At 68.1% G+C, this 57,671-nt stretch carries 44 protein-coding genes, 1 tRNA gene and 1 riboswitch (1 of these 46 cut by a window edge); of the genes, 21 read left to right on the forward strand and 24 right to left on the reverse strand.

What is annotated here, in order from left to right:
• Positions 1-28: 28 nt before the first annotated feature.
• On the reverse strand, positions 29-682 hold the full coding sequence (locus GH266_RS19005; protein ID WP_158195228.1) for an alpha/beta family hydrolase: 654 nt from the start codon (positions 680-682) through the stop codon (positions 29-31).
• A 107-nt stretch (positions 683-789) separates the two neighbouring features.
• Here GH266_RS19005 and GH266_RS19010 point away from each other — a divergent pair, with 107 nt between their 5' ends.
• A complete protein-coding gene (locus GH266_RS19010; RefSeq protein ID WP_158195229.1) occupies positions 790-1,647 on the forward strand; it encodes a sterol desaturase family protein in 858 nt (285 codons plus the stop codon).
• Between the two features lie 8 nt (positions 1,648-1,655).
• Here the strand turns inward: GH266_RS19010 and GH266_RS19015 are convergent, their stop codons facing one another.
• On the reverse strand, positions 1,656-2,486 hold the full coding sequence (locus GH266_RS19015) for a transporter substrate-binding domain-containing protein (RefSeq protein WP_158195230.1): 831 nt from the start codon (positions 2,484-2,486) through the stop codon (positions 1,656-1,658).
• A 424-nt stretch (positions 2,487-2,910) separates the two neighbouring features.
• On the opposite strand from GH266_RS19015, the gene GH266_RS19020 reads away from it, so the two are divergent.
• The 4 genes from GH266_RS19020 to GH266_RS19035 all read left to right on the forward strand — a co-directional run bounded on the left by GH266_RS19020 (position 2,911) and on the right by GH266_RS19035 (position 10,815).
• A complete protein-coding gene (locus tag GH266_RS19020) occupies positions 2,911-4,719 on the forward strand; it encodes a glycosyltransferase family 2 protein (protein WP_158195231.1) in 1,809 nt (602 codons plus the stop codon).
• A 13-nt stretch (positions 4,720-4,732) separates the two neighbouring features.
• Positions 4,733-6,007, forward strand: coding sequence for a metallophosphoesterase family protein (locus tag GH266_RS19025; protein WP_199270376.1), 1,275 nt, complete (start codon positions 4,733-4,735; stop codon positions 6,005-6,007).
• Positions 6,008-6,012: 5 nt separating this feature from the next.
• A complete protein-coding gene (locus GH266_RS19030) occupies positions 6,013-9,522 on the forward strand; it encodes an ATP-binding protein (protein ID WP_158195232.1) in 3,510 nt (1,169 codons plus the stop codon).
• Positions 9,523-9,606: 84 nt separating this feature from the next.
• On the forward strand, positions 9,607-10,815 hold the full coding sequence (locus tag GH266_RS19035) for a BaiN/RdsA family NAD(P)/FAD-dependent oxidoreductase (protein WP_158195233.1): 1,209 nt from the start codon (positions 9,607-9,609) through the stop codon (positions 10,813-10,815).
• On the opposite strand, the gene GH266_RS19040 is transcribed toward GH266_RS19035, so the two are convergent.
• From GH266_RS19040 to GH266_RS19065, 6 genes are all read right to left on the reverse strand, one after another.
• Positions 10,812-11,447, reverse strand: coding sequence for an FMN-binding negative transcriptional regulator (locus GH266_RS19040; protein WP_158195234.1), 636 nt, complete (start codon positions 11,445-11,447; stop codon positions 10,812-10,814). The genes GH266_RS19035 and GH266_RS19040 overlap by 4 nt on opposite strands.
• A gap of 109 nt (positions 11,448-11,556) precedes the next feature.
• Positions 11,557-11,844: a YciI family protein gene (locus GH266_RS19045; RefSeq protein ID WP_158195235.1), complete on the reverse strand. Its 288-nt coding sequence runs from the start codon at positions 11,842-11,844 to the stop codon at positions 11,557-11,559.
• A gap of 29 nt (positions 11,845-11,873) precedes the next feature.
• A complete protein-coding gene (locus GH266_RS19050; RefSeq protein WP_158195236.1) occupies positions 11,874-12,449 on the reverse strand; it encodes a TetR/AcrR family transcriptional regulator in 576 nt (191 codons plus the stop codon).
• 569 nt (positions 12,450-13,018) lie between these two features.
• Positions 13,019-13,092 (reverse strand) — tRNA-Gly (locus GH266_RS19055).
• Positions 13,093-13,165: 73 nt separating this feature from the next.
• Positions 13,166-14,512, reverse strand: a complete 1,347-nt coding sequence (locus GH266_RS19060) for a restriction endonuclease subunit S domain-containing protein (protein ID WP_158195237.1) — start codon at positions 14,510-14,512, stop codon at positions 13,166-13,168.
• Positions 14,513-14,604: 92 nt separating this feature from the next.
• The gene (locus GH266_RS19065) at positions 14,605-16,581 is read right to left on the reverse strand and encodes a type I restriction-modification system subunit M (protein ID WP_158195238.1); all 1,977 of its coding nucleotides are present in this window, start codon (positions 16,579-16,581) and stop codon (positions 14,605-14,607) included.
• A gap of 754 nt (positions 16,582-17,335) precedes the next feature.
• Between GH266_RS19065 and GH266_RS19070 the strand changes: the two genes are divergently transcribed.
• Positions 17,336-18,130, forward strand: coding sequence for an ion transporter (locus tag GH266_RS19070; RefSeq protein WP_158195239.1), 795 nt, complete (start codon positions 17,336-17,338; stop codon positions 18,128-18,130).
• Between the two features lie 10 nt (positions 18,131-18,140).
• Here the strand turns inward: GH266_RS19070 and GH266_RS19075 are convergent, their stop codons facing one another.
• On the reverse strand, positions 18,141-20,093 hold the full coding sequence (locus tag GH266_RS19075; RefSeq protein WP_199270377.1) for an adenylate/guanylate cyclase domain-containing protein: 1,953 nt from the start codon (positions 20,091-20,093) through the stop codon (positions 18,141-18,143).
• Between the two features lie 537 nt (positions 20,094-20,630).
• Positions 20,631-21,722 (reverse strand): 2'-deoxycytidine 5'-triphosphate deaminase, encoded by a 1,092-nt coding sequence (locus tag GH266_RS19080; RefSeq protein WP_158195240.1) that lies wholly within the window; start codon positions 21,720-21,722, stop codon positions 20,631-20,633.
• Between the two features lie 190 nt (positions 21,723-21,912).
• Between GH266_RS19080 and GH266_RS19085 the strand changes: the two genes are divergently transcribed.
• From GH266_RS19085 to GH266_RS19100, 4 genes are all read left to right on the forward strand, one after another.
• The gene (locus GH266_RS19085) at positions 21,913-22,113 is read left to right on the forward strand and encodes a YgaP family membrane protein (protein ID WP_158195241.1); all 201 of its coding nucleotides are present in this window, start codon (positions 21,913-21,915) and stop codon (positions 22,111-22,113) included.
• Positions 22,114-22,124: 11 nt separating this feature from the next.
• The gene (locus GH266_RS19090; RefSeq protein WP_158195242.1) at positions 22,125-23,099 is read left to right on the forward strand and encodes an efflux RND transporter periplasmic adaptor subunit; all 975 of its coding nucleotides are present in this window, start codon (positions 22,125-22,127) and stop codon (positions 23,097-23,099) included.
• The gene (locus GH266_RS19095; RefSeq protein WP_158195243.1) at positions 23,096-26,326 is read left to right on the forward strand and encodes an efflux RND transporter permease subunit; all 3,231 of its coding nucleotides are present in this window, start codon (positions 23,096-23,098) and stop codon (positions 26,324-26,326) included. Before GH266_RS19090 ends, GH266_RS19095 begins: the two co-directional genes overlap by 4 nt.
• Before the next feature lie 140 nt (positions 26,327-26,466).
• Positions 26,467-26,546, forward strand: a riboswitch (SAM riboswitch).
• 42 nt (positions 26,547-26,588) lie between these two features.
• Positions 26,589-27,797, forward strand: coding sequence for an O-succinylhomoserine sulfhydrylase (locus GH266_RS19100; protein ID WP_158195244.1), 1,209 nt, complete (start codon positions 26,589-26,591; stop codon positions 27,795-27,797).
• On the opposite strand, the gene GH266_RS19105 is transcribed toward GH266_RS19100, so the two are convergent.
• Positions 27,794-28,396, reverse strand: a complete 603-nt coding sequence (locus tag GH266_RS19105) for a CDP-alcohol phosphatidyltransferase family protein (RefSeq protein ID WP_158195245.1) — start codon at positions 28,394-28,396, stop codon at positions 27,794-27,796. The two genes, GH266_RS19100 and GH266_RS19105, sit on opposite strands and share 4 nt — an antisense overlap.
• A gap of 225 nt (positions 28,397-28,621) precedes the next feature.
• Between GH266_RS19105 and apaG the strand changes: the two genes are divergently transcribed.
• From apaG to GH266_RS19125, 4 genes are all read left to right on the forward strand, one after another.
• On the forward strand, positions 28,622-29,014 hold the full coding sequence (gene apaG, locus GH266_RS19110; RefSeq protein ID WP_158195246.1) for a Co2+/Mg2+ efflux protein ApaG: 393 nt from the start codon (positions 28,622-28,624) through the stop codon (positions 29,012-29,014).
• 178 nt (positions 29,015-29,192) lie between these two features.
• On the forward strand, positions 29,193-29,624 hold the full coding sequence (locus tag GH266_RS19115) for a PACE efflux transporter (protein WP_158195247.1): 432 nt from the start codon (positions 29,193-29,195) through the stop codon (positions 29,622-29,624).
• A 295-nt stretch (positions 29,625-29,919) separates the two neighbouring features.
• The gene (locus GH266_RS19120) at positions 29,920-31,977 is read left to right on the forward strand and encodes a putative bifunctional diguanylate cyclase/phosphodiesterase (protein ID WP_158195248.1); all 2,058 of its coding nucleotides are present in this window, start codon (positions 29,920-29,922) and stop codon (positions 31,975-31,977) included.
• A gap of 122 nt (positions 31,978-32,099) precedes the next feature.
• On the forward strand, positions 32,100-34,265 hold the full coding sequence (locus GH266_RS19125; RefSeq protein ID WP_158195249.1) for a putative bifunctional diguanylate cyclase/phosphodiesterase: 2,166 nt from the start codon (positions 32,100-32,102) through the stop codon (positions 34,263-34,265).
• Positions 34,266-34,312: 47 nt separating this feature from the next.
• Here the strand turns inward: GH266_RS19125 and GH266_RS19130 are convergent, their stop codons facing one another.
• Positions 34,313-34,726, reverse strand: a complete 414-nt coding sequence (locus tag GH266_RS19130; RefSeq protein ID WP_244953720.1) for a tellurite resistance TerB family protein — start codon at positions 34,724-34,726, stop codon at positions 34,313-34,315.
• 248 nt (positions 34,727-34,974) lie between these two features.
• On the opposite strand from GH266_RS19130, the gene GH266_RS19135 reads away from it, so the two are divergent.
• The gene (locus GH266_RS19135) at positions 34,975-36,639 is read left to right on the forward strand and encodes a lysine--tRNA ligase (RefSeq protein ID WP_158195251.1); all 1,665 of its coding nucleotides are present in this window, start codon (positions 34,975-34,977) and stop codon (positions 36,637-36,639) included.
• Positions 36,640-36,717: 78 nt separating this feature from the next.
• On the opposite strand, the gene GH266_RS19140 is transcribed toward GH266_RS19135, so the two are convergent.
• The 4 genes from GH266_RS19140 to GH266_RS19155 form a co-directional block, all read right to left on the reverse strand.
• On the reverse strand, positions 36,718-38,427 hold the full coding sequence (locus GH266_RS19140) for a methyl-accepting chemotaxis protein (protein WP_158195252.1): 1,710 nt from the start codon (positions 38,425-38,427) through the stop codon (positions 36,718-36,720).
• Positions 38,428-38,928: 501 nt separating this feature from the next.
• Positions 38,929-40,638, reverse strand: a complete 1,710-nt coding sequence (locus GH266_RS19145; protein WP_158195253.1) for a methyl-accepting chemotaxis protein — start codon at positions 40,636-40,638, stop codon at positions 38,929-38,931.
• Between the two features lie 560 nt (positions 40,639-41,198).
• Positions 41,199-42,179: a thermonuclease family protein gene (locus GH266_RS19150; protein WP_158195254.1), complete on the reverse strand. Its 981-nt coding sequence runs from the start codon at positions 42,177-42,179 to the stop codon at positions 41,199-41,201.
• Positions 42,180-42,228: 49 nt separating this feature from the next.
• Positions 42,229-42,924 carry a S24 family peptidase gene (locus GH266_RS19155; protein WP_158195255.1) on the reverse strand — a complete coding sequence of 232 codons (696 nt, stop codon included), beginning with the start codon at positions 42,922-42,924 and terminating at the stop codon, positions 42,229-42,231.
• A 295-nt stretch (positions 42,925-43,219) separates the two neighbouring features.
• Here GH266_RS19155 and GH266_RS19160 point away from each other — a divergent pair, with 295 nt between their 5' ends.
• A complete protein-coding gene (locus GH266_RS19160) occupies positions 43,220-43,561 on the forward strand; it encodes a DUF952 domain-containing protein (protein WP_158195256.1) in 342 nt (113 codons plus the stop codon).
• On the forward strand, positions 43,561-44,673 hold the full coding sequence (locus GH266_RS19165) for a quinone-dependent dihydroorotate dehydrogenase (RefSeq protein WP_158195257.1): 1,113 nt from the start codon (positions 43,561-43,563) through the stop codon (positions 44,671-44,673). The genes GH266_RS19160 and GH266_RS19165 overlap by 1 nt, the downstream gene beginning before the upstream one ends.
• A 7-nt stretch (positions 44,674-44,680) precedes the next feature.
• Here GH266_RS19165 and betB read toward each other — a convergent pair whose 3' ends face one another.
• The 3 genes from betB to betI all read right to left on the reverse strand — a co-directional run bounded on the left by betB (position 44,681) and on the right by betI (position 48,488).
• Positions 44,681-46,144, reverse strand: coding sequence for a betaine-aldehyde dehydrogenase (gene betB, locus GH266_RS19170; protein ID WP_158195258.1), 1,464 nt, complete (start codon positions 46,142-46,144; stop codon positions 44,681-44,683).
• A gap of 63 nt (positions 46,145-46,207) precedes the next feature.
• Entirely contained in the window at positions 46,208-47,863 is a 1,656-nt protein-coding gene (gene betA / locus GH266_RS19175) for a choline dehydrogenase (RefSeq protein ID WP_158195259.1), read from the reverse strand.
• A 4-nt stretch (positions 47,864-47,867) separates the two neighbouring features.
• Positions 47,868-48,488 (reverse strand): transcriptional regulator BetI, encoded by a 621-nt coding sequence (betI, locus tag GH266_RS19180; protein WP_158195260.1) that lies wholly within the window; start codon positions 48,486-48,488, stop codon positions 47,868-47,870.
• 681 nt (positions 48,489-49,169) lie between these two features.
• Here betI and GH266_RS19185 point away from each other — a divergent pair.
• From GH266_RS19185 to choV, 3 genes are all read left to right on the forward strand, one after another.
• Positions 49,170-50,117, forward strand: a complete 948-nt coding sequence (locus tag GH266_RS19185; protein WP_158195261.1) for a choline ABC transporter substrate-binding protein — start codon at positions 49,170-49,172, stop codon at positions 50,115-50,117.
• A gap of 121 nt (positions 50,118-50,238) precedes the next feature.
• Entirely contained in the window at positions 50,239-51,087 is an 849-nt protein-coding gene (gene choW / locus GH266_RS19190; RefSeq protein ID WP_158195262.1) for a choline ABC transporter permease subunit, read from the forward strand.
• On the forward strand, positions 51,084-52,115 hold the full coding sequence (choV, locus tag GH266_RS19195) for a choline ABC transporter ATP-binding protein (RefSeq protein WP_158195263.1): 1,032 nt from the start codon (positions 51,084-51,086) through the stop codon (positions 52,113-52,115). The genes choW and choV overlap by 4 nt, the downstream gene beginning before the upstream one ends.
• A gap of 73 nt (positions 52,116-52,188) precedes the next feature.
• Here choV and GH266_RS19200 read toward each other — a convergent pair whose 3' ends face one another.
• The 3 genes from GH266_RS19200 to bla form a co-directional block, all read right to left on the reverse strand.
• On the reverse strand, positions 52,189-53,535 hold the full coding sequence (locus GH266_RS19200) for an MATE family efflux transporter (RefSeq protein WP_158195264.1): 1,347 nt from the start codon (positions 53,533-53,535) through the stop codon (positions 52,189-52,191).
• Positions 53,536-54,033: 498 nt separating this feature from the next.
• Entirely contained in the window at positions 54,034-54,399 is a 366-nt protein-coding gene (locus tag GH266_RS19205; protein ID WP_158195265.1) for a VOC family protein, read from the reverse strand.
• A gap of 110 nt (positions 54,400-54,509) precedes the next feature.
• Positions 54,510-55,412, reverse strand: a complete 903-nt coding sequence (gene bla / locus GH266_RS19210; protein WP_158195266.1) for a class A beta-lactamase — start codon at positions 55,410-55,412, stop codon at positions 54,510-54,512.
• Between the two features lie 169 nt (positions 55,413-55,581).
• On the opposite strand from bla, the gene GH266_RS19215 reads away from it, so the two are divergent.
• Complete coding sequence (locus GH266_RS19215; RefSeq protein ID WP_158195267.1) at positions 55,582-56,448, forward strand: LysR family transcriptional regulator; 867 nt, start codon at positions 55,582-55,584, stop codon at positions 56,446-56,448.
• A gap of 29 nt (positions 56,449-56,477) precedes the next feature.
• On the opposite strand, the gene dmeF is transcribed toward GH266_RS19215, so the two are convergent.
• Positions 56,478-57,473 (reverse strand): CDF family Co(II)/Ni(II) efflux transporter DmeF, encoded by a 996-nt coding sequence (gene dmeF / locus GH266_RS19220; RefSeq protein WP_158195268.1) that lies wholly within the window; start codon positions 57,471-57,473, stop codon positions 56,478-56,480.
• A 58-nt stretch (positions 57,474-57,531) separates the two neighbouring features.
• Positions 57,532-57,671 carry the 3' portion of a metal/formaldehyde-sensitive transcriptional repressor gene (locus tag GH266_RS19225; RefSeq protein WP_158195269.1) on the reverse strand. It continues 133 nt past the right edge of the window, so 140 of the gene's 273 nt are visible here — the last part of the coding sequence; its start codon lies beyond the right edge, outside the window; its stop codon occupies positions 57,532-57,534.

A 57,671-nucleotide genomic window follows, 5' to 3' on the forward strand; every position in this document is an offset into this window, starting at 1 on the left:
TGCGGCAGAGAAAAAAGGCGCGCCGGCCTTAGGTTTCCGCGAGCCGCGTTGCGAAATCGGCGGCCGCCTTCGCGGCGAGCGCCAGGTTGCCGTCCCAGGTGGCCGGCGACGCCCCGCGCGGGGCAAGGTCGTGGTTGCCGTCCTCCAGCCAGACGAGCTCGACATGCGCGGGCAGGGTGACTTCGGCGATCTCCGCGGCGTTGCCGAAGCCGTCGCGGTCGCCTTGCGCGACCAGTATGGGCCGGCGCGCGCCTTCCAGCGGCGCCATGCGCCACTCGTCCGGCTTGCCCTGCGGGTGGAACGGATAGCCGAGGCAGACGACGCCCGAGACGCGCTTGGGCAGCGAGCTGCCGGCCGCCAGCATGGCGGCAACGCGTCCGCCCATCGACTTGCCGCCGACAAGCACCGGCCCCTCGACGCTTTTCGGAACGTCCTGCAAGGCGCTCTGGTATTCGCCGACCAGCAATTCTGCCTTGGGCGGCGGCCGCTTCGAGCCTCCGGTGCGCCGTGCCGCCATATAGGCGAATTCGAAGCGTGCGACCGCAAGGCCGGCCGCCGCCGCATGGCCGGCGAAGCGGTTCATGAAGCCGGAATCCATGGCCGCGCCGGCGCCGTGCGCCAGCAGCAGTGTCGCCACGGTCGGCGTGTCGCCTTCGGGGCGGGTCCAGAGTAGCTCGGTCATCCGTGGCCTTTGGTCGCGATCTGTTGAATTGGATTGCGAGCGCCTATCTCACGGGATGGGGTAAGGTGCAAGCGCCACTGTGGCAAGGCAGGGATCGCGAGGGGATGATGAGCGAGGCAACCGTCCGGCTGCTGCTGTTTCTGGGCATCTTCGCTGCCATGGCGCTGTTCGAGCTGGCCGTGCCGCGCCGCGCGCTGATCTTCTCCCGCGCCCGGCGGTGGACCACCAATCTCGCCATCGTCGCCACGGATACGGCGGTGCTGCGGATCGTCTTCCCCATGGCCGCCGTCGGCATCGCGCTGTGGGCCGGCGAACGGGGTATCGGCCTTTTCCCGGCGCTCGGCATGCCGCTGTGGCTTGCCGGCCTGCTCGGCTTCGTGCTGCTGGACTTTGCCGTGTGGGCCGAACACTGGGCCTCGCACAAGATCCCGCTTTTGTGGCGCATCCACCGGATGCACCACGCCGACCGCGACATCGACGTGACCACCGCCCTGCGGTTCCATCCGCTGGAGATCGTCGTCTCGATGCTGTGGAAGGCGGCAATCGTCGTCGCCTTCGGCATTCCGGCGGGCGCGGTGCTGGTCTTCGAGGTGGTGTTGAACGGGGCGGCGATGTTCAACCATGCCAATGTCCGCCTGCCGCTGGCGCTGGACCGCTGGCTGCGCGTTCTGGTGGTCACGCCGGACATGCACCGGGTCCATCATTCGGTGATCCGGACCGAGACGGATTCCAACTACGGCTTCAACCTGGCGATCTGGGACAGGCTGTTCGGCACCTATGTCGACCAGCCGGCACGGGGGCACGAGGGCATGGTGATCGGCCTCGACGAATACCAGCACGACGGGCCGGCCGGATACGTGTGGTCGCTCGGCGTCCCCTTCATGCGGATGCATCCGGACAGCGGCAGGCGCAGCGAAGACGCTCCGGCGCGCAGCAAAATGCCGGCCTCGGACGCTGCCGAGTAGAGATCGCTTCAGTAGAAGCTGACGGGGAAGTAGCGCAGGTACAGCTCGCTGTAGACGCCCTTCAGCTGCAGCCGCTGCAGGGCATGGTTGACCGCTTCCTGCCGCAGCGCGTCCTCCTTGCGGAAGGCGATGGTCATGCCGCGATCGAAATAGCCCGGCTCGATCCACGGCTCGCCGACGAAGACGCAGCAGTCGCCGGAGGTCTTGCCGTTCAGCCAGAAGGACAGCGACAACCCGTCGCCGAAATGCACCACGGCCTCTTCCGTGCCGAGGGCCGCGCGCGCTTCCGTCGCCCCGTCGAAGGGAACGATCTGCGCATCCGCGAAATAGCTGCGCAGGAAGCGCTCATGCACCGTGCCCTCGACGACGGAGATCTTCCGTCCCGCCAGTCCTTCCGGCGTGGTGTCGATCTCCGCGCCCTTCAGCGCAACGAAACGGGCCGGCAGGCCGATATAGGGGTCGGAGAAAAGCAGCGTCTTGACGTTGGCTTCGGTCATCGCCAGTCCGGCGATGACGGCGTCGCCTTCCTCGCGCACCAGGGCCGGCACCAGCGCGTCGAAGGACTTGATGCGCAGCGAGCAGGCCGCGTCCAGTTCCTCGCAGATCGCGCGCGCCAGATCGATGTTGAAGCCGGTCAGCCGGCCGGTTCCGTCGCGAAACGAGAAGGGCGGGAAATCGTCGCTGGCAAGAAAGCGGATCGTCTCCGGCGGCACGGTCGGCCGGTCGCTGCTGCTGCGCGGGTCCCAGAAGTTCGGCACGGTGACGCCGGGTGCTGCCTCCTGCGCTGCGGCCGGGCGGGCGAGAGGGTCAGTCAGAAGCGCGAGACATGCAACCGCCATGAAAGCAAGGGTTGCAATTCCTGAAATCCTGCTATCAAATCGCATCGCTGTCTTGGCCGTTTGTCGGGGGGCGAACCGCAATGAAGTCCGGGCCTTGCGCCTGCGCCGTGCCGTATTTTCGGCACTTCTGTCGCTGCGCTGTCCGGCGGGGCATGGCACTCCCCTTTGCCGTCGCTCCCGTTCTCCCTTGCCCGCCTGTCGAGGGGCCTGCACGTTGATGGCGGACGGGCAGTTTCCGGATCCTTCGTTTCCGCAAGCTGCCCGCGCCGACGCGATCCTATCACATCGATCCGCGCCCGCGTCCAGCCATGCGATGCGCGTCCACGCTCGGCGCAATGGCGTACCGCCGCCCGCCGTTGTGCTTCGGCAGATGGCGGCCGAGGCAAGGTCCGCACCGGCGGTGCCGTCCCGGCTGCCGCCTGAGTTGGCGCTGTTGCGCGGGCGGGGCCTTGCCGATGCGCATCTGGTGGCGCTCGCCCGCCGCGCCGGCCCGCGCGAGGGCGCGCTGGCCCGGCTGCTGATGGAGGAGGGGCTCGTCGCACCCGACGCCTATTACGCCGCGCTCGCCCAGTCGCTTGGCCTGCCCTTCCTGCCGCAGGGCAGTTTCCGGGCGGATGCGCAGCTGGAGCTTCTGCCGCCTCCCGGCTTTCCCGGTCCGCTCTTTTGCGGCCGCACACCGTCGGGCGAGCGGCTCGCCGTGTTCGCGCCGGTGCCCGAGAGCGTCGCCGCGATCCGTGCGCTGCTGGCGCGCGCGCCGTCCTTGCGCGCGCGTCTTGCCATCGCCACCCCAGTGGCGCTGGAGCTTGCCGGCCGGGCCGCCGCGCCGGGTCTGCGGCTGGCGAGCGAGCGGCCCGATGTCAGCGCCCGCGCGGTGCTGACGCGCGGACAGATCGCCGTCGCCGGGCTTGCCGTCGCCGCCTTTTGCCTTGGCCGGCTACTCACCGTGGAGGCGCTGGTCATCTTCGCCTCCGTGCTGGTGACGCTGCTCGGCATGATGCTCGGCGCGTTGCGGCTTCTGGCCGGTCTCAGCCACACGCCCAGCCCGCGGCCTGCGCAGTTAATCCCCGCCCGGCTGTTGCCGCGCTACTCCGTGCTGGTGCCGCTGTACCGCGAGGCGCGGGTGGCGCAGAGCCTGGTGCGCCATCTGGACGCCCTCGATTATCCCCGCGACCGGCTCGAGATCCTCTTCCTGCTGGAGGAGGACGACAGCGAGACCCGCGCCGCTCTCCTCCCGTATCTGGGGCCCTGCATGCGCGTGCTGACCGTGAGCGGGGCGGGGCCGCGCACCAAGCCGCGGGCGCTCGTCCACGGGCTCGACCATGCGCGCGGCGAGCTCATCGCCGTCTATGACGGGGAGGACCGGCCGGAGCCGGACCAGTTGCTGCTGGCCGCCTCGCGCTTTGCCGAGCTGCCGCCCTCCGTCGCGGTGCTGCAGGGGCACCTTGCCATCGATCACCGAAGCCACCGGTTCTTTCCGCGCCAGTTCCTGCTGGAATATGCGGGCCTCTTCGATTGCCAGCTGCCCTGGTTTTCCGCGCGCGGCCTGCCGTTTCCGCTCGGCGGCACGTCCAACCACTTCCGCCGCACCGCGCTGGACGCGGCCGGCTCGTGGGACCCCTACAACGTCACCGAGGATGCCGACCTTGCCATGCGGCTGGTGCGCGGCGGCTGGTCGATGCAGATGCTCGCCTCCACCACCTTCGAGGAGGCGCCGCTCAGCTGGCGCGCCTGGCACGGGCAGCGCGCCCGCTGGCTGAAGGGCTGGCTGCAGACCCTGCTGGTGACGCTGCGCGAGCCCTTCCGTCTGGCTGCGGAGCTGCGCCGCACGCGCCTTGCCGTGCTTCTCGTCTATCTGCTGGCCATGGTGGTGACGCTCGCCGCCCATCCCTTCTTCGTCGGCATCCTGCTGCTTTACGGCTCCGGTGTTGCCGGCCTGCTGCCGCGCTTCGACGTGCTCGGCGGCGTGGTGCTGACGCTGGCCGGCGTCAGCGTCACCCTGTGCTATGCCAGCATGACGCTTCTGGCGATCGCCGGGGCGGCAGCACGCTCGCGCCTGCCGTCGTTGCTCGACCTGGCGCTGATCCCGGCCTATTGGCTGGCCCAGAGCCTTGCCTTCTATGCCGCCGTCGTCGATCTGGTGCGCCGGCCGCACCGCTGGCAGAAGACCGAGCACGGCCTTGCCCGTCGTCCGTCGCGAATGCCCGGCGTTCAAAGGCGCGGCAAAACCCACTAGTGTCCTCTCTCCTGTGGTTGATGATTCCCGGCTGGTGCGCGACGTGTCGTCCTTTTCCTTCGTCCATGCGGCGGACCTGCATCTCGGTAGCCCCCTGACGGGGCTTTCCCTGCGCGATCCCGAAATCGCTCGCCGCTTCGGCGAGGCGACCCGCACCGCGCTGTCCACGCTCGTCACCCGCACCATCGAGGCGGGAGCCGCCTTCATGGTCATCGCCGGCGACGTCTATGACGGCGAGTGGCGCGACAATTCCGTCGGCCTGTTCTTCGCCCGCGAGATGGCGCGGTTGGAGCGTGCCGGCATTCCCGTCTTCATCCTGCGCGGCAACCACGATGCCGAAAGCGTCGTCACCCGCGCCGTCACCCTGCCGGACAATGTCACGAGCTTCGGCACCCGCCGTCCGGAGACGCACACGCTGGACGATCTGCGCGTTGCCCTGCACGGCCAGAGCTTCCCGGACCGGCAGGTCGGCGAGAACCTTGCCGCCGCCTATCCGGCGCCGGTGCCCGGCCATTTCAACATCGGCGTGCTGCACACCTCGCTGACCGGCCGCCCGCCCCATGCCGACTATGCGCCCTGTTCGCTCGCAGACCTGGCGGCGCGCGGCTACGGCTACTGGGCGCTCGGCCATGTCCACGCCTTCGAGGTGGTGAGCGAAGATCCGCCGGTGGTCTTTCCCGGCAACATCCAGGGCCGCTCGATCCGCGAAACGGGCGCAAAGGGCGCGGTGTTGGTCACCGTCACCGATGGCGAGGTGTCCGGCATCGAGCGGATGATCGTCGACGAGGCGCGCTGGGCCCGCGTCGAGATCGCCGCCGGCGGGGCGGAGGATCTCGCCTCCCTCGTCGTCGCGGCGCGCGAGGCGCTGCGTCCGCATGTGGCGGCGGCCGAGGGGCGCCCGCTCGCGCTGCGCCTGCGGCTGTCCGGCGAGAGCCAGCTTTACGGCTGGGCGCTCGCCAACCGCGCGCTGCTCATCGACGAGATGCAGAACGCCTGCCATCAGGCGGATGCCGAGGCCTGGCTGGAGAAGCTGGAGCTCGACCTTGCCCCGCCCGCCGAGGCCCGTCCGCTCGCACCGCTCGATGCCTCGCTCGACCTTGCCGCGCTGCTTGCAGAGGCGGCGAACGATCCGGACTTCCGCGAGGAGGCCGCCGGACAGATCGGGCTGCTGGTCAGCAAGCTTCCCGCAGGCCTCGTCGACCCGGCCGCGCCCTTCGGCGAGGAACTCGACACGCTGGTCGCCGAGGCGCGGGCGCTGCTCGCCGAACGCATCGCGGAAGGGAGCTGAGGCGGATGCGGATCGAGCGGCTGCATCTGCTGCGCTACGGCAGCCTGACCGACCGGGAGCTGCGCTTTCGCCCAGGCGCCGGCCTGCATCTCGTCTACGGCCCCAACGAGGCGGGCAAGAGCTCGACGCTCGCCGCGATTTCCGACCTGCTGTTCGGCTTCAGCGAAAAGCGGCGTGCGGCCGACGGTGCCGAGGAACGGCGCTACGACTTCCTGCATGAGGCACCGAGCCTGCGCGTGTGCGCAACGCTCACGGACGCGCGCGGCAACAGCCTGTCGCTGCGCCGCCGCAAGGGCCGCAAGAACACACTGCTTGCCGACGACGAGAGCGAGACGCCGCTCGCCGACGATGTCTTGGTGCCCTTTCTCGGCGGGCTGACGCGCGAAGTCTTCCAGCTCGCCTTCGGCCTCGATTCCGCGCGCCTGCGCGAGGGCGGGCGCATGCTCCTGTCCGGCGACGGGGAGGGCGGGGAGATCTTTGCGGCCGCCTCGGGCCTGCACGGGCTCAATGCCCTGCGCGCCGATCTCGACCGCGAGGCGGACGGCCTGTTCGCGCCGCGCGCCTCCGGTACGCGGAAGATCTACCAGGTGCTGGAGCGCCATGCGGAGGCGCGCCGCGAGGAGCGCGAGCGCCAGCTGCGCGAGGCCGAATGGAAGTCGCTCAACAAGGCGGTCGAGACGGCGAACGAGACGCTGACCGAGGCCGAAGCGCACCTCAGCGAGGCCCATGCCCGCCGCGAGCGCCTTGCCCGCCTCGTCAGTCTCAAGCCGCTGCTTGCCCGCGTTACCGCGAGCGAGGCCCGCCTTGCCGCCTTCGCCGATCTGGGTGAGGTGCCCCGCGGCCTTGCCCGCCGGCTGCAGGAGGCGCTTGCCGCCACCACGACAACGGCCGAGGCGCAGCGGGATGCGGTCCGCCGCCTGCAGGAGGCGGAGGAGCTGGCGCGCGGCATCGCGGTCGACCGCCCGCTCATCGAGGTGGCCGCGGACGTGACCGCGCTGCATGCCGAGATCGGGGCGGTGCGTCAGCGAAGAAGCCAGATCCCGCGTGTCGAGCAGGAGGCACGCGACCTGACGGATGCGATCGGGGCCCAGCTGCGCCGCCTCGGCCTGACGCTGGAGCCGCAGGACAGCGAGGCGATCCGCGCCCGCCAGCCCTCAGATGCGGGCCTTGCCGATCTTGCCGCGCGCCTTGCGGAGGGCGACGGGCTGTTGCGCCGGCGTGCCGAGTTGCAGGCGGTGCTTGCCAGAGAGAGCGCGGACTTCGAGCGCCTGTCCGGCGGGGCTGTGGATGGGCGTGCGGCCGATCCGGCGCCCTTGCGCGCCCGTCTTGCCGCGCTCGCCCCGCAGATCCGCCAACTGGAAGAGCGCGACCGGCTGCAGCCGGCGCGCGAGCGTCTGACAAGCCGCCTCATGGAGACCGCTGCGCGCCTGTCGCCGCCGGTTGCCGAGCCCGAGCGTCTGGCCGCCGCGCCGCTGCCCGGCATCGAGCAGATCGCGGAGTTTCGCGCCCGGTTCGATGAGATCGGCGAGGCGCTGCGCCGCCACCGCGAGCAGGACGCTGCGCGCGTCGAAGAGATCGCGGGTCTCGACGCCGCCATTGCCGAGAGCGAGCGCGGCGGCGCCATGCCCTCGCGCGCCCGCATCGAGGCCGCGCGGCGCGAGCGCGACGAGGCGCTTGCGAAGGTCCCGGATGGCGGCAAGCCTGCTCTGGAGGCGGCGCAGCCGCTGCTGCGCGAGGCCGACCAGCTGGCCGACCGTGCCGTTGCCGAGGCCGACCGCGTGTCGCGCCATGCTGCCGATGTCGCCCGCCGCGATGCGCTGCTTGCCCGCCGGGCCGAGGCCGCGCGCCAGGGGGAAGCGCTCTCCGCCGATCTTGCCGCCGCGAAGGCGGCCTGGGCCGCGCTCTTTGCGCCCCTCGGGCTGGAGCCGGCAGGTCCCACCGCGATGACCGAATGGCGAAAATCGGTTGACCGCTGGCTGGAGCAGCGCGACGAACTGGCCGATCTCGTCTCCACCATCGATGGCCTGGAGGCCAGTGCCAGCCGTGCCTTGCCGGGACTGGCAACCTTGGCCGGCGAGCTGGGGCTGGCCGTGCCGGCGGCCGGCGACCTTGCCCGCGATGGCCTTGCCCTGCTGCGCCTGGTCGAGGGCGAGCTGGAGCGCCGGGCCGAAGGCTTCCAGCAGGGCCGTGCGCTGGCCGCGCGTATCGGCGATGCTGCGGCGCGCCTCGACCGGCTGAAGCGCGAGGCCGCCGAGGTCGATGAGGCGCAGGCGCGCTGGCGTCAGGACTTCGACGCAGCACTTCGCGCGGCAGGCCTTGATCCCGGCGCCTCGCCGCAGGCGGCCGCGGCCGTGCTGGAGGTCTGGCGCGAACTGTCTGCCGCGCTGACCGAGCGCGACAAGCTCGCCCGCCGCGTGCGCGGCATGCAACGCGACAACGAGGCGTTCTCGGCTGCTGCCCTCGATCTCGTACGCCGTGTCGCCCCGAGCCTTGCCGAGGGCGAGGAAGGCACGGAGCCCGACCGGCTGGTCGAGGCGCTTCATGACCGTCTTGCCGAGGAGCGCGCGGCGCTCACCCGCGCGGAAGGGGCCGGCGAGGCGCTTGCAAGGTCCCGCGCCGAGCTGGCCCGGGCCGAGGAGCGGCAGGCGGGCGCAGCAACGCAGCTTTCCGGACTTTGCGCCGACCTTCCCGAGGCGCTGCGGGCGGGCGACATGACTTCGCTCGCCGCCCGTCTGACGGAGCGCGACGGCGCTGCCGCCGCCCTCGACGAGACGCTGGCGCTGTTTGCCGAAACGGCGGCAGGCGAGCCGCGCGAAGCGGTTGCCGAAGAGCTCTCGGGTCTCGACGAAGGGGCAGCCCAAGCCGCGCTGGAGCGGCTCGCCGGCGAGATCAATGCGCTGACCGCAGGCATGAAGGAGGCGCTCGCCGCCCGCCATGCCGCATTGGCCGAGCGCGACCGCGCCGAGGCCGGCGAAGGGGCCGACCGCGCCGCCTTCGAGAGGCTCGCCGCCGAGGCCGAACTGCAGGAACTCGGCCGCCAGTGGCTCGTCACCCGGCTTGCCTCGCTGCTTCTCTCCGGCGCGCTGGAGCAGCACCGCGCCCGTCAGGACGATCCGCTGCTGGAGCATGCCGGCCGGCTGTTCGCCGGGCTCACCTCCGGCTCCTTCGAGGGGCTGACGCGCCGCTTCGGCGAGGACGACCGGGCAGAGCTTCTGGCGCGGCGCCCGGATGGGGCGACCGTCGGCCTCGTCGGCTTGAGCGACGGCACCTGCGACCAGCTCTATCTGGCGCTGCGGCTTGCGTTTCTGGCCGACTACGCCACCCGCGCGGAGGCCGCCCCCTTCATCGGCGACGACCTGTTCCAGACCTTCGACGATGCGCGCACGGCCGCGGGCCTGCGCACGCTTGCAGGCCTGTCGGACACGCTGCAGCCGATCCTCTTCACCCACCACGCCAGCGTGGTCGACATCGCCCGGCGCGAGCTCGGCGAGCGGCTCGACCTGCTGGAGATGTGAAAGGCGCTTTCTGCGTGTTGCCAGCGGCGGCGCGATCCGGCATGGCTTGCTGCATAACCGCATTTTCCCACCTGGAAAGCCGCCATGCGCGCTGAGCGCTTCGACACTGTTATCCTCGGGGCCGGCGCCGCCGGTATGATGTGCGCCGCCCATGCAGGCGCGCGGGGCGGGCGCGTGCTCGTCATCGACCATGCCAAGGCGCCGGGCGAAAAGATCCGCATTTCCGGCGGCGGGCGCTGTAATTTCACCAATATCGGCGCGACGGCCCGCAATTTCCTGTCCGCCAACCCGCATTTCGCCAAGTCCGCGCTCGGCCGCTACACTGCCCGCGATTTTCTGGCGCTGGTCGAGCGGCACCGTATCCCCTGGCACGAGAAGACGCTGGGCCAGCTTTTCTGCGACAACTCGGCCGGGGATATCATCGCGATGCTGCGCGCGGAGATGGACGCGGTCGGCGCCGAGTTGCGGCTCTCGACCACCTTGGAGGAGCTGGAGCGCGGGGATAACGGCTTCCGCGTGACGCTGGGCGGCGAGGGGGCGGCGACGGTCTCCTGCCGCCATTTCGTCGTCGCCTGCGGGGGTAAGTCGATCCCCAAGATGGGCGCGACCGGCCTTGGCTACCGCATCGCCGAGCGCTTCGGCCTCGCCGTCACCGAAACGCGGCCCGCCCTGGTGCCGCTGACCTTCGCCGAAGACATGCTGGCGGGCTTCCGCGAGATCGCCGGCGTCGCCGCGCCGGTGCGCATTTCCTTCGGCAAGACCTCGTTCGACGAGGCGATGCTCTTCACCCATCGCGGCCTGTCCGGCCCGGCGATCCTGCAGATCTCGTCCTATTGGCGCGAGGGCCAGCCGGTCCGCATCGCCTTCCTGCCGGGCCGCGACCTTTTGGGCGAACTGCGTGCCTCGCGCCAGGAAAACGGCCGCCGCAGCCTGGCCAATGCGCTCGCCGAGATCCTGCCGAAGCGCCTCGCCGGCTACATGGCGGACCGCCACGGCTGGTCGGGCCAGATGGGCGAGACCGGCGACCGGAAGCTTGCCGCCATCGCCGCGACGCTGCAAGGCTGGGAGGTGATGCCGCTCGGCACGGAAGGGTACCGCACGGCCGAGGTGACGCTCGGCGGCGTCGATACGGCGGGGATCAACTCGAAAAGCCTGGAGGCCAAGGCCGTGCCGGGCCTTTATTTCATTGGCGAAGTGGTCGACGTCACCGGCTGGCTCGGCGGGTACAATTTCCAGTGGGCCTGGTCTTCGGGCTGGGCCGCCGGCACGGCGATTGCCGAGGCGGGCGCTTAAGGCCGCCGCAAAAGCGGGATCTCGCGCGCCACCCGCCGCGCCATCTCGCTCGCCTCGCCGGCAAGCCCCTGCGCAACGCCGGCCCGGTCGGCGGCGCTGCGGTTCTGGCTCATCTTCCGCTTGCCCTCCAGGCGGGTGATAACCATCCGCATGCCGACGATCCCGCGAAGCTGCGCGGCGACGAAATCGGCCGGCGCGTCGGAGACGGCCCAGGCATTCGCGCGCCCGGCCTCGTGCCGCTCCGTCAGGCGGCGGACCACCTGAAGCAGCCGATCCGCGTCCTCGAAAAACTCAATCTTTCCATAGGCATGGACGGCGGCGTAGTTCCATGTCGGCACGACCTTGCCGTGCTCCGCCTTGCTGGCGTACCAGCCGGGGGAGACATAGGCGTCAGGCCCGGAAAAGGTCGCCAGCGCCTCACCGAGGACCGGCGCGCGCCACTGGGGATTGGCGCGGGCAAGATGCCCGTGCAGCACCCCGAACGGGCCTTCAGCTGGGTCGAAGAGCAGCGGCAGCGGCGTCGCCAGCAGGCCGTCGGCGGTGGCGGTGACGAGCGTTGCGAGGGGGCAGGCCCCGATCATCGCGGCGAGCGCTGCGGGATCGTCCTCGCGAAAGGCAGGCGGCGTGTACATCGGCAAAGGATCCGGACAGTCGTGACTGCCTTGAAACTAGGGGCTTTTCGCCCGTCCGCGAAGGTCCGCCTGCCGGCGCAATCGGGGTACCGCTTCGCGCAAAGCCGGCTCAGGCGAGCAGGGCGGCGAGGCCCTCGTGGGTGCGGCCGGGAGCGATCTGGTGGATCTCGGCGCTGACGACGCCCTCCTTGACGAACGGGTCCGCGGCAACGCGCGCCTCCAGCGCTTCGCGGGCCTCGCCGCGGGCGAGAACGGCACCCCCGACACCCGGCACCAGGCTGCCGGCGAGCAGGAAGACGCCGTCCTCGAAGCCCTGGCGGATCCAGGCGTTATGCCCGTCCATGTGGCGGGGCGCCTCCGCCCTGTTGGTGGCGAATTTCAGGAACACGACGAACATGGCTTTCTCCTTTGAAAACGTGAGACCGATCAGGCGCTTGCCGGCACGGTTTGGTCGAGCCAGCGGGTGAGATCGGCGACTTCCCGCTCGACGAAATCGGCATCATTGAGGGCATTGGCGAGGGTCGCTATCCCCTGGCTGCGGGCGATCAGATGCAGCGCCAGACGGTCGGCATCCGGGCCAAGGCCGAGCGCTGCGAACTGGCGCGCCAGCCAGTCGCGGAACAGGGCAAAGAGGCCGCCGGCATCGCTCAGCGAGGGGTGGTCGATCTTGGCAAGCTCGGCGGTGAGCGTGCCGACCGGGCAGCCGTGGCGCAGGATCTTCGCCCGGTTGGCGATCAGGATGCGGATGAAGCAGCGGATGCGCGCCGCCGGGCTGTCGCCGGCCTCGCTCTCCCAGGCCACTAGGAGCGCGCGCGTCGCCTCCAGCCGCCGGTCGATCACAGCAATGAGGATCTCGTCTTTCGTCTTGAAATGATGGTAGAAATTGCCCCGCGAAATGCCGACCGCCGCCGCGATATCGGCAAACGAGGTGTGCTCGAACCCCTGCTCGTAAAACAGCCGGTCGGCCTCGCCGACGATCTGGTCGCGGGTCGCGCGCGCCATTCTCCCCCACCCTTCCTCTGGTTGCTGCCCGGACAGGGGATAGTGCCTGTCTGGGACGCTCGTCCTAATTCTGATTTAGGACGAGCGTCCCAATCCTGTCAAGCGGGGACAACAGGGATGGCGGGGAGGGCGGGACGGGCGAAGGAAGGACGCGCGGCGAAGCGGCGCGAACTGCCCGAAACGGCGGCGCAGCGGCAGGATCTTCCGGCTAACCGTCTGAAAACAGGCGTGTTTTGGTCGCTACGGAAAATTGAGAAATTTTGCGCGGAATTTTGCAAAATCGCGTCTCGAAATGCTCGAAAATTGAGAAAGCCGTCGCAAACGCACTGAAATCGGCCGTTCGCCCGAAATCGGCAGGGGAAGCCGCGGCACTGGTCAGGAGAGGGACCGGCTACCCGCCCGGCCGCCGACCGGGCCGCCTGTCGGGCCAAGAGGGAAGGACCGGGATGTTATCCCCGGTCCGACTTTTTGTAGGAAAATGCCGCGTTCAGACCAGTGCCGCATTACGGCGGTGAGCCCGAAGAGCGCAGTTGCCAGTCTAGGTCAAAAGTGCGGCGAGAGGGGAAGCGTGGAGCGGGTGAAGGGAATCGAACCCTCGTCACTTGCTTGGGAAGCAAATGCTCTACCATTGAGCTACACCCGCAACGCCCTCCTGACTACAGTTTCGGCGTGACGGCTTCAAGCTGAAAGTGGTCAGACTGCGCCGTTTCGCGGTGCTAGGATGAGTGACCCTTACCGCGAAGGAAGCGTTCGATCTCTGCCTCGGCCAATTCCGCCAACTCGTTCTCAACCTCGTCTGCCTTTGCCCACAAAGAGAATGCTTCTTCGGCGAGCGACGCGATATGCTTCTCTTTTTCTGCTTCGAGACGAGGGACGGCGAAGTCCTTGAGGTCTTCGACTTCGATGTGAGGAATACTGGAACCGTAGGCAAGAGACTTGGTTCTTGGCCTGCCGAGTTCGGGATGGCTCATTGCGACGTATAGATAACCGGGCGCTATCGTATCGCCTGCGGCAATACGGATAACATCATCCGAGACGACTTTGCCTTCGTGCTGCTCGGTCGCAATCGCGACGGAACCCAACAAACCATACACCTGCCCGGATCGAGACATCATCAGCCAACCCGGTTTCACATAGCCATTGTTTTTGTCGGCGATGCCTGCCGCGGAGATTCGGCGAGCATAGTCAGGATTGATCTCAAATATCTGAGAGCTGTCTATCAGGGACACCCCATCTTCGGCGGGAACACGCTTAAAGCGATTTGGTAGCCAAACATCGCACTTCGCATCGCGGAGCGATGTCCAACTAGAAGCACCTTTTCGCAGTCTGGTTTCGATTTCTGACTTTTGGGGGTTGTGACTCCAAGCATCAAATCGACGGCGATTGCCAAACAAACAATCGCTTGCGCGGCGCACAAATGCTGCTTCGTCGTCCGCCCCTGCTGTATTGCCGAAATTGCCGCCGAAAGCGGCCTCGGCTTCCTCCATTTTCTTGCGCGCGGAATTTCGGCAAGCAATGACTTGATCAAAGCCGTCGTTGCAATCGGCAAGCATCTTCGCATTGCTTGGCTCGATTAGCGGGAGCGCGTCGAGGTGATGAGTTTCGAGGTGTTTGATGATATGCCCATACTGTGCTGCCATCATCATGTCGCGCACCGAAGGAGCGCGAAGGTAGGCATAAACCCAACCCCGCCATGATGGGTCAATCGCATCAATTCTTAGAAGGTCGTGAGAGACCAAAATTCCGTCGATTGACGAATGGGCAAGTGTCGCCCTGCCTACGCTGCCCGAGCAAGTGACGAGTATAGTGCCGTGCTTTACAAACCTCTCAGCGTGATCAGCCGTTCGGTTTAGCGACAGCCACTTGCGGGGAATAGGTCGAACATCGAAAACCTGAGTGGCGGCAAGAAACGGCGTTCCGAAGTCCGCGCTAACTTGGATGCCTTTAAGGCGTGATGGCTGCCAAGTTCGGGCCTTTTCGGATAGCTGCCCCCATCCCGACGACTTGGATTCAATCGAGAGCCGCGTGCCGAAGCCACTGGCAAGGAAGTTCTCGGCCTCCATCCGACGCCCGCCGCCGAACAGCAGCGAGGCACGCAGGGACGACGACTTGACCTTGTGCCAAGGCCAATCCGTCTTTGTCTCGCGCGGCGGGGTTAGTCTTGCTCGTAGAGCCATGACCGGAACGCCTGTGCGATTTGGAGGGTGTTGTCGTCGATGACTTTGCGCTGCGTGCGCTGCTTCTTGTAGACGGGTTTGCCGTCCTCATACTCCTTGAGGGTTTCTTCGACTTCCTCGACAATCTCATTGCCTTTGCGGTCGCGCACATAGGTGACGTTGCCGCGCTTGTCGTGACCGATGTGGTTCGCCACGGCCATGAAGACCTCGTAATCGTTCAGGCGACCCGCTGCCGTCTCGACGGCAATCTGCTCGTCCGTCTTGCGTTCGAGGACGAGCACGCTCGTCTGCACGCTGACATGCGGCTGGAAGGTGTCGGGGTGCAGGTCGATGCTCGCGAGCACGCGCGTGTTCTGCAAAATCCACTCGCGCACATAGCCAAGCCCCGGCGATCCGAGGATGCCGTCAGGCAAGACGATGGCGCAGCGACCCGAGCCGGGTTTCAGCAGTTTGATGCACCGCTCGATGAACAGGATTTCGGGCGGCTGCGATTTCTGAACGGCGTCAGTTTTCGTCCACTTGTCGGTGTCGGCATCGTAGGCCCATGTGTGCCCGAGGTCGTATGCCTCCAAGATCGACGGTTCGTCGATGGGGATTTTCGAGCCGAAAGGCGGGTTGGTGAACAGCAGATCGACCTGACCCATGATCTGCCGATCCCGAAGGCTGTCCTCCCATGTGGCAGGGGCCTTGAGGGAGTTCGCCTGATACAGCCCGCCAGCACCGTCATTGTTCATGACCATGTTCATCTTGGACGCTTTGACGAGGTTCGGGTTCAGGTCCATGCCAATGATGTAGTTCTGCGCGAAACGGCTGACACGCTGACGGATCGCCGTTTCTGCGCGCTCAACGTCTCCCCATTTGCTGATCTCGGCAGACCTGATCTTTTCGATCACATAGTTCATGGCTGTGATCAGAAAGCCCCCGGTCCCACATGCCGGATCGAGGATCATTTGCCGCTCACCCGGATCAAGCATCGCGACGGCCATTTGGCAGATGTTGCGAGGGGTAAAGAATTCGCCGCGATCCCCGCGCAGGTTCGACCCGACGATTTCCTCGTAGGCGCGCCCCTTCACGTCGATGTCGCTTTCGAGCAGCGAATACATCTGCAACTGGCTGACGATGTAGGCGCGAACGCCGTCATTGAGTTCGACGACTTCGTTTTCGCGGAAGATCGTGGGATATTCCGCTTTCACCTCGTCAAACAGGCGGGCGATGCGCGCCTTGACCTTGAGTTGCCCGTTCATGCCGTGGCGCTCTTTCGAGGTCGCGTAGAATTCCACCTCGTCAGAGCTTCGCTCGTCGTGGATTTTGCAGAAGATGATCTTGAGCAGTTCCCAAAACGCTTCGGGCTTCTGTAGCCCTTGGTTTCCGGCGATGTAGTTATGGCAGCGGCGGAACGCGAAAAGCAGCGCATCGGACGACGCCGCCTTCAACTGATCGAAGCGCGGGCGTTCGACTTCATCCTCTGTCCGGCCTTTGCCGGGAATGTCGGGGATTTCCTCGAATTTGACGGAGCCATTGGTATCGACTCGCCGATAGCAGTAGCGTTCGATCCCATTCGTCCACATGCCATAGGCAACATTCGGGCACGCCGCCATGTAGCTTTGAAGCTGGCCGACGCCTTCCTTGCGGTCTGATGATTTGATCTTCTGCGACTTGCACTCGATGATGATGCGGGCGCGATCCTGATCGTGCTTGTCGCCTTCGTCGAAAATGACGAGGTCAGCCCTTGGCTTACGCGAGCCAAGGCGCAGAACAAATTCAACGGACACCTCGGCTTTCTCATACCCATATTCGCGCACAAGCGACTTTGCGATCTCTTGGCGGACGTATTCCTCGGGCGTCTCATTCCGCTGAGTGATGCCGTCGATGTAGTCGAGGATTTTTCCCTGCTGAACGATAACGGCAACGGGGCGCGCGGCCGTCTTTTGAAACTCGGCAGCTTGGACGGCCATGATCACTCTCCCTCTTTGGCGACCTTGGGCCACTGCTCCGTGACGGCCTTCTCGACCAGTTGCACCATCCAATCTTGGACAGATGTGTCCTCGGCTGCGACGACAATCCTGAGCCTTCGGTGAAGGTCAGGTTCCAGCCTCACATGGACCATGCGCGGCCCATCAGACCGCTTTGACTTGGTGGCGGCGCGAGCCATCGGACAACCCTCGTCACGTTTGTGATTCTTGTAACACCGCGACTCCGGTAGCACTAGAGGAAAGTGAAGTCTTATGAATGGCTTGGCGCTTGGGTCGCGGTTGGCGACAGCAAAAACAAAAGGAGGGACAGAGTGCTTCCATTTCGGGTGTCAGTAGATCGCTCAACGGCAGGTGAGCGTCCGCCAACCTCAGACGCATATCAACCTCTAAGTGCGTGTGAGCATCTCTTGTCACCACTTTGTAAAGGATTTGAGTTCGCTGATTGAGGCGCAATACAACAGGACTGCGTAGACGCTGATTTGAATGTTCCAAAATGTGTCGGATGATAAACGCGTGGACTTGGGAAGCTCTCGCTCTACCATTGAGCTACACCCGCATCTCGGCCTCTATATCGGCGCGGGGCGGGCGGGCTGTCAAGCGCCTCGCGGGCGGCTGGGGAGGGCTCTCCCGCGAAATTGCTTTCTCCTTGATTTTGCGGTGCCGATGACCACTTCTCGTGCCGACCGGCGGCCCCGCCGGTGCGCGCGCCGCACAAAGCGTTCTGGAGAGTAAAGACATGCGTGAACGGCTCAAGGCCCTGGTCCAGTCGCGCCGCTGGGAAGCGGTGATCATCGCGCTCATCGTCGTCAATGCGGTGACGCTCGGCCTGGAGACCAGCCCGAGCATTATGGCCGCCTTCGGCCCGGCGCTCGTCGCCTTCGACGCGCTGATCCTGGCGGTCTTCACCGTCGAGATCGCCTTGCGGATCGTGGCGCACGGGCCGTCCTTCTTCCGCGATCCGTGGAACCTCTTCGACTTCGCGGTGGTGGGCGTTGCCCTGATGCCCGCCAGCGGGGCGTTCTCGGTCTTGCGCGCGCTGCGCATCCTGCGCGTGCTGCGGCTGATCTCGGTGGTGCCCTCGCTGCGCCGGGTGGTCGGCGGCCTCGTCGCGGCGCTCCCCGGCATGGGCTCCATCGTGCTGCTGCTCGGCCTCGTCTTCTACGTCTTCGCGGTGATGACGACGAAGCTCTACGGCGCGTCCTTCCCCGAATGGTTCGGCACCATCGCCGCCTCGCTCTACACGCTGTTCCAGATCATGACGCTGGAAAGCTGGTCGATGGGCATCGTGCGGCCGGTGATGGAGGTCTATCCGCTGTCCTGGCTGCTGTTCGTGCCCTTCATCCTGTGCACCGCCTTCACCGTGCTGAACCTTTTCATCGGTGTCATCGTCTCGGCCATGCAGCAGGAGCACGAGCACACGGCCGAGGCCGACCGCCAGGCGATCCACGACGAGACCGGGCTGGTGCTGGCCGAGGTGCGGGCGCTGCGCGAGGAAGTGCGCGAGCTGCGCGGGCGCCTCGCCGAGCGCTGAGGGGCGGGACTTACGGCGCCGTCAGCTCGTAGACGGCGATTTCCGCCGCCCGGCCCTTGGCCCGCGCGCTGCCGAGCGGGCGGAAGGCGAAGGCTTCGTCGCCGGCAGCCACCCGCACCGCCTCGCTGGTCAGGACGGTGGTGCCGAACTCCTTGTTCATGCCCTCCAGCCGCGAGGCGACATTGATCGTGTCGCCGATGGCGGTGTACTGGCGCCGGGTCGAGGCGCCGACGCTGCCGACGACGGCAATGCCGGTATGCAGCCCGAAGCGGGTGGCAAGCTCGGGCCGGCCGGCGGCGCGGTTGTCCTTGTTGAACGCGGCGACCGCCTCTGCCAGTTCCAGGGTGCAGCGGCAGGCGTCCGCCACATGGTCCGGGTTGCTCTCCGGCGCGTTCCACATGGCGTAGACGGAGTCCCCCAGATACTGGACGATGACGCCGTCATGCGCCTCGACGATGCGGTTGAGCAGCTCGAAATAGTCGGAGAGCAGGGCGACCACTTCCTCCGGCGCGTGCTGCTCCGAAAGGGTGGTAAAGTCGCGGATGTCGGTGAACAGGACGGTGACGTCGCGCCGCTCGGCCGAGGCCGGGTCCTGCCGCCCGGCGGCGACGACCTTGCGCACCAGCTCGCGCGGGACATAGAGCGCGAAGCTGGCGATGGCGGTGCGGGCGGTGGCGAGCGCGCCGGCCAGCGTGTTGATCTCCGCGACCAGCGAGGAGACGAGGGGGCGGGTCTCAAGGTCGAGATCGCCGATGCGCGCGGCATCGTCCGCAAGCTGCGTCAGCGACCGGCTGACCAGGCGCGCGACGAGCAGGGCCGACAGCACGCCCATGACGATGAGGCCGAAGGAGACGATGAGGGCGCGGGCGAGCAGCAGCCGGCTTTCGGCGGTGAAGTCCGACAGCGGCGCGGCAACGGCAACGACGGTGCCGGCAAGTTCGCTCGCCCCGCGCACCGGCTCCAGCGCCAGCAGGTAGGTCTCGCCGCCGGCCTCGATCCGGTGGAGGCCGGAGACGGTGCCCGGCCCCAGCTGCGGCAGCAGCAGGGGGAGCAGCGGATCGTCGAGGCTGACGGACGTGTGGCGCGAGCGCGACGAGAGCTGCGGCAGGAGCGCTGCCATCATCTTCGGGTCGGAATGGACGATCAGCCGGCCGGCCTCGTCGAAGACGTAGCCGCTCGCCCGCGGCGACACCGCCTCGCGCGACAAGAGGTCGCTGAGGGTCTGCAGCAGCAGGTCGGCGCCGACCACCGCGCCCGGCTCGTCGGGAGCCTCGACGGCGATGGTGAGGCCGAGCTCGCCGGTGGTCGCCATCGTGTAGGGCCCGACGGTGACGGGCCGGCCGCGCGCCGAGATCGCCGCCCGGTACCAGGGCCGGCGGCGCGGATCGAAGCGGGTGACGCCCTCTTCGCGGCGGGAAATCTCGCGCCCGTCGGCGGTGAGAAAGCGCCAGGCGGAGCGGCGGGTGCCGTCCTCGCCGGGCAAGATGGTGCGCACCGCGTGGTCGGTGCCCTGAGGCGCCTCAAGCGCTGCATGCCAGGCCGCAGTGTCGCCGACGCCATGCAGGAAGCTGCCGTCGGCACGGGCGGCATAGAGCCCGTCGATATGCGGCGAGGTGTCGAGAACCCGGTCGAGGAACAGCGCCTTGCCGGCCATGTCGCCGGTGGGATCCTCCAGCAGCGTGTCGGCGGCGGCGGCCAGCATCACGGCGGTGAGCCCGTCGTTGAACACCGCCTCGTACTGGGCGGCGACGCGCCGGCCGAGCAGGCTCATGCGCTCGCTCGCCGCCGAGGTGGCGAGGCGGGTGCCCTGGTCGTGGGCGAGCCAGGTGAGCGGCAGCGAGATGCCGAGCAGCAGGGCGACGATCACGGTGCTGAGATGGACGCGCAGCGGCCGCGCCCAGTCGCGCCGCCGCACATCGCGTGCCGACAGCTCCGGCGCTGCCCTGTCCCTTTCCCCCGTCACGTTACGTCAGCCTCCCCGCCCGCTTGCCGGCCCGCCGGAATCACCGGCGCGCCTCGCGCGCGATGCTAGCACGGCGGTTGCCGGGAGGGGCGGCGTTTGACGGGGGAGGCTTGCGGCGAGCCGGGGGGGGCGGTTGCGCGGTAGCGCTCAGGCATGGGACCGGCGCCGTGCCTCCCCGGTCCCGGGTCGCGGCTTCGCCTTGCCCGGAATGACGCCAGGGAGAGGGTGGGGCCACAAACATCCGCTGAGGGTGCCAATGGGTTCCGGCTCTGCGCTGCGCTTGCCCGGGATGACGTCCGAGGAGGAGGGACCGCCTCACATTCCCACCGAGGTCACCCCGGACGAGCAACGCGAGATCCGGGGGCTATTGGCTGCCAGAGCGGTGGTGAGGACACGCCCGCGCGAACCCCACCCACCGAGGTCACCCCGGCCGCAGGCGAAGCCGGAGAGCCGGGGGCCATTCGTTGCCAGAGCGGCGGTGAGCGCGCGCGGGTCCTCCCGCGTCTTCCCGTGCACCCTCCCTTGCCTTCGTCCGCCTCAGCGGAAATGCTTCGACAGCTTCAGGCCCTGGCCCTGGTAGTTGGAGCCGATGCCCTCGCCGTAGAGCGTCGCCGGGCGGGCGAGCATGTGCTCGTAGACCAGCCGGCCGACCGTCTGGCCGTGCTCGACGATGAAGGGCACCTCGTGCGAGCGCACCTCCAGCACGGCGCGCGAGCCGCCGCCGCCGATCTCCGAATGGCCGAAGCCGGGGTCGAAGAAGCCGGCATAGTGGACGCGGAACTCGCCGACCAGCGGGTCGAAGGGCACCATCTCGGCGGCATAGAGCGGGGGCACATGCACCGCCTCGCGCGAGACGAGAATGTAGAACTCGTTGGGATCGAGGATCAGGTCGCGGCCGCCGCGATTGACGATCGGCTCCCAGAAGTCGAGCGGGTCCTGCCCGGCGCGCAGGTCCATGTCGATGACGCCGGTATGGCGCTTGCCGCGATAGCCGATCAGGCTGCCTTCGCCCGCGCCCTCAAGATCGATGGTCAGGTGCACGCCGCCGCCGATGGTCGCCTCGCCGCCCGAGACGAGGCCGTGCCGCGCGTGGACCAGGGAAAGGGCCGCATCGTCCAGCACCGGCTGGCCGCGGCGGAAGCGGATCTGCGACAGGCGCGAGCCCTCGCGCACCAGCACCGGGAAGGTGCGCGGGCTGATCTCCGCATAGAGCGGGCCGCGATAGCCGGCCGGCACCGTGTCGAAGGCGCGGCCCTCGTCGGTGATCACCCGCGTGAACACGTCGAGGCGGCCGGTCGAGCTCTTCGGATTGGTGGTGGCGGAGACGTCCTGCGGCAGCGCCAGCGTCTCCATCAGCGGCACGATGTAGACGCACCCCGTTTCCAGCACCGCGCCGCGCGTCAGGTCGAAAGCATGCAGCTTCAGCCGGTCGAGCTTTTCCATCACCCTGGCGCCGGCACCCGGCAGGAAGCTGGCGCGCACCCGGTAGGCGAGCGGCCCGAGCCGCAGGTCGAGGCTCGCCGGCTGGATCTGGTCATCGTCCGGACGGCGCGGCGCACCGATCTCGCCGCGCTCGAACATCTCGGCGACGGCCTGCGCCGGCAAAATGCCGTGGTCGGCTGCGGTCATTCTCGGGTTCCTCGTTTGCCTGTTTCGCCGTGATTAACAAAGCAGACCCCCATTGGCCAACGGGATTTGCATGGGGCGGCGCCGCCAGAGCGGATGCGGGCGCGGCCCCGGCGTCCGCAATGGCCCGTATTGACGTAATTTTAGAATATACTAATATTTGAACAGATACAGACCTCAGGAGGCTTATCCAATGACCCTCGACCGTGCCGTTCTCGCCTTTGCCGGCGCCATGACGCTTCTGTCCGTGGTGCTGACGCTCACCGTTTCGCCGCTCTTCGTCTGGTTCACCGTGTTCATCGGTGTCAACATGCTGCAGGCCGCCTTTACCGGCTTCTGCCCGGCGGCGATGATTTTCCGCCGTCTCGGCATCGCGCCGGGAACGGCGTTCTGACGGAGACCGCGATGACCCTGCGTGCCGCAGTTCTGGCAGTCTCGGCCCTCGCCCTTGCGGGGCCGGCGCTGTCGGCGGAGACCCTGACCGTGGAACCCCGCACCGTGACCGAATGGAAAGCCGTGTTCGGCCAGGTCCAGTCGCGGGACGAGGTGCCTGCGCGCGCCCGCATCGGCGGCACCATCGCCGAGCTGGAGGTGGAGGAGGGCGACAGCGTGCGCGCCGGCGAGCGCATCGCCACGGTGACCGACGAGAAGATCGCCTTCCAGGTGGCAGCCCTGGATGCACGGCTACGCGCACTGCAGAGCCAGCTGGAAAACGCCGAGGCCGAGCTTGCCCGCGCCCAAACCCTGGTCGAGCGCGGCGTCGTCACCCGCCAGCGGCTGGAGCAGCTGGCGACCTCCGCAGACGTCACCCGCAACCAGATCGCCGCCGCCCGCGCCGAACGCTCCGTCGTCGTGCGCCAGGGCGAGGAGGGCGAGGTGCTGGCCCCGGCCGACGGGCGCGTGCTCACCGTTCCGGTGACGCGCGGCGCGGTGATCATGGCTGGCGAGACCGTCGCGGTGCTGGGCAGCGGCGGCACCTTCCTGCGCCTTGCCATCCCCGAGCGCCATGCGGCCAGCCTCAAGGACGGGGCGGCCATCGAGATCGGCGCCGACGGGGCGACGACGACCGGCCGGCTCGCCAAGGTCTATCCGCAGATCCAGGCCGGGCGGGTGATCGCCGATGTCGAGGTCGAGCGGCTCGACACCGATTTCGTCAATGCCCGCGTGCTGGTGCGCGTGCCGGTCGGCGAGCGGCAGGCGATCCTGCTTCCCGCCGCGGCCGTGACCACCCGCGCCGGCCTCGATTTCGTTGACGTAAGCGGCAGCAGCGGCCCGTCGATGCGCACCGTGCTGACCGGCGGCACCGTCCGCATCGACGGCGAGGCCTTTACGGAAATCCTCTCGGGGCTTGCGCCCGGCGACGAGGTGCTTGTCCCATGACCACGCCAACCGGCGGGGGGCTCGGCATTGCCGGCGGGCTCACCCGCGCCTTCATTTCCTCGCCCCTGACGCCGCTGTTCCTGCTCGCCTCGCTGGCGCTCGGGCTGATCGCCCTTGTCAGCCTGCCGCGCGAGGAGGAGCCGCAGATCTCCGTGCCGATGGTCGACATCCATGTCGATGCGAGCGGCCTCAGGGCCATGGACGCGGTGAAGCTCGTCACCGAGCCGCTGGAGACCATCGTCAAGGGCATCGACGGGGTCGAGCACGTCTATTCGCAGACCCGCGACGACGGCGTGCTGGTCACCGCGCGCTTCCTGGTCGGCACCTCGTCGGATGCGGCGGTGCTGCGCGTGCACGACAAGATCCGCGCCAACATGGACCGCATTCCGGTCGGCATTCCCGAGCCGCTGGTCGTCGGGCGCGGCATCGACGATGTCGCCATCGTCTCGCTGACGCTCACGCCGGCACCAGGGACGGGAGACGCGATCACCCCGGCCGAGCTGACGCGCATTGCCCGCGAGCTGCAGGTGGAAGTGTCGAAGGTCGGCAATGTCGGCCTCACCTATCTCGTCGGCGCGGTCGGCGAGGAACTGCGCATCAGCCCCGATCCCGAGCGGCTGGCGCTGAACGGCGTCACGCTGCAGCAGCTTGCCGGCAAGGTCGGCGGCGCCAACCGGTCCTTCCCCAGCGGCCGGGTGCGCGCGCTGCAGGACGGTACCGCGCGCGACGTGACGCTGGTCGCCGGCGAGACGCTGGCCAGCCCGGACGAGATCGGCAATCTGGTGCTGACCACCCGCGACGGCCGCCCGGTCTATGTGCGCGACGTCGCCGACATCGCCTTCATTTCGCAAAGCGACGCGATCTCGTCGATGCACCAGGGCGGAGAAGCGAGCCGCGTGCCGGCGGTGACGCTGGCGGTCGCCAAGCGCGCCGGGGCCAATGCGGTCACCGTCGCCGAGGCGGTGCTGCACCGGGTCGAGGCGCTGGAAGGAACGCTGGTTCCCTCCTCCATGCAGGTGACGGTGACGCGCGACTACGGCGAGACGGCGAACGAGAAGGCCAACGAGCTGCTGTTCCACCTGGGGCTGGCGACGCTCTCCATCATCGCGCTGGTGATGGCGGCGATCGGCCGGCGCGAGGCGCTGGTCGTTGCCGTGGTGATCCCGGTGACGATCCTGCTGACGCTCTTTGCCGCCTGGGTGATGGGCTACACGCTGAACCGGGTGTCGCTGTTCGCGCTGATCTTCTCCATCGGCATTCTCGTCGATGACGCCATCGTGGTGATCGAGAACATCGCCCGCCACTGGGGGATGGGCGACGGGCGCGACCGCCGCCAGGCCGCCATCGAGGCGGTGGCCGAGGTCGGCAACCCGACCATCGTCGCGACGCTGACCGTCGTCACCGCCCTGCTGCCGATGCTCTTCGTCTCCGGCATGATGGGCCCCTACATGAGCCCGATCCCGGCCAATGCCTCGGCGGCGATGATCTTTTCCTTCTTCGTCGCGGTGACGGTGACGCCCTGGCTGATGCTGAAAGTCGCCGGCAAGGCGCCCGTGCATGCTGGTCACGGGGGAGGTCACGAGACAGGGCATGACGCCAATACCGGCGGCCGGCTCGGGCGTGCCTATCTGGCGGTCGCCCGGCCGCTTCTCGCCTCCAAGGCGCGCAGCTGGGCCTTCCTGCTGATCGTCGGCGCGGCGACCCTCGGCTCCATGGTGCTGTTCGCCACCCGGGACGTGACCGTCAAGCTGCTGCCCTTCGACAACAAGTCGGAGCTCTCCGTCGCCGTCGACCTGCCGGAGGGCAGCACGGTGGAACAGACGGATGCGGTGGCGCAGGCCGTTGCCCGCACCGCGATGGCGCTGCCGGAGGTGGTCTCGGCGACCACTCATGCCGGCACCGCCGCGCCCTTCGACTTCAACGGCCTGGTGCGCCACGCCTATCTGCGCCAGGAGCCGCAGCTCGGCGACGTCGCGCTGGTGCTGGCGCCCAAGGGCGAGCGCGAGCGGGCGAGCCACGCGGTGGCGCTCGACCTGCGCCAGCGGCTTGCCGCGCTCGACGTGCCGGCCGGCACGGTGCTGAAGGTGGTGGAGCCGCCCCCCGGCCCGCCGGTGCTGGCGACGCTGCTTGCCGAGATCTACGGCCCGGACGCGCAGACGCGCCGGGCGGTGGCGGAGAAGGTGCGCGAGGCCTTCGCCTCGGTTCCCTTCATCGTCGATGTCGACGACAGCTATGGCGTGCCGGCGCCGCGCAAGCGGGTGACCGTCTCAACCGACGAGCTCGACTTCTTCCGCGTGCAGGAAAGCGACGTCTTCGACACGCTGGGCATTCTCGGCGGCGGGCGCACGCTCGGCTATTCGCACCGGGGCGAGGGGCGGGCGCCGATCCCGATCCGGCTGGAGCGGGCGCGCGGCGACAAGGTGCTGGACGAGCGGTTCCTGGCGACCCCGATCCCGGCCGACGTGCTGCCCGGCAGCACCAGCGTCGTGGAACTGGGCGACGTGGTGAAGGTGCGCGAGGAGGTCTCCTCGCATCTCATCTTCCGCCACAACGGCCGCTTTGCCGACATGGTGACGGCGGAGCTTGCCGGCGACTTCGAGGCCCCGCTCTACGGCATGCTGGCGGTGCGCGACGCGCTCGACGCGATGGACTGGGGCGACCTGCCAAAGCCCGTCATCCGCCTCAACGGCCAGCCGGAGGACGAGAGCGCGGTGACGCTGCTGTGGGACGGCGAATGGGAGGTGACCTGGGTGACCTTCCGCGACATGGGCGCGGCCTTCATCGTCGCGCTGCTCGGCATCTACATCCTGGTGGTGGCGCAGTTCGGCTCGTTCCGCGTGCCGCTGGTGATCCTGACCCCGGTGCCGCTGACCTTCATCGGCATCATCGGCGGCCACTGGCTGTTCGGCGCGCCGTTCTCGGCGACCTCGATGATCGGCTTCATCGCGCTTGCCGGCATCATCGTGCGCAACTCGATCCTCTTGGTCGACTTCATCCGCCATGCGCACAGGCCCGACCAGCCCTTGATCGAGGTGCTGCTGGAGGCCGGGGCGATCCGCTTCAAGCCGATCTTGCTCACCGCGCTGGCGGCGATGATCGGCGCGGCGGTGATCCTGACCGATCCGATCTTCCAGGGCCTGGCGATCTCGCTGCTGTTCGGCCTCGCCTCCTCGACGCTGCTCACCGTGCTGGTGATCCCGGCGATCTACCGGGTGCTGCGCACGTAAAGCGGGGCGGGGAGAGGGCGGCGCGGTAGCGGCAACCGGCGCTCGGGTTCCTGCAAGGTTTCGCAAGATGTCGAGAACAATGAAACAAGATCCTTGCGCAAGGAACGTTGACGCGGCTTGCACCGTGGACTATCAGGATCGTCAGATTCCGTGGTGATTTGAGCCGGCCGGCTTGCAGCCACGTTAAACAAGTCGCTAAACAGGCCGGGTTGCAAAGACCCCGGCCCATTTACGGCCGGGGTTTTTGCATTTGGAGAACGGCATGACGACGAACAGGCAAGGCTGGCACCCCGAGACGACCCTGGTGCATAGCGGAACGACACGCTCCCCCTATGGCGAGACGTCCGAGGCGATGTACCTGACCCAGGGCTTCGTCTACGCAACGGCCGAGGCGGCCGAGGCGCGGTTCAACGGCGACGATCCCGGCTTCGTCTATTCGCGCTATGCCAACCCGACCGTCGCGATGTTCGAGAACCGCATCGCCGCCCTGGAAGGGGCGGAGGCCGCCCGCGCCACGGCGAGCGGCATGGCCGCCGTCAACCTGGCGCTGATGGCCTGCTGCAAGGCGGGCGACCACGTGGTCGCGGCCAAGGCGCTGTTCGGCTCGTGCCGCTACATCGTCGAGACCCTGCTGCCGCGCTTCGGCGTGTCCTCGACGCTGGTCGACGGCACCGACCTCGACGCCTGGCGCGCCGCCATCCGCCCGGAGACGGTCGCCTGCTTCCTGGAAAGCCCGACCAACCCGACGCTGGAGGTGATCGACATCGCCGCCGTCGCCGAGATGGCCCATGCGGTCGGGGCGAAGCTGATCGTCGACAACGTCTTCGCCACGCCGATCTGGCAGTCGCCGCTGGCGCTGGGCGCCGACATCGTCGTCTATTCCGCCACCAAGCATATCGACGGCCAGGGCCGGTGCCTGGGCGGCGTGGTGCTGGGCACCGAGGAGTGGATCGCCGATGAGGTGATGCCCTTCATGAAGCATACCGGCCCGTCGATGAGCCCGTTCAACGCCTGGGTGATGCTGAAGGGGCTGGAGACGCTGGCCCTGCGCGTGGAGCGCCAGACCCGCACCGCCTCGCGGCTGGCCGACGTGCTGGCCGAGCATCCGGCGGTGGCGCGGCTGATCTATCCCGGCCGGGCCGACCATCCGCAGGCCGAGGTGGTGCGCCGCCAGATGAAGGCCGGCTCGACCATGCTGGCGCTGGAGCTGAAAGGCGGCAAGGTTGCCGCCTTCCGCGCCTCCAACGCGCTCAAGATCGTCAAGATGTCCAACAATCTCGGCGATGCCAGGAGCCTCATCACCCATCCGGCGACGACGACGCACCAGTCGGTCGCCGAAGAGGCGAGGCTGGAGCTGGGCATCACCGACGGGCTGCTGCGCCTGTCGGTCGGCCTGGAGCACGAGGACGACCTCGCCGCCGACCTGCTGACCGCGCTGGACATGGCGCTTGATGTGGGCCAAGGCGCTTAAAGCAGCCGCGCCACCATGACGAGACGCGCGGTCGCCGAGACCGCGCAGACCGCCGCGAAGGCCCAGGCGATGGGCGCGAAGGCGGCCGGAAACAGGCAGAAGGCGAGGAAGACGGCGATCGTCTCCGCGCCCTCCGCCAGCCCGCCGAGATAGTAGAGCGACTTGGCCCCTTGCGCGCTGGTCGCAAGCCCGCGCTTTTCCGCCATGATGGCAAAGCCGAGGAAGCTCGCCCCGTTCATGTAGAAGCCGAGCAGCAGCGCGCTGGCCGCCAGCGCGTTGGCGGCCGGATCTGCCAGCGCGAAGGCGAAGGGGATCGCCCCGTAGAAGAAGAAATCCAGCACGATGTCGAGATAGCCGCCGCGATCCGTGCGGGCGCGCGCACGCGCCACCGCCCCGTCGAGCCCGTCGGCCAGCCGGTTGGCGAGGATCAGCAGCGCGGCCAGCAGCGGGGCATGCCAGCAGATGGCCAGCGCCGCGGCGAGGCCGCAGGCAAAGCCGGCGAGCGTCACCGTATCGGCCTTGACCCCGGCCGCGGCAAGACGCCGGCCGGCGGCATTGAGCACCGGGTCGATGAGCGGCCGCAGGCGTGCGTCGAACATGGGTGGTTCCTTCGGCGGGCAGGACAGCCCGCCTCCAAGGCAATGCCGCGGACGGCTCCTGCGCGCAAGCGGCACGGCGGTAAAATCCGCCTCACGGATCGGCGATCCGGCGCCCGCGCAAGGGGCTGGAAATACGGGCGAACCGGATTAGATTGCGGAAACACCGGCGAGAGCCCGGTGCGTCGGCGGCGGGGCCGCGACGGCAGACGAGGCGGAAGGACAGGCATGTACCGGGCGGTGACGCGCGATATCCAGGTGACGGTCGAACCGCACTATCTCGCGGACGAATCCAGCCCGGACGACAGCCGCTTCGTGTGGGCCTATTCGGTCGACATCGTCAATCTCGGCCTCGACACGGTGCGCCTGCGCGCCCGCCACTGGCGCATCGTCGATGCGCTCGGCCGGCTGGAGGAGGTGCGGGGCCTCGGCGTCGTCGGCGAGCAGCCGGTGCTCGCGCCCGGCGAGCGGTTCGAATACACCTCCGGCTGCCCCTTGCGCACCAGCTCCGGCATGATGGAGGGCAGCTACGAGATGGAGACGGTGGAGGGCGAGCGCTTCGACATCGCCATCCCGGCCTTCTCACTCGACATTCCCGGCACAGCGCGCAGCATCAACTGACCGCCGGCCTCCCGCGAGGTGGGCGCCGGACGCAGATCTGCCTTGCCGGTGCCGCCCTTGAACCGGGCGCGGGAGGAAGTATATCAAGGCCTCGAGGACGACCTCACCCGGCGGCGGCACGCTTCGCATCCGGGCAGTTCGGCCGGGACGACCCGGTTTGCAAAACCGGGAGTTTCCCATGCGCTCGACCCTCGACCGCCTTCGCCACGCCCTTGCCTTCGAGATCATCGGCCTTGCCATCATCACGCCGCTCGGCGCGCTCCTGTTCGGCCTTGCGCTGGCCGACATGGGCGTGATCGGCATCGCCGCTGCGACCCTCGCGACGGTGTGGACCTACATCTACAATCTCGGCTTCGACCATGCGCTGATGGCCCTGCGCGGCGACACGGCCAAGAGCCTGCGCCTGCGCGTCGCCCATGCGCTGCTGTTCGAGCTCGGTCTCCTGGTGATCCTGGTGCCGCCGATCGCCTGGTACCTGGACATCGGCCTCGTCGAGGCGCTGGTGATGGATGCGGCGCTGGCGCTGTTCTACGTGGTCTACGCCTTCGTCTTCAACCTGGCCTACGACACGGTGTTTCCGGTGCCGCGCCCGGCCCTGCAGGACGGGTAGGACACGCAGGGCACACGCGCGGGCAGCGGCTTTCATCGACCATCGACATGTATTTGCGGCGGCAGGGCGATAACCTGCCGCCGTTTTTCGTTGAAGGGACGAGACGAACCGCATTCTGTAAACGTCGCATCAATAGTACAAAGGTTATGTGTGATCTCTTCGACAGACGAATCGTCGATCGTCTGTTAACGTGCTTTAACCTTTACGGGGTTTTCGGGAGGCGGTGCGGTGTCCAACGAGGCGGGTACCGGTTGAGGGGGACGGGATGCGCAACACGGTGAGAGATCCCGGCGCCTTGGCACTGCCGCCGTCGCAGCTGCATCTGCTTGCCTACCGATCGACCTTCGAAACCGCTTCCGTCCGCATCCTGGTCTGCGACCGCAAGCTAATCGTGCGCGACGTCAATCCTGCCTTGCTGGAGACGGAAGGGCTCGACAGGAGCGCCTTTGTCGGTCGCCCCCTGTCCGAGGTGATGGGCAAGGCGGTGTACGAGCGCCGGCTGCCGCAGGTCGAGGCCGCGCTGGCGGGCCAGGCGCAGACCACGGTGGAATGGGGCCTGCGCCGTGCCACCCGCGGCCAGCTGCTGCGCATCCGCCACGAGCCGGTGCGCGACGAGGCCGGCCAGGTGATCGGCGTGCTGCTGACCATGGAGGACCGCACCGACCTGCACGAGCTGGAACAGCGCGTGTCGATGCAGGACGAGGTGATCCGCCAGACCTCCGACGCGCTGGCCGTGGTCGACCGCGCGTTCAACTTCCTTTGGGCCAATCCCGCCTATGCGATGATCTGGAACCGCCTGCCTGAGGAAGTCGTGGGCGTGCCGGTGCCCGACGTCATCGGCATGGACGGGTTCGAGGAACGGGTGCTGCCGCACCTGACCCGCTGCTTCGCCGGCGAGGTGGTGCAATACGAGCTCGTCAAGCGCCGCGCGGACGGCGAGGAAACCCACTTTTCCGTGCGGCTGGAGCCGCTGAACGACGACGACGACATCCTGATCGGCGCCATCGTCAACATGCGCGACGTCACCGAGACGGCGCAGCTCGACCGCCGCATGCGCCGCCAGGCCCTGCTGGACACGCTGACGGAACTGGCCAACCGCCACGCGCTGGAAAGCGAGATCGGCCGGCGCATCGAGCTGTGCGCCGAGCAGAGCGGCGGCTGCGAGGAGTGCCGCACGGCGCTGCTGCTGGTCGATCTCGACGACTTCAAGGTGGTCAACGACCTGGCCGGACACACGGCGGGCGATGCGCTGCTGCGCCAGGTGGCGAGCCTGCTGAAGAGCCTCGATCCGAACGCCTTCGTCGCGCGCCTGGGCGGCGACGAGTTCGCGCTGGTCGTCGACATCGCCGACGAGGCGGGGGCGGCTGCGCTGGGCGAGCGGGTGGTCCATTCGATCGAGGCGGTCGGGTTCTCTTGGAACGGCGAGCTGTTTTCCATCGGCGCCAGCGTCGGTATCGCGCTGCTCGACCGGGAAGCCTTCGCCGCCTCGACGCCGACCGCGCAGGACGTGCTGAACTGGGCCGACCGCGCCTGCCTCGTTGCCAAGGAAAAGGGCGGCGCGCGCCTGTCGGTGTTCCATCCCGACGACGACGAGATGCGTGCGCGCTTCGAAGAAATCGGCAATTTCCAGGTGGTGCAGAACGCGCTGCAGCACGACCGTTTCGAACTGTTCGTGATGCCGGTCGCCCCGGTCGACGACACCAGCCGGCCCTGGCACGAAGTGCTGCTGCGGGTGATCTCGGAGGACGGGCGGCCGCTGCCGCCGGCCGGGTTCATCGCCGCCGCCGAACGCCACGGGCTGATGAACCGGGTCGACCGCTGGGTGGTGGAGACCGTGCTGCAGCGCCTGCCGGAGCTGCCGGCCGACGCGCATCTGTCGATCAACCTGTCGGGCCAGTCGGTCGGCGACCCGATCTTCTGCGACTTTCTTCTTTCGGCCCTGGATGCGGCCGCCGTCGCCCCGGGCCGGCTCGCCTTCGAGATCACCGAGACTTCGGCCGTGCGCTCGATGGAGACGGCACTGGAGCTGATCGCCGGCCTCAAGGCGCGGGGCGTCGGCGTGGTGCTCGACGATTTCGGCTCGGGCCTGTCGTCCTTCGGCTACCTGCGCCGCTTCGACGTCGACATGCTGAAGATCGACGGCAACATCATCGGCAATGTGCGCGAGGACAAGGTGCAGCAGACCATCGTCGCCGGCATCGTCGCCGTGGCCGAGGTCATGCAGGTTCGTGTCGTAGCGGAATATGTGGAGGACCGGGAGACGCTGGAGGTCTTGCGCGGGCTCGGCGTCAGTCTCGTCCAGGGGTTTTATATCGGAAGGCCGGTTTCGTGGGGGGACGTCTTCGGAAGATGAGGGTCTGTTACTTTCCCAACTGCGACAAAGATGCCCCCTATGGTAGAGGTTAGACGGACCGATCGCGCCAGGCGAGCTGGCCGGTGCGGTTCGGGACCGGAAACCCGACGGGGAAGGCTGAAATGGCATATGGACCCCGTGGCATGAGCGGCAGCGGCTTCGACAGCCTTGCGAAGATGACCGAGCTTCCGGTGGAGGAAAGCCGGGAGACGCATCCGAAAGCGCAGGCCGGCAGCGACGACTGGCCGATCTCCGTCGACCGCGAAGTCGTGCGGTCCGCGGTCATCGAGATGAACCGCGCCGGCATGTTCGTGTGCGACCGCGACTACCGGATCTGGGATGTCGACGGGGCCTTCCTGGACATGGAGAACCTGGACCGCGAGGAGGTCATCGGCCGGCGGGTTGCCGAGATCGTCGGCCCGCGCGTCTTCTCCCTGCGAAAGCCGTATATCGACAATGCCTTTGCCGGCCAGGCCTGCCGCCTGCGCGTGCAGGGCGTGCGCGCACGCATGGTCGGGCGCCTGTTCGAGGTGGCCATCCAGCCGGTCTCCGCACCCGGCGGCGAGGTCGCCTGCGTCGTGGTGTCCGTGCGCGACGTCAGCCAGTTCGAGGCGATGACCGAGCGGCTGTCGATGCACGAGGAAATCGTGCGCCAGACCACCGACCGGATTTCGGTGATCGGCACGGACTTCCGCTACAAGTTCACCAATGCCGCCAATGCCGCCTTTTACGGCATGCAGCCGGAAGAGTTCCGCGGCATGCATGTCAGCGAACTCATCGGCAACGAGCGGTTCGACAGACGCGCGCGCGACTATTTCCTGCGCTGCTTTGCGGGGGCGTCGGTCGAGTACGAGCACGATCTCGTCGCCCCGGCCGGGGAAACGCGCTACCTGCGCGTGCGGATGGATCCGTATCGCGACGCCGACGGCACGATCTCCGCCGCCATCGTGGTGATGCGCGACATCACGGCGGCGAGCCTGATGGAAAAGGAGCTGCGTCGGCAGGCCCGCGAGGACGCGCTGACCGGGCTTGCCAACCGGCACGCGCTGCAGGCCGAGCTGGAAGACGTGATCGCCCGCGCCACCTCCGGCGGCGAGAAGGCGGCGCTCCTGACCATCGACCTCGACGACTTCAAGATCGTCAACGACATTTCCGGCCATGTCGGGGGCGATGCGCTGCTGTGCCAGATCGCCGGCGTGCTGAAGAGCCGCGAGGCGGACGAGCGGGTGCGCTGCGCCCGGCTCGGCGGCGACGAATTCGCCGTGGTGCTGCATGGCGCGGACGCGAAGGAGGCGCTGGCCTTCGGCAACCGGCTGGTCCACGACCTTGCCGCCATGCGCTTTGTCTGGGGCGGCATCACCCACGCCGTCGCCGCCAGCGTCGGCATCGCCCTGATCGAGCCATACGCGGAAGGCGGCCTGCCGCTGACCTGCTTCGAACTGCTGAACCGCGCCGACCGCGCCTGCCTGTACGGCAAGGAGATCGGCGGCGCGCGGGCCGTGGTGTTCCGCCCCGACGCGGAGGAGATGATCGCCCGCCAGATGGATGTCGGCAATGTCCGGATCATCTCGGACGCGGCCGAGCACGAGCGGTTCCAGCTCCATACGATGCCGATCCTGCCGGTCGACGGGCGCAGCCCGCCGATCCGCGAAGTGTTGCTGCGCGTGATCGACGAGGACGGGCGGGTGCTGGCGCCGGCCGCGCTGATCGGCTCGGCCGAGCGGCACGGCCTGATGCCGCGCATCGACCGCTGGGTGGTCTCGACCGTGCTCGCCAATGTCGACAAGGTGGAGGCCGGCACGCGGCTGTCCATCAACCTGTCGGGCCTGTCTGTCGGCGATCCGGACTTCAAGGATTTCCTGCTCTGCGCCCTCGACCGGCACCCGGACGCGGCACCGCGCCTGTGCTTCGAGATCACCGAGACGGCGGCGGTCCGGAGCCTGGCCACCGCCCAGGCGCTGACCGGCGAGCTGCGCCGGCGCGGTTGCGGCGTCATTCTCGACGACTTCGGCTCGGGCCTGTCGTCCTTTGCCTATCTGCGCCATTTCCAGGTCGATGCGCTGAAGATCGACGGCGCGATCATCGGCGATGTCGTCCATGACGGCTTTCAGCAGACGGTGGTTGCCGGGCTGGTGGCCATCGCCGCCAAGCTGGGCGTCGGCGTCATCGCCGAATATGTCGAGACGGCGGAAATGCAGACGATGCTGCGCGACCTCGGGGTGACGCAGGTGCAGGGCTTCCACGTCGGCCGGCCGACGCCCTGGGTCGGCTACGGCCTGGCGGACTGAAAGCGAAGGACGGCAAGGGGAGGACGGGCGCGGCAAGGCGCCCGCCGTCAGTTGATGCGGTAGCGGGCCTGGGCGCCGCGCTCGATCGCCGCGACCGTCAGCTTGTCGAGGCCGAGCGCATCGCGCAGCAGCTGCAGCACGCGCAGCTCCTCCTGGGCCACCGCCACGTCGGCGATGGCGATCTCCACACCCAGCGCATAGGCGGTGTCGCGATAGGTCGGCGGCACGCTGGCGGCGATCACCGCGAAGGTGTTGGCCATGCCGTTCTCGGCCTGGAGGCGCTCGCCGCAATCCTGCGACACGGCCACGATGCGCTCCTGGTCGAAGCTGGCGAAGACCGGCAGCGTCTTGATGATCTCGCCGATGGAGTGCAGTTCCTTGTCGGTCATGCTGCTGTCGGAGGCCGACACCATCACCATCACATAGATCAGGGCTTCCTGGAGGCTGACGCGTTCGCTCATCGGATCTGCGGACCTTTCTTGACCTTCCCGTTGGCGGTTGCCGTTTCCCCTAGCGGCATGCGGCGGCGAGCGCAAGGTGCCCATGGTCGCACGGCGCCGGGTGTGGCGATTTTTTGCGATGCGAAGGTTCCGTTCCGCCGGGAAACGCTCTAGTGTCGCGCGCCGGTCGGCCCGCGCCCGCGCGCCGTGCCGGCCGGTTTTGCGAATACCCCAATCCCGAAACACAAGACAAAGACAACGGTCCGCACATGACCACAGCTTCGCTGCCCGAACTCGATCTTTCCCCTGCCGTCGTCGAGGCCGCCCGGACCTCGAAGGCCTGGCCGTTCGAGGAGGCGCGCAAGCTGCTGAAACGCGTGGAGAAGGCGAAGATCGACCGCCCGGTGCTGTTCGAGACCGGCTACGGCCCCTCGGGCCTGCCGCATATCGGCACCTTCGGCGAGGTCGCCCGCACCACCATGGTGCGCACCGCCTTCCGCCTGCTGAGCGAGGACCGCATCCCGACCCGGCTGCTGTGCTTCTCCGACGACATGGACGGCATGCGCAAGATCCCGGAAAACGTGCCGGACCGCGCCGCGCTGGAGCCGTATCTGCACATGCCGCTGACGGCGGTGCCGAACCCGTTCGGCGGGGACTACGACAGCTTCGGCGCCCACAACAACGCCATGCTGCGCCGCTTCCTCGACCATTTCGGCTTCGAATACGAGTTCGCCAGCGCCACCGACTATTACAAGTCGGGCCGCTTCGACGCGATCCTGATCAAGGCCGCCGAGAAGTACCAGGAGATCATGGACGTGATGCTGCCGACGCTGGGCGAGGAGCGGCAGGCGACCTATTCGCCCTTCCTGCCGATCTCGCCGATCTCGGGGCGCGTGCTCTACGTGCCGATGAAGGCGGTCGACGCGAAGGCCGGCACCATCACCTTCGAGGACGAGGACGGCAGCGACGTGACGCTCCCCGTCACCGGCGGCAACGTCAAGCTGCAGTGGAAGCCGGACTTCGGCGCCCGCTGGGCGGCGCTCGACGTCGACTTCGAGATGTTCGGCAAGGACCACCTGACCAACCAGCCGATCTACGACCGGATCTGCGAGGTGCTGGGCGGCACCCCGCCGGAGCATTTCGTCTACGAGCTGTTCCTCGACGAGGTGGGCCAGAAGATCTCCAAGTCGAAGGGCAACGGCCTGACCATCGACGAGTGGCTGACCTATGCCTCGCCGGAAAGCCTGGCGCTCTACATGTTCACCAAGCCGAAGACCGCCAAGAAGCTCTATTTCGACATCATCCCCAAGGCGGTCGACGAGTATTTCGCCTTCGCCGAGAAGTATTCCTCGATGCCGGTGGAGCAGCAGCTCGCCAATCCGGCCTGGCACATCCATTCCGGTAACCCGCCGAAGGTGGAGGTGCCGATCTCCTTCACCATGCTGCTGAACCTCGTCTCCGCCTCCAACGCGGAGAACAAGGACGTGCTGTGGGCGTTCATCTTGCGCCATGTGCCGGGGGTGACGCCGCAAAGCCACCCCAAGCTCGACGAGCTGGTCGGCTACGCGATCCGCTATTTCGAGGATTTCGTGAAGCCGGCCAAGGTGTTCCACGCACCGGACGAGGTCGAGCTGGAGGCCTTGAGGGCGCTGGACGAAAAGCTCGCCAGCCTGCCCGAGGGCGCGGACGGATCGGCGATCCAGGATGCGGTGCTGGATGTCGCCCGCGCCATCGAGCGCTACCAGGACCCGAACAAGAAGAGCCCGGACGGCGGGCCGGGCGTCTCCGTCGCGTGGTTCTCGGCGCTCTACAAGCTGCTGCTGGGCCAGGAGAAGGGCCCGCGCTTCGGCTCCTTCGTGGCGCTCTACGGCATCCCGGAGACCCGGGCGCTGATCGCCAAGGCGATTTCCGGCGAGCTCGTCTCCGCCGGCTGAGCGGCAAAGACCATCAGAAAGAAAACGGGCCGCCCCTTGGGCGGCCCGTTCGCGTTTGGCGGCAATGGCGCGCGAGCGTCAGGCGGCGCGCACGGTCTGCAGGAACTCGGCCATGCGCGAGCGCAGGACCTCCGACTGCTGCGCCAGCTCGCTGGCGGAGGAGAGCACCTGCGCCGAGGCGGAGCTCGCCTCCTGCGCGGCCTGGGTGACGCCGACGATGTTGGAGGTCACTTCGCCCGCCCCTTGCGAGGCCTGCTGGACGTTGCGCGCGACCTCGGTCGTGGTGTTGCCCTGTTCGCCGACCGCCGCGAAGATCGCCGCCGAGATGTTGGACATGTCGTCGATCGTGCGGCCGATGCCGGAGATCGCCTCGCTCGCCTCCAGGGTCGAGCTCTGCATCGACTTGATCTGCGCGGAGATCTCGGCGGTTGCCTTGGCGGTCTGCTCGGCGAGCCCCTTGACCTCGTTGGCGACCACGGCGAAGCCGCGGCCGGCATCGCCCGCGCGCGCCGCCTCGATGGTGGCGTTGAGGGCGAGCAGGTTGGTCTTCTCGGCGATCTCGTCGATCAGGCTGATGATGGCGCCGATCTGGTCGGCATTGGTGCGCAGCTCGCCCATCCGGTCGGTGGTGCGCGTCGCCTCGGAGACGGCGCGGCCGGCAACCTCGCGCGACTGCTCGGCCTGGCGGCCGATCTCGCCGGCCGAACTGGCGAGCTCCTCTACCGCCGAGGCGACGGTCTGCACGTTCACCGCCGCCTGCTCGGCCGCCGCTGCAACGGACGCCGACTGCGAGCTGGTCTCCTCGGCGGAGGCGGTGAGCGTGCCGGCCGCGGCCTGCAGCTCGGTCGCCGCCGACGAGACGATGTTGACGATCTCGCCGACCGCATTCTCGAAGTCGTCGGCCATCCGGTTCATCTCGACGCGGCGCTGCGCGGCGAGCTTGCGGTCGCTCTCGATCTTCTCCTCGGCCTCCTGGCGCGCTTCCTCGGCCAGCTTGACCTTGAAGGCCTCGACCGCCTGGGCGATCTCGCCGACCTCGTCCCTGCGCTCGCGGCCTTCGATCTCGATGTCGAACTCGCCGCCGGCCAGGCGCTGCACCATCGCCACCAGGCGGCGCAGCGGATCGGCGATGCCGAACTTGGCGATGGCGAAGCCGACGCCGATACCGAGAAGAATGCCGACGACGGTGACGATCATCAGCAGCCGCGAGCTGGCCTCGTACTGGGCCGTCGCCTCGTCCTTCAGCTCGCCGACCCGGTTCTCCAGGTCGCGTGCGACGTCGCCGAGGATCCGGCGCAGCTCATCGCCGCGCTGTACGCTCTGCTGCAGCTGCTCGCGGAGCTGGGCCGTGGCGGCGGTCATCTCGAAGTTCTCGACGCGCTGGGCGGCGGCGATGGTCTGCTCGACACCGCCGAGATAGGCTTCCCATTCGGCCGCAACCTGCTCCGCGCCGGCGAGGATGTCGCCCGTCGCGGCCGCGCGTACCCGGTCCAGCCGGTCGGCGAAGCGGGTGCGCTCCGCATCGATCAGCGCACGGATGCGCGCAACGGATTCAGGGCGGGGGTCGGTGCCGAGCTGGACTTCGGCGCGGCCGATGGCCAGGACGTTGGTCCCGAGCGAGGCGAAGAGGCGCGCATTGGTCGCCTGCCGGTCCATGCGCTCGCTGGAGGCATTCATCTCGTCCATGCCGGAGATGGCGATATAGCTCAACCCGCCTGCAATGGCGCCGAGAAACCCGATGACGATGAGGATCTTGGTGATGATCTTCATATTTGCCAGAAACGGCATGATGTTCTCCTGTCTTGATCGCCCGAAAGGGCAATGGTTTCGGCCTTCCGGCGCTGCCTTCCCCTGGAGATTCGCCTGATTGTTCGTGTCAGAACCTGAATTTTGCTACGGAGATTCGCTGTTACGCTTGTTGATTTGGCGCAAACTGGCGAGGTATTGGCGTTTTTTGATGTTGTTGATATCGAGTTTTCGAATGTGTTTATGAATGTCAGGTTAATTGTCTGAAAATTCCGCAAGGTACGATGATAGCGATGTCGTTGCCGAACTCAGAATTCATAGGAGTGAGTGATCTTCACAATAATGACGCTAGGTAACTCAGCATATTTCTGGGGAAATTTTGACGAGATAGTGATCCAACGTACGCAGTCTATCGTATCGCGCGGGTTTCCTTGAAATTACTTGCAGATGAACGAAAAAGGGCCGCCCGAGGGCGGCCCTTTGTCTGTTTGTGCTCGCCTCCGGCGCGTGCCGGGGACTGTGGAGGCGGCTGCAGGGCCTGCTTCAGGCGGTGCGGACCTTCTCGAGGAACTGCGACATCTGCATGCGCAGGTTCGAGGACTGCTCGGCCAGCTCGTTGGCCGAGGACAGAACCTGGGCCGAAGCGGAGCTGGCCTCCTGCGCGGCCTGGGTGACGCCGCCGATATTGTCCGTCACTTCCTGCGTGCCCTGAGCGGTCTGCTGGATGTTGCGGGCGACCTCGGACGTCGTGCTGGTCTGCTCGCCGATGGCGCCGAAGATCGCGTCGGCGATCGAGTTCATGTCGCGGATGGTCTCGCCGATGGAGGCGATGGCCTCGCCCGCCTCGGTGGTCGAGCTCTGCATCGACTTGATCTGGCCCGAGATCTCGGCGGTTGCCTTGGCGGTCTGCTCGGCAAGCCCCTTGACCTCGTTGGCGACGACCGCGAACCCGCGGCCCGCCTCGCCGGCCCGCGCCGCCTCGATGGTGGCATTGAGGGCGAGGAGATTGGTCTTCTCGGCGATCTCGTCGATCAGGCTGATGATCGCGCCGATCTTGTCGGCGTTCTCTCGCAGGTTCCGCATCCGCACATTCGTGCGCTCGGCTTCTTCCACCGCCCGCACCGCAACGTTCTTGGACTGGTGGGCCTGGCGCCCGATCTCGGTCGCCGAGCTCGACAGTTCCTCGATCGAGGCAGCGATGGTCTGCACGTTCATCGCCGCCTGCTGGGCGGCGCTGGCAACGGACGCGGACTGGGAGCTGGTCTCCTCGGCGCTGGAGGTGAGGGTGGCGGCCGCCGCCTGCAGCTCGGTCGAGGCGGAGGAGACGACGGTGACGATCTCGCCCACCGCGCCCTCGAAATCGTCGGCCATGCGGATCATCTCGGCCTTGCGCTCTGCGGCGGCCTTGAGGTCGCGCTCGATCTTGGCCTCGGCCTCGCGCCGGGCTTCCTCCGCCAGCTTGACCTTGAAGGCCTCGACGGCCTGGGCGATCTCGCCGACCTCGTCCTTGCGATCGCGCCCGGCCACCTCGATGTCGAAATGGCCATCGGCCAACTGGCGGACGCTGCCCATCAGCGCGCGGATCGGATTGACGATGCCGAAGCGGGTGAGCAGGAAGCCGACGAAGACGCCGCCGAGAATGCCGGCGATCGCCAGCGTGATCATGCTGGTCTCGCTCTGGCGGTAGGCGGCGTTGGCTTCCTGCTCCAGCCGCTCGACCTCTTTGGTCAACCTGGCGGACAGGTCCACGAAGGACTGGCGCACGGTCTGGCTCGCCTCAAGCGTGCGATCCATCGACTCGCTGAGGATGGCGGACTGTTCGGCCGTGCGGTTGGCCCCCATCGAGGTGACCAGGTCGACATCTTCATCGACTTCGCTCTGGAACTTATCCCAACGGGCCTGGATCCGGTCGAGCTCGGCGATGATCCAGCCGGAATCGCCGGCGCGGACTTCGGAGATGCCTTTGGCGAAGTCCTCGCGTTCGCGGACGATCGACTGGCTCGCTTCCTTGAGCGTGGCGGGGCGCGGATCGGCCGCCATCCGGTAGTTCTCGCGGCTGATGGCCATCAGGTTGGCGCTCAACTGGGCGATGAGCCGTGAATTGGTGGCCTGTGAGGACATGCGCGCGCTCGCACTGTCCATCACGGTCATGGCGGAAATCGCCTGATAGGTCAGGGCGCCGGCAATCGCGCTGAGCAGGGCGATGACCAGAAGGATCTTGTAGAGGATTCGGATGTTGGAAAGCCGCAGCATGGGGGGCTCGCAGAGTTCGAGATCGATTGGGGTGGGCGCAGCGGGAGCTTGAATTCGGCAATATATCGAATTTTTTACTTGTATGTTTTCGAATATTGCAGTTTTTCTGGCATTCAAACCCGTATCCGGGCGCGCTGTTTCGTGCAAGTTTTCCGATTTTTCTCGGATACAACTTGATCGCGCTCATTTGTTTAATTTTCTGTTAAAAATTGCTTGCCTCTACACAAAAATCCCGAATTGGCGCCATTTCTGCAAATATCGATTGATTCTTGATTTGAAAAATTTCAACGAATACTTGTGACGGGAAGGGTGGTCTTTCCATGACTTGGCGGGTTTGCATCAAAATCGAACGGCCGTCAGGGGGTGCAAGCAGGTGGCGGAGAGAGTATCTCCTGCCCGAACTACTTGGAAGTGCCGGGGTTTGAGTCCGGTTCTGGCCCCGATTTTTTGCAGCGTCAAAGGGCCTCGTGATTTTTACTGAAATGGCCTTGCGGCCGTGCGGGTGCCGCAGCGTTCGCAAGACGCGATCTGCTTGGCGAGAAAATGACCCCGGCCCGGCGTCAGTCGGTGTTGCCGGGATGCCAGGGCGTATCCGTGATTTCCACCGGCGGAAGGTCGAGCGACAGGGAGCGGGCGGGGGTCGCATCCGCTTCGGGGGCCTGACCGGCGCCTGCGCCGGCTTGCCCGGGAGCGCCGGCCGGCAGCGACGGCGAAACGCCTTCCGCCGTGTCGGCGTCTTGCGTGCCATCGTCGGCGAACGAGGGGAAGGGAGAGAGCGGTGCGGGCCCGTCGAGCTGCCAGATGCCGCGGCGCGCCTCGCGGGCGGCCTCCGCCGAGGCGAGAAGATCCTCGCCCGCGCCTTCGCCGGGGCGGGCCCAGCCCTGCGCCACCATCCAGGCGGCGAGATCCGTGCCCTGCTTGCGGCACTGCGCGAGCACCACGCCGGCGGGCGTGTCCTGCATGTCCTGGCAGGTGACCGCGTGCCGGCGGACGAGGCCGCGCAAGGCCGTGCGCGCCCGCATGCCGCAGGGCCAGGTGCCGCCGAGCCGCGAAGGGCACGTCTCCGCCGGCCCCGGCGCGTCGATGCCGGCAAGGCGGATGGTCAGCTGTTTGGTGCGGAAGCTGCCGGCATCGATGACCAGCGGCTGGTGGAAGGTGATCTCGCTGGGGATCTCGCGCTCGGGAAGCTTCGGCAGCTGCGCGGCGACCCGCTTCAGCGGCCCGGAGATGCGCGGCGGCGGCAGGATGTCGGACGGCGTGACGTTGCGGATGGTGGACGGGTCCGGCGCATCGGGCAGCTGCACCGCGGCGGGCGGGGGAGGGGCGGCCGGCACGGGCTCTGGTGCGGACGCAGGCAGCTTGCCTGCGCCCGTGCTGTCCTCGGCGACCGCCACCGTTGCGGACGGGGCCGGCGGCGTGGGTGCCGGGCTACCGGGGCTGCCGCCTGCGACCAGGGCCCTCAGCATCCCGTCGCTGCCATAGTCGGCCGCGGCTGCGAGCGCGCCGGCGATCAGCACTGCGATGAGGAAAGTGCGTCCCATATCCGTTTCCGTTTGCCGTTTTCGTTTGCCGTTCCGGTGCCGCGTGATCCTACTGGCTCGCCCAGATGATCCGCGCCATCCAGGCGACCTCGGCGGCGGCCAGCCGCTCGGGCGAGGCCTGCGCATCCAGCGGCGACAGCTCGATGCGGCCGCGCAGGCGCCGGGCGAAGATGCGCGCCCTGAGCTCGCCCGAGGCAAGGCGCAGCGCCACCCGGTCGCCGCGCTGGATCGGCCGCTTCGGCGAGATGACGATGATGTCGCCCTCCCGGTAGAAGGGCAGCATGTCCCCCCCGGTGACACGGATGGCGCAGTCCTCGCAAGGGATCTCTGCAAGGCCCGCCTGCCCGCCATCGGCCTGTTCGCCACCTGCCTGACCGCTCCTGGCAAGTACGGCCGGCAGGTCGCCGTCGTGGAAAAAGCCGCCCGCTGCCGCAGGGGCGCCGGTGGCGGAGCTGAGCTGCGGCAGCGGCAGGCGGTCGCTGTCGGCCAGGTCGGCGGACACGGCATCCGGGTCCGGCCCGTTGACCAGCGCGACGAAGTCGGCAAGGTCGGAGCGGGTGGCCCCGAGGATCTTGGCGATCGATTCCATCGACGGCCAGCGCGGCCGGCCGTCGGCAGCCGTGCGCTTCGATGGATTGAATGTGGTGGGGTCGAGCCCTGCACGCCGGGCAAGGCCGGAGGGCGTCAGCCCGTTGCGACGGGCAAGCAGGTCGATGGCCGACCAGACGGTTTCGTGCGAAAGCATGGTTTGGCTCCGCTGCCGCCTGCCAGGGAACGGCCCTGGCCGGGCGGCCTGTTGCTGAGGCCGCCGCGGGGGCGGCCGGACGCCGGGGGCGGCCTGTGGCCGCCCGTCCCGCGCTTCCTGTCCGGGTTATCCCCGTTACGGGTATATATTCCTAATGGCAGTCGAGTGCCAGTCTGGCCCGGCAACCAGCTGCCCGCTTTGCGGGCCGATTGCCCGTCTCTTGCCCTTGTCTGGCCGGCCCGCAGCCTGTAATCCGGCGCGCAAGCCTTCTTCACGCACAGGGACGGGCCGCCTCATGACGTTGATCTACAAGATTTCTCCGGGCAAGGACTGGCAACAGGCCGAGGCGCGGGGGCGGTTTTCCGGTGCGCCGGTGGACCTTGCCGACGGGTTCATCCATTTTTCCACCGCCGAGCAGTTGCGCGAGACCGCGGCAAAGCACTTCGCCGGGCAGGACGGACTTGTCCTCGTCGCGGTGGAGGCCGAGGCGCTGGGCGAGGGCCTGAAATGGGAACCCTCGCGCGGCGGGGCGCTGTTCCCGCATCTGTACGGCGAGCTGGAGATGTCGGCGGTGCGCTGGGTGCGCGAGCTGCCGTTGGGAGCAGGCGGCGCCCACCTCTTCCCGGAGGCGCTGTGATGTTCTCCTCCGCCTTCGACGCGCTCGCCCGCAAGGCCCTCTTTTCGCTCGATGCGGAGACCGCCCACGGGCTGACCGTCAAGGCGCTGGCGAGCGGCCTGACGCCGGCCTGCAAGGTGCCGCAGGACGGGCGGCTGGCGGTGACGCTCAGTGATCTCGCCTTCCCCAATCCGCTCGGCATGGCCGCCGGTTTCGACAAGAACGGCGAGGTGCCCGACGCGCTGCTGGGGCTCGGTTTCGGCTTCACCGAGATCGGCACCGTGACGCCGCTGGCCCAGGCCGGCAATCCGCGCCCGCGCGTCTTCCGCCTGCCTGCGGATCGGGGCGTCGTCAATCGCCTCGGCTTCAACAACGAGGGCCATGCGGCGCTGCGCGCGCGGCTTGCGGCGCGGCGCCATCGCGGCGGCATCGTCGGGGTAAATGTCGGGGCCAACAAGGACGCGGCCGACCGCATCGCCGACTATGTGGCCGGCATCGAGGCCTTCGCGGATCTCGCTTCCTATTTCGCGGTCAACATCTCCTCGCCGAACACGCCGGGCCTGCGCGACCTGCAGGCGCGCGCGGCGCTGAAGGAGCTGCTCGGCCGGGTGATGGAGGCGCGGGAAGCGGCTGCCTCCCGCCACGGGCGTTCGGTGCCGGTGCTGCTGAAGATCGCGCCGGACATGGACGAGGCGGGGCTCGACGACATCGCCGCCGAGGTGCTGGCCGCCGGCATCGAGGGGCTGATCGTCTCCAACACGACGCTGGCGCGCGGCGGCCTTACCGACCGCAAGGGCGCGGCCGAGGCCGGCGGGTTGTCGGGGCGGCCGCTGTTCCGCCGCTCCACCATCGCGCTTGCCCGCATGCGGCTGCGGGTCGGTCCGCGCCTGCCCATCGTCGGCGTCGGCGGCATCGACAGCGGCGAGGCGGCCTGGACCAAGATCACGGCCGGCGCCAGCCTGCTGCAGCTCTATACCGGCCTTGTCTACGAGGGGCCGGGGCTGGTCGGCCGCATCCTGACGCATCTGTCCGCCTGCCTCGACCGGCACGGGCTCGCCGACCTTAGCGAGGCGAGCGGCCGCAACGCGGAAGCCTGGGCCAAGGCCGATCCGGACGGGCAGGGGAACGTCTGAGGCGCCTTCAATAGGCGCTGGCGACGTCGCCGAGCTCCACGTAGACGGACTTCACCTGGCTGTAATGCTCGATGGCGGCGTGGCCGTTCTCGCGGCCGATGCCGGACTTCTTGTAGCCGCCGAAGGGCATCTCGATCGGCGTCAGGTTGTAGGTGTTGATCCAGCAGGTGCCCGCATGCAGCGCGCCGATCACCCGGTGGGCGCGGGCGATGTCGCGGGTGAAGACGCCGGCGGCAAGCCCGAACTCGGTCGCATTGGCCCGCGCCACCGCTTCCTCCTCGCTCTCGAAGTCGAGCACGCACATGACGGGGCCGAAGATCTCCTCGCGGGCGATCGTCATGTGGTCGGCGACATCGGCAAAGACCGTCGGCTCGACGAACAGCCCGTCCGGGAAGCCCTGCACGGTGGCGCGGCCGCCGCCGCAGACGAGCCGCGCGCCCTCGGCCCGGCCCGCCTCGATATAGCCGAGCACCTTGTCGAGTTGGGCCTGCGAGACCAGCGGGCCGGTGTCGACGCTCTCGTCCATCGGGTCGCCGAGCCTGGCGCGCGCCGTGCGCTCGGCCAGCCGCTCGAGGAAGGCCTGCTTCAGCCCCTTCTGCACGAAGACGCGGGTGCCGTTCGAGCAGACCTGGCCGGAGGAGTAGAAATTGGCGTTGATCGCCGCCGACACCGCATTGTCGAGATGGGCGTCGTCGAAGACGATCAGCGGCGACTTGCCGCCGAGCTCCAGCGTCACGTGCTTGAGCGTGCGCGCGGCGATCTCGGCGACCCTGGTGCCGGTCGGGACCGAGCCGGTCAGCGAGACCTTGGCGACGTCCGGATGCTCGACCAGGTGCGCGCCGGTCTCGCCATAGCCCTGCACCACGTTGAAGACGCCGTCCGGCAGGCCGGCTTCCTTGAAGATTTCGGCCAGCTTGAGCGCGCTGAGCGGGGTCAGCTCCGACGGCTTGAACACGACTGCATTGCCGCAGGCGAGCGCGGGCGCCGCCTTCCAGCAGGCGATCTGGATGGGATAGTTCCAGGCGCCGATGGCTCCGACGACGCCGAGCGGCTCGCGCCGCGTATAGGCGAAGGAGCCGCCGAGATCGATGTGCTCGCCGGTCAGCGTCGCGGCAAGGCCGCCGTAATATTCGAGGCAATCGGCGCCGGAGGCCGCGTCCGCCACAAGCGTTTCCTGCAGCGGCTTGCCGGTGTCCAGGGTCTCCAGCTCGGAGAGCTCGCGGTTGCGCGCGCGCAGGAGATCGGCCGCCCGCCGCAGCACCCGCCCGCGCTCGGCCGCCGGGGTTGCTGCCCACACGCGAAAGCCGGAGCGGGCCGCGGCAACGGCGGCATTGACCGTCTCGGAGCCGGCCGAGCACAGCCGGGCGATCACTTCGCCAGTGGCCGGATAGCGGTTCTCGATCGGCCGCCCGTGCGGGTCTTCCTGGTAGCTGCCGTTGATGAAATGCGAAGCGGGGGGCTGGGCACGCATGAACTCTCTCCTGGCGGACACGAACCGGAACTTTACGAATGAGTGTGAGGCAAGTCTAAGGCGTTAGCGCTGCGCTGTCCGCCAGTTCGGATGGATCCACGGCTCCTTGTTGGAACGCGGCAGCGGCTCGCGCCCCATCACGTGGTCGGCGATCTTCTCCCCGACCATGATCGAGGGGGCATTGAGATTGCCGTTGGTGATCTGCGGGAAGATCGAACTGTCGGCAACGCGCAAGCTTTCCACCCCGATCACCCGGCCCTGCGGGTCGACCACCGCGAGCGGATCGTCCGCCGCGCCCATGCGGCAGGTGCCGCAAGGGTGGTAGGCGCTTTCGGCGTGTTCGCGGATGAAGTCGTCGAGCTCGGTGTCGGACTGGACGGCCTCGCCCGGCTGGATCTCGCGGCCGCGATAGGGGGCGAAGGCCTCCTGGCCGAAGATCTCCCGCGTCAGGCGGATGGCGGCGCGGAAGTCCTCCCAGTCCTCTGGGTGGGACATGTAGTTGAACAGGATCGAGGGATCGGCCATCGGGTCGGGCGAGGTCAGCGCCACGCGCCCGCGCGACCTGGAACGCATCGGCCCGACATGGGCCTGGAAGCCGTGGCCCTCCGCTGCCGCCTTGCCGTCGTAGCGCACGGCGAAGGGCAGGAAGTGGTACTGGATGTCCGGATACTCGATGCCGGCGCGCGAGCGGATGAAGGCGCAGGCCTCGAAATGGTTGGAGGCGCCGAGCCCGGTGCCGGTGAACAGCCACTGTGCGCCGATCATGGCCTTCGAGATCAGGTTCCAGTGCTTGTAGAGGGTGATCGGCTGGGTGCAGGCCTGCTGGATATAGAGCTCCAGGTGGTCCTGCAGGTTGGCGCCGACGCCCGGCCGGTTGGCGAGGACCGGCAGGCCGAGCGCGCTGAGCGCGGCGCCATCGCCGATCCCCGACAGCATCAGGATCTTCGGCGAGTTGATCGAGGAGGCAGCAAGGATCACCTCGGCCGAGGCGCTCACCCGCTCGAGGCGCCCGCCCCGCCGGAACTCGACGCCGGTGGCGCGCGTGCCCTCGAACAGCACGCGGGTGACGGTGACACCGGTGAACAGGTGGATGTTGGGCCGCTTCAGCGCCGGACGCAGATAGGCGTTGGCGGTGGACCAGCGCCGGCCCCGCCACACGGTCATCTCCATGTCGCCGAAGCCTTCCTGCTTCAGCCCGTTATAGTCCGGCGTCGTCTCGTAGCCGGCCTGGCGCCCGGCCTCGACGAAGGCGGCGTAGAGCGGGTTCCACCTGGTGCCGCGGGTGACATGCAGCGGGCCGGAGGTGCCGCGCACGCCTGTCTCGCCGCCATGGCTCGTCTCCATCCGCTCGAAATAGGGGGCGACATCGGCATGGGACCAGCCGGGCGCGCCCATCTCCTCCCAGGTGTCGAAGTCGCGCGCATGGCCGCGCACATAGACCATGCCGTTGATCGAGGAGGAGCCGCCGATGACGCGCCCGCGCGGGGTCGCCAGCCGGCGCCCGCCGAGATGCGGTTCCGGCTCGCTTTGATAGCCCCAGTCGTAGCGGGACATGTTCATCGGATAGCTGAGCGCGGCCGGCATCTGGATGAAGGGGCCGATATCCGTTCCGCCGGCCTCCAGCACCAGGACCTTGTTGGCCGGGTCTTCCGACAGGCGATAGGCGAGGGCGGCGCCGGCCGAGCCGGAGCCGACGACGATATGTGTCGCGTCCTGCATGGGTCTATCCGTTCCCCTTGTGTGCGGTGTCCGTTGCGGCCGGGGAGGGCGCGCCGAGCTGGCGCTCGACATAGTCCTCGACCCGGCGGATGGCGGTGCGCGGCTGCGGCGGGCCGTCCGCGAAGATGCGCTGCAGCCAGAGCCCGTCGATCATCGCCGCAGTGCCCTCGGCCGCATGGCGCGCCCGCTCGCCGGGAATGAGCGCGGCGAAGGCATGGGCGAGGTTGGAGACGAGCCGCCGGTGATAGATGCGCAGCAGGCGGCGGGTTTCCGCATCGGTGCGCGCCTGCAGGTAGAAGGCGAGCCAGGCCGAGATCAGCGCCGGCTGGAACTGGGTCGGCGCGAAGCTGGCCGAGATCATCGCCGAAATGCGCGCGCGCGGGCCCTCCGCGCCGGCCATCCGCTCGCGGGTCTCGCGCGACAGGTCGGTCAGCAGGAAGCGCATGGTGGCGTTGAGCAGCCCGGCCTTGGAGCCGAAATAGTGATGCGCCAGCCCGCCCGAGACGCCCGCGCGCCGGGCGATCTCGGCCATCGTCGCATCGCCGAATCCGCGCTCGTGGATCGTCGCGACGGTCGCGTCGATCAAGGCCTTGCGGCGATGGGTTTCCATTCCGATTCGCGGCATCTCCGCTCCGTTTCCAGCCCGCCCCGTTCGTCCTGAAGGTCGCGATCCGCTCCGCCCGAAGCCGGGCGGCATGTGCGGTCCTGTCCCTGGGATGCGCCGCCGGCCGAGGGGAGGCAGGCCGCCGGCGGCGGCCGCTGCAGCCGCTGCACTGGTCCCCGGCGGCAGCCCGTCCAGCAGCCTGTCCAACAGCCTGTCCACAGGGGGCGTGCTGCGCGGCGGATGCGCTTTCCGGTCGGTGTCAGCCGGCGCGCCTTGCTCTTCAAGGAATAATTTTGATTGGCCGTTCAATCAATGAAAAAACGAAAAATGCGCGGGGAATTGCGTATTCCGCTCAAAAATGTTTTGATGCGCATCGAAACGGGCAGGGAGGTCCGGTTCATTCGTGCCGGGCCCTGGCTGCCCGGCCGCAGCATCCGGCGAGCGCGTGCCGCGCCCCGATTGCCGCACCCCTGGCGACCCGTCGCCTCTGGCCGCCGGCCCTTGCTGCCGGTGTGCGGGACCTCCCGCCCCGCCCTTCGAACCCCTGCGCGCCGCGCTTGCCGCGGACCGCGCGTCGGGACCTCGTGCCGCCGCGACCCTTGCGGCCGGCCCACCATCGGCGCATGCGGCCTTGCCGCAGCGCTGCAACCCCGCATGCGGGCTGCCTTCCGGCCGTCCCGCCCGTCAGGAGGACACAAGCTGATGAACACCCTTGCCCTGCGCTTCGGCGCCGCAGCCCTTGCCCTGGGCCTTGCCGCCCCCGCCGCGATGGCGGCCGAAGCCGAAGCCTGCAAGACCGTCCGCTTCTCCGATGTCGGCTGGACCGACATCACCGCCACCACCGCCACCGCCTCGGTGGTGCTGGGCGCGCTCGGCTACGAGCCCGACGTCAAGATCCTCTCGGTGCCGGTGACCTATGCTTCGCTGAAGAACAAGGACATCGACGTCTTCCTCGGCAACTGGATGCCGACCATGGAGGGCGACATCAAGGCCTATCGCGAGGACGGCTCGGTGGAGACCGTGCGCGCCAACCTGGAAGGCGCCAAGTACACGCTCGCCGTGCCGCAATACACCTATGACAAGGGCCTGAAGACCTTCGCCGACATCGCCAAGTTCAAGGACGATCTCGACGGCAAGATCTACGGCATCGAGGCCGGCAACGACGGCAACCGGCTGATCATCGACATGATCGAGAAGGACATGTTCGGCCTCAAGGGCTTCGACATCGTCGAGAGCTCGGAGGCCGGCATGCTGTCGCAGGTCTCGCGCGCCGTGCCGCGCAAGCAGGACGTGGTCTTCCTCGGCTGGGAGCCGCATCCGATGAACGCCAATATCGACATGGCCTATCTTGAGGGCGGCGACGAGGTGTTCGGCCCCAATCTCGGCGGCGCGACGATCTACACCAATGTGCGCGCCGGCTATGTGGACGAGTGCCCGAATGTCGGCAAGTTCCTCCAGAACCTGGAGTTCTCGCTCCAGATGGAGAACGAGATCATGGGCGCGATCCTCAATGACGGCACCGAGCCGAACGCGGCCGCGACCGCCTGGCTGAAAGCCAACCCGGGCGTTGCCGATGCCTGGCTGGAGGGTGTGACCACCTTCGACGGCGGCGATGCCACGGCCGCCCTGAAGGGCGCCCTCGGCCTCTGACCCATCCCGGACGCCCGCGCGCGAGCCCTGAGGGCCTTGCGCGCGGGCGGACCGCATTCGCCCTGCGGGCAGGACGCAACACGCCCGCACCAACGACAAGAACAGGACGGCGAGGCTGCGCGTGGACTGGCTCACCCAACACAAGATCCCCATCGGCCCCTGGGCGAAGGCCCTGGTCGACTGGCTCACCGCCAATGCCTACTGGGTGTTCGACGGCATCTCGGCGGTGCTCGAAACCCTGATCGACGGCATTCTCTGGCTGCTTCAGGCGCCCGGCCCGCTTGCGGTCGTGGTCATCGCGACAGTGCTGGCCTATGTCGTGCAGCGGCGCGTCTCCTTCGCGCTCTTCGTCGCCGCCAGCCTGCTTCTCATCATCAACCAGGGCTACTGGACGCAGACGACGGAGACCCTGTCGCTGGTGATCGCCGCCTCCGCCGTGTGCATGGCGATCGGCGTGCCGCTCGGCGTTGCCGCCGCGCACCGGCCCAAGCTCTATGCCGCGATGCGCCCGGTCCTCGACCTGATGCAGACGATCCCGACCTTCGTCTACCTGATCCCGGCGCTGATCCTGTTCGGCCTCGGCATGGTGCCGGGCCTGATCGCCACGGTGATCTTCTCGATCCCCGCGCCCATCCGCCTGACCCAGCTCGGCGTCTCCTCCACCCCGCGCCAGCTGATCGAGGCGGGCGAGGCCTTCGGCGCCACCGGCTGGCAGCTCCTGTGGAAGGTGGAACTGCCTTACGCGCTGCCGCAGATCATGGCCGGCCTGACCCAGACCATCATGCTGTCGCTGTCGATGGTGGTGATTGCCGCGCTCGTCGGCGCCGACGGGCTCGGCGTGCCGACCTTGCGCGCGCTCAACACCGTCAACATCGCGCAGGGCTTCGAGGTCGGCATCGCCATCGTTCTGGTGGCGATCGTGCTCGACCGCTTCTTCCGCAACCGCAACGAAGGGGAGGGCAGCCGATGACCGCCGCCGTTTCGTTCCGCAATGTCGACATCGTCTTCGGCAAACGCCCGCAGGCGGCGCTGCCGCTGATCGATGCCGGCCGCAGCCGCGCCGAGATCCAGACGGAGACCGGCCAGATCCTCGGTGTGGCCGGTGCCAGCTTCGACATCGAGGAGGGCGAGCTGATCGTGCTGATGGGCCTGTCGGGCTCCGGCAAGTCGACGCTGCTGCGCGCCGTCAACGGGCTGAACCAGATCACCCGCGGCGAGGTGCTGGTGCACAATGGCGATGCTTCCGTGAACCCGTCCGCCTGCACGCCGCAGGAGCTGCGCGCGCTGCGCCGCGGCCGGATCGCCATGGTGTTCCAGCAATTCGCGCTGCTGCCCTGGCGCACGGTGCGCGAGAATGTCGGCTTCGGGCTGGAGCTGGCCGGACTGCCGACGCGCGAGCGCCGGCGGAAGGTCGATGAGCAGCTGGAGCTGGTCGGCCTTGCCCAGTGGGGCGACAAGTATGTGCACGAGCTGTCCGGCGGCATGCAGCAGCGCGTCGGGCTGGCCCGGGCCTTTGCCACCGACGCGCCGATCCTCTTGATGGACGAGCCGTTTTCGGCGCTCGACCCGCTGATCCGCGGCCATCTGCAGGACGAGCTGCTGGCGCTGCAGGACAAGCTCAACAAGACCATCGTGTTCGTCAGCCACGATCTCGACGAGGCGGCCAAGATCGGCAACCGCATCGCCATCATGGAAGGCGGGCGGGTGATCCAGCTCGGCACGCCGCAGCAGATCGTGCGCAAGCCGGCGAGCGATTATGTGGCGGAGTTCGTGGCGCATATGAACCCGCTCGGGGTGCTGCGTGCCCGCGACATCATGCGGGCGCTGGACGAGGGCGAGGCCGGCGGGCTGGGCGGCGCGCCGCGCTGTGCGCCGAAGACGCCGGTGCGCGAGGTGATCGCCCTGACACGGTCCGGCGAGGGACCGGTGCTGGTCTGCGACGGCGACACGCCGCTGGGGCTGGTCGGCGAGGGCGAGATCCTCGACTGCCTGCGCTAGAGCAATTCCAGGAAAAGTGGGAACCGGTTTTCCGTCCGGAATTGCGCAAAAACAAAAGGCCAGAGCGTTTTGCTCAAGCCGGCTGCGCGGGAAAGGTCTCCCGCGCGCGCCGGCCGGTGATCGCCAGCAGCGAGAAGCCGCGCGCGGCCAGGAAGAGGGTGAAGGCAAGCCACAGGCCGTGATTGCCGAGCACCGGGAAGGCGAGCGCGTAGGCGGCAAAATAGAGCGCCAGCGACAGCAGCATCATGTTGCGCATGTCGCGCGACCAGGTGGCGCCGATGAACACCCCGTCCATCTGGAAGGCAAGGACGCCGAACAGAGGCGTCGCCGCCGCCCAGCTCAAGTAGGTGACCGCCGTCTGGCGCACGTCCTCCGCCGTCGTCATCGCATGGATGAGCAGGGGACCTGCGAAGAACAAGACCAGCGAGATCAGCCCGGCGAGCACATAGCCCCACAGCAGGCTGAGCTTCAGCGACCGGTCGAAGGCCGGGCGGTAGCGCGCCCCGACGGCGCGGCCGGCCAGCTGCTCGGCCGCCGTCGCCAGCCCGTCGAGAAAGAAGCTCGCCACCATGAAGAACTTCTCCAGGATGGCATTGGCCGCCAGCACGGTGTCGCCCTGCACGGCCGAGCGCGACATGAAGAAGGCGAAGGCGGTGATCAGCGCGAAGGAGCGGATCAGGATGTCGCCGTTGAGCGCCATCATCCGCTTGAAGCGGACCTTGTCGAACACCTGTGCGCGGGTCGGCAGCGGGCGGCCCGAAAGCGCGCGGGCGGCAAGCACCGTGCCGGCCAGCGCGGTCAGCGCCTCTGCCGCGACGGTGGCAGCGGCAACGCCGGCGACGCCCCAGTCGAGATACAGCACGAACAGCACGGACAGGGCGATGTTGATGCCGTTCAGCCAGGTCTGCAGGCCGAGCGCGGTCATCGCCCGGCCGCGGCCGATGAACCAGCCGAGAAAGGCGTAGTTGGCCAGCGCCAGCGGCGCGGAGAGGGCGCGGATCGCGAAATAGCTGGCGGTGGCGGCCTGCACCTCGGCGCTGCCGCCCATCAGCCACAGGCCGGCGGTGAGCGCCGGCTGCTGCAGCACGATCACCGCCGCGCCCAGCACCAGCGCCAGCAGCACGGCGCGGAACAGCACCGCGCGTTCCTCCTCGCCGTCGCCCGCCCCGGCCGCTTGGGCGGTCAGCCCGGTCGTGCCGGCGCGCAGGAAGTTGAAGCTGGTGAAGACGATGTCGAACAGCACGCCGCCGAGCGCGATGCCGCCGAGGAGCGCTGCATCTCCGAGCTGGCCGATCACCGCCGTGTCGACCAGCCCGAGCAGCGGCGTCGACAGATAGGCGAGCGTCATCGGCACCGCGATGGCGAGCACGCTGCGGCTGGTCACGTCGAACGGGCGCACGGCGCCGGGCTGGCTCGTCATCTGGCTGGGCTCGGAAATGCAGGGTGTCGGCGGGCGGGAGAGTCGTTTTGCCGGACGCTAGCGAACAAAGATGGAACGGTCAAACGGGATGTGGCGGGCGGGCGGTGTGAGAAGGCAGCAGGTTTCTCTTTCGTTTTGCCGCGCGCCGTTCGAGGGGACGAGTGGAGGGGTGGGGGCGAAGGAGTGGCGGCGACACGCGGCGCGAACCCGATCCACCGGCTGTCGTCCCGGTTTCGGCGGAGCCGAAGACCGGGACCCAGTAACCACAGGTGGCATGGCTCCGGCCTCGGCATCGCCCGGCGGCCTCAGGTTGCCGCTTTCGCGACACCACCCGCCCCGGCGGATACTGGATACCTGCCTTCGCAGGTATGACAGCAGCAGGGGAGACGGGCGCCTTCCCGTCTCGCGCCTGTAGGGGTTGTCTCTGGTCCCGGCTCGGCGCTGGCGCGCCGTCCGGGAGGACGAGTGGAGGGGCCGCGGCGCGGGTCCCGTGCTGCGTCAGCTTTCCTGCGCGTGTTCCAGAATGTTCAGCAGGCGCCCGTTCGGGTCGCGCAGGAACAGGCGGCGCACGCCCCAGGGCTCAAGGGCCGGCCCGTATTCGGGCGCAAGGCCCGCGCGTTCGATGCGGGCGATCACCTCGTCGAGATCGTCAACCTCGATGGAGAGGTCCGGCACCGGGGTGCCGGAGCCGCCTTCAGTGGCGATGCCGATCTGCGGGCGCGCCGGGCTCGCGGCATCGGCGGCAAGGGTGACGAACCAGCCGTGGTCCATCACCGGCTCAAGACCGAGAATGTCGCGGTAGAAGGCCGTCGAGGGCCCGGTGTCGGTGACGGCGATGTTCGCGACGATGCGCCTGACGGTCATGCGGTGCTCCCGTGGATTGCTGCGGGAGAGGGTAGGCGATGCGGCCACGGCTGCATTGAAGAAATGTCGGGTGGGGCGGGACGGGCAGGGAGCCGTCCCGCCCAATTGCCTCAGATGGAGGCGGCGATGCGGGCGATCTCCGCCATGGTGGCATCGCGGACCTTCGCCTCGGCCTGCGGCATCTCGCAATAGGCGGTGACGATCAACGCGCCGCGGCTGCTCGGCCAGGCGACGCCGATGTCGTTGGCGTGGCCCTTGCCGCTGGTGCCGGTCTTGTCGCCGACCAGCCAGTCGGCGGGAAAGCCGGCCCGCAGGCGCGCGTCGCCCGTCCGGTTGGTGACCAGCCAGGCCGTCAGCTGGTCGCGCGAGCGGCGCGACAGCGCATCGCCGAACAGCAGCTTGCGAAGGGTTTGCGCCATCGCCGCCGGCGTCGTCGTGTCGCGCTCGTCGCCGGGCCCGTCATGGGCATTGAGCTCCGGCTCCATGCGGTCGTGGCGGGTGATCTCGTCGCCGAGCGAGCGGGCGAAGGCGGTGAGCGCCGCCGGACCGCCGAAGCTCTTGAGCAGCAGGTTGGCGGCGGTGTTGTCGCTCATCGTCATCGTCGCCTCGCACAGTTCCGCGACCGTCAGGCCGGGGCCGCCGGCATGCTTTTCCGTGCCCGGCGACCAGGACACCAGGTCGCGCGTGGTGAAGGGAATGCGCCGGTCGAGCTGTTCCTCTTCCCGGTCGGCGCGGGAAAGGACGAAGGCGGCGATCATCAGTTTGAACGTCGAGGCCATCAGGAAGCGCTCGTCCGCCCGGTTGCCGAAAGTCTGTCCGCTGGCCACATCGTGGATGGCGATGCCGAGGCGCCCGCCCTGCTTGCGCTCCAGCGCAGCGAGACGCCCCTCGATATCTGCGGCATCGGCCGTGCCGGCACGGGCGGGCATGGTCACGAGAGCGGTGCCGGCGGTCAGCGTCGGGGCGAGCAGAAGCGAGCCGGCAAGTGCCTGCCGGCGAGACAGTTTGAACATGGGTTTCATCTCCGTGGTGAAAGCGTGCGGCCTGCGCCGGTCGGTGCGGCGGCAGGGCGCTGGATGGCCTCCCAGCCTGCGGGAGCGATCATGCGCAAACATGAGACCCTCGCCAAACGATCAATTCTGGGATTAGACATGAGAAAATCTTGGTCTTGGAGAAAGCCCCATGGACGTCTCGCACCTGCCGCTCAATGCGCTGCGCGCCTTCGAGGCCTCGGCCCGGCTCGGCAGCTTCACCCGCGCCGGGCTGGAGCTGCGGGTGACCCAGACCGCGATCAGCCATCAGGTGAAGGCGCTGGAGGAAACGCTCGGCCTCACCCTGTTCAAGCGCCTGCCGCGCGGCCTCGCGCTCACCGACGAGGCGCAGGCCTTGCTGCCTGTTCTGACCGATGCCTTCCGCCGGATGAGCGCGACGCTGAGCCAGTTCGAGCAGGGCAATTTCCGCGAGATCCTGACCATCGGCGTCGTCGGCACCTTCGCCATCGGCTGGCTGCTGCCGCGTCTGGCGGGTTTTCGCGAGGCCCATCCCCATGTCGACCTGCGGCTGAAGACCAACAACAACCGGGCCGACATGCTGCTCGACGGGCTCGACCTGTTCATCCGCTTCGGCGACGGCGCCTGGCACGCGACGGACGCGGTGCGGCTGATGGAGGCGCCGTTCTCGCCGGTCTGCGCGCCGCAGATCGCAGCGCGGCTCGCGCATCCGCGCGATCTTGGCGGCGAGGACCTGCTGCGCTCCTACCGGCAGGACGAATGGGCGGCCTGGTTCCGCATGTCGGGCCTCGAGCCGTTGCCGGCGCGGGGCTTCATGTTCGACTCATCGAGGGCGCTGGTCGAGGCGGCATCGCTGGGCGCGGGCGTCGCCCTGGTGCCGGTGGCGATGTTCGCGCGCGAGATCGAGGAGGGGCGCGTCGTCCGGCCCTTCGCGGTGGAGGCTTCGCTCGGCGCCTACTGGCTGACCTCGTTGAAATCGCGCCGGCAGACGCCGGCCATGCGCGCCTTTCACCAGTGGATCGTGGACGAGGCGGGCTGAAGCGGAGGCAAGGCCGCAGCGGTCCGGGCTCAGGTGGGCTGCGGTGCCGGCTGGACCTCGACCGTGATGTGGGAAAGGGCCGCGATCCGGGCGAGCCTTGCCTTGTAATGCGCCGGGTCCCTCGGCGCGCGCGAGACGAGGGAGACGATGGCTGCGTGGTGGCCGGGGCCGACCTGCCAGACATGCAGGTCGCAGATGCGGTCGCCGCCGGTCTCGACCGCCTTGCGGATCTCCTCCGGCAGGCGCTTGTCGTCGGGCGTACGGTCCAGCAGCACCGCGCCGGTCTCGCGGATCAGGCCCCACGACCAGCGCGCGATGATCAGCGCACCGACGACCCCCATCAGCGGGTCGGCCCAGAGCCAACCCTGGCTGCGTCCGAGCAGCAATGCGGTAATCGCGAGAACCGATGTCAGGGCGTCGGCCAGCACATGCAGATAAGCGGCGCGCAGGTTGTTGTCGCGCGCGGGGCCGTGGCCGGGATGCTCATGCGTGTCGTCGTGGGCGTGATCGTGGTGGGCGTGATCGTGGTGGTGATGACCGTGATGATGGTGGCCATGATGGTGACCATGATCGTCCCTGAGCAGCCAGGCGCAGGCCAGGTTCACCACCAGTCCGATGACGGCGACGGCAATCGCCTGCTCGAAGCTGATCGCCACCGGGTTGGCGAGGCGCAGCAGGCTTTCCCATCCGATCAGCACGGCGACGAGCGCCAGAACGATGGCGCTGGCGAAGCCGCCGAGATCGCCGAGCTTTCCGGTGCCGAAGCTGAAGCGCGGATCGTTGCGGTAACGGCGCGCAAAGAGATAGGCGAGGGCGGTGATGAGCAGGGCGGCCGCATGGGTGGACATGTGCCAGCCGTCGGCCAGCAGCGCCATCGAACCGAAGAGCGTGCCGGCGGCGATCTCGACGACCATCATTGTCGCCGTCAGGGCGATGACCAGCCAGACCCGCCGCTCGTTGCGCCGATGCTGCGAGCCGAGAAAGTCGTGTCCATGCGTGTAGGTGGAGATGGTCTCGGGTGCCATTGCACTCTCCCACGGCCTGCTGTGTGGCTTATTTCATGCCGGCCTATTTCATGCCGACCTATTTCATGTAGGTGCGGATGACCTCGAGCAGCTCCTCGCTGCCCTGCCGGCGCTCGGCCTCGGTCTGCGCATGAAGGACATGCTCGTGAAGGTGGCCTTCCATCACTTCCGCGGTGAGGCCGCTCAGGGCGCCTCTGG

This window comes from Stappia indica, assembly GCF_009789575.1.
In the GTDB taxonomy this organism is placed as follows: Bacteria; Pseudomonadota; Alphaproteobacteria; order Rhizobiales; family Stappiaceae; genus Stappia; species Stappia indica_A.

Bases quoted from the DNA above. Each gene is read 5' to 3' on its own strand.
- GH266_RS19150 (WP_158195254.1), bottom strand. From the start codon at position 42,179: ATGGGACGCACTTTCCTCATCGCAGTGCTGATCGCCGGCGCGCTCGCA.
- GH266_RS19005 (WP_158195228.1), bottom strand. From the start codon at position 682: ATGACCGAGCTACTCTGGACCCGCCCCGAAGGCGACACGCCGACCGTG.
- GH266_RS19115 (WP_158195247.1), top strand. From the start codon at position 29,193: ATGCGCTCGACCCTCGACCGCCTTCGCCACGCCCTTGCCTTCGAGATC.
- GH266_RS19125 (WP_158195249.1), top strand. From the start codon at position 32,100: ATGGCATATGGACCCCGTGGCATGAGCGGCAGCGGCTTCGACAGCCTT.
- GH266_RS19060 (WP_158195237.1), bottom strand. From the start codon at position 14,512: ATGGAGGCCGAGAACTTCCTTGCCAGTGGCTTCGGCACGCGGCTCTCG.
- GH266_RS19050 (WP_158195236.1), bottom strand. From the start codon at position 12,449: ATGGCGCGCGCGACCCGCGACCAGATCGTCGGCGAGGCCGACCGGCTG.
- GH266_RS19045 (WP_158195235.1), bottom strand. From the start codon at position 11,844: ATGTTCGTCGTGTTCCTGAAATTCGCCACCAACAGGGCGGAGGCGCCC.
- betA (WP_158195259.1), bottom strand. From the start codon at position 47,863: ATGCAGGACGCGACACATATCGTCGTCGGCTCCGGCTCGGCCGGCGCC.
- GH266_RS19130 (WP_244953720.1), bottom strand. From the start codon at position 34,726: ATGAGCGAACGCGTCAGCCTCCAGGAAGCCCTGATCTATGTGATGGTG.
- betB (WP_158195258.1), bottom strand. From the start codon at position 46,144: ATGCGTGCCCAGCCCCCCGCTTCGCATTTCATCAACGGCAGCTACCAG.
- bla (WP_158195266.1), bottom strand. From the start codon at position 55,412: ATGTTCAAACTGTCTCGCCGGCAGGCACTTGCCGGCTCGCTTCTGCTC.
- GH266_RS19095 (WP_158195243.1), top strand. From the start codon at position 23,096: ATGACCACGCCAACCGGCGGGGGGCTCGGCATTGCCGGCGGGCTCACC.
- GH266_RS19070 (WP_158195239.1), top strand. From the start codon at position 17,336: ATGCGTGAACGGCTCAAGGCCCTGGTCCAGTCGCGCCGCTGGGAAGCG.
- GH266_RS19065 (WP_158195238.1), bottom strand. From the start codon at position 16,581: ATGGCCGTCCAAGCTGCCGAGTTTCAAAAGACGGCCGCGCGCCCCGTT.
- GH266_RS19135 (WP_158195251.1), top strand. From the start codon at position 34,975: ATGACCACAGCTTCGCTGCCCGAACTCGATCTTTCCCCTGCCGTCGTC.
- GH266_RS19040 (WP_158195234.1), bottom strand. From the start codon at position 11,447: ATGTACACGCCGCCTGCCTTTCGCGAGGACGATCCCGCAGCGCTCGCC.
- GH266_RS19030 (WP_158195232.1), top strand. From the start codon at position 6,013: ATGCGGATCGAGCGGCTGCATCTGCTGCGCTACGGCAGCCTGACCGAC.
- GH266_RS19015 (WP_158195230.1), bottom strand. From the start codon at position 2,486: ATGGCGGTTGCATGTCTCGCGCTTCTGACTGACCCTCTCGCCCGCCCG.
- GH266_RS19085 (WP_158195241.1), top strand. From the start codon at position 21,913: ATGACCCTCGACCGTGCCGTTCTCGCCTTTGCCGGCGCCATGACGCTT.
- GH266_RS19090 (WP_158195242.1), top strand. From the start codon at position 22,125: ATGACCCTGCGTGCCGCAGTTCTGGCAGTCTCGGCCCTCGCCCTTGCG.
- GH266_RS19105 (WP_158195245.1), bottom strand. From the start codon at position 28,396: ATGTTCGACGCACGCCTGCGGCCGCTCATCGACCCGGTGCTCAATGCC.
- GH266_RS19010 (WP_158195229.1), top strand. From the start codon at position 790: ATGAGCGAGGCAACCGTCCGGCTGCTGCTGTTTCTGGGCATCTTCGCT.
- GH266_RS19100 (WP_158195244.1), top strand. From the start codon at position 26,589: ATGACGACGAACAGGCAAGGCTGGCACCCCGAGACGACCCTGGTGCAT.
- GH266_RS19165 (WP_158195257.1), top strand. From the start codon at position 43,561: ATGTTCTCCTCCGCCTTCGACGCGCTCGCCCGCAAGGCCCTCTTTTCG.
- GH266_RS19155 (WP_158195255.1), bottom strand. From the start codon at position 42,924: ATGCTTTCGCACGAAACCGTCTGGTCGGCCATCGACCTGCTTGCCCGT.
- choV (WP_158195263.1), top strand. From the start codon at position 51,084: ATGACCGCCGCCGTTTCGTTCCGCAATGTCGACATCGTCTTCGGCAAA.
- GH266_RS19205 (WP_158195265.1), bottom strand. From the start codon at position 54,399: ATGACCGTCAGGCGCATCGTCGCGAACATCGCCGTCACCGACACCGGG.
- apaG (WP_158195246.1), top strand. From the start codon at position 28,622: ATGTACCGGGCGGTGACGCGCGATATCCAGGTGACGGTCGAACCGCAC.
- GH266_RS19145 (WP_158195253.1), bottom strand. From the start codon at position 40,638: ATGCTGCGGCTTTCCAACATCCGAATCCTCTACAAGATCCTTCTGGTC.
- GH266_RS19080 (WP_158195240.1), bottom strand. From the start codon at position 21,722: ATGACCGCAGCCGACCACGGCATTTTGCCGGCGCAGGCCGTCGCCGAG.
- GH266_RS19215 (WP_158195267.1), top strand. From the start codon at position 55,582: ATGGACGTCTCGCACCTGCCGCTCAATGCGCTGCGCGCCTTCGAGGCC.
- dmeF (WP_158195268.1), bottom strand. From the start codon at position 57,473: ATGGCACCCGAGACCATCTCCACCTACACGCATGGACACGACTTTCTC.
- GH266_RS19140 (WP_158195252.1), bottom strand. From the start codon at position 38,427: ATGCCGTTTCTGGCAAATATGAAGATCATCACCAAGATCCTCATCGTC.
- GH266_RS19200 (WP_158195264.1), bottom strand. From the start codon at position 53,535: ATGACGAGCCAGCCCGGCGCCGTGCGCCCGTTCGACGTGACCAGCCGC.
- betI (WP_158195260.1), bottom strand. From the start codon at position 48,488: ATGCCGCGAATCGGAATGGAAACCCATCGCCGCAAGGCCTTGATCGAC.
- GH266_RS19035 (WP_158195233.1), top strand. From the start codon at position 9,607: ATGCGCGCTGAGCGCTTCGACACTGTTATCCTCGGGGCCGGCGCCGCC.
- GH266_RS19160 (WP_158195256.1), top strand. From the start codon at position 43,220: ATGACGTTGATCTACAAGATTTCTCCGGGCAAGGACTGGCAACAGGCC.
- GH266_RS19185 (WP_158195261.1), top strand. From the start codon at position 49,170: ATGAACACCCTTGCCCTGCGCTTCGGCGCCGCAGCCCTTGCCCTGGGC.